Source organism: Sphingomonas radiodurans (assembly GCF_020866845.1).
Taxonomy (GTDB): Bacteria; Pseudomonadota; Alphaproteobacteria; order Sphingomonadales; family Sphingomonadaceae; genus Sphingomonas; species Sphingomonas radiodurans.
Window position 1 is genome coordinate 3609536 of the sequence record NZ_CP086594.1, and the last position, 54441, is coordinate 3663976.

At 64.0% G+C, this 54441-nt stretch carries 57 protein-coding genes, 1 tRNA gene and 1 pseudogene (2 of these 59 only partly in view); 27 read left to right on the plus strand and 32 right to left on the minus strand.

Annotated features, from left to right (window positions below):
• Positions 1-402, plus strand: partial view of a hypothetical protein gene (locus tag LLW23_RS17140; RefSeq protein WP_228946705.1) — the 3' portion only. Its footprint begins 177 nt before the window's first position; 402 of the gene's 579 nt are visible here — the last part of the coding sequence; its start codon lies off the left edge, out of view; its stop codon occupies positions 400-402.
• A 37-nt stretch (positions 403-439) separates the two neighbouring features.
• Positions 440-1057, plus strand: coding sequence for a hypothetical protein (locus LLW23_RS17145; RefSeq protein ID WP_228946706.1), 618 nt, complete (start codon positions 440-442; stop codon positions 1055-1057).
• 922 nt (positions 1058-1979) lie between these two features.
• On the opposite strand, the gene LLW23_RS17150 is transcribed toward LLW23_RS17145, so the two are convergent.
• The 6 genes from LLW23_RS17150 to LLW23_RS17175 form a co-directional block, all read right to left on the minus strand.
• On the minus strand, positions 1980-2972 hold the full coding sequence (locus LLW23_RS17150) for a PDDEXK family nuclease (protein WP_228946707.1): 993 nt from the start codon (positions 2970-2972) through the stop codon (positions 1980-1982).
• A gap of 92 nt (positions 2973-3064) precedes the next feature.
• Entirely contained in the window at positions 3065-4369 is a 1305-nt protein-coding gene (locus LLW23_RS17155; protein ID WP_228946708.1) for a restriction endonuclease subunit S, read from the minus strand.
• Positions 4366-5847 carry a class I SAM-dependent DNA methyltransferase gene (locus LLW23_RS17160; protein ID WP_228946709.1) on the minus strand — a complete coding sequence of 494 codons (1482 nt, stop codon included), beginning with the start codon at positions 5845-5847 and terminating at the stop codon, positions 4366-4368. Before LLW23_RS17160 ends, LLW23_RS17155 begins: the two co-directional genes overlap by 4 nt.
• A 27-nt stretch (positions 5848-5874) precedes the next feature.
• Positions 5875-9267, minus strand: coding sequence for a type I restriction-modification system endonuclease (gene hsdR, locus LLW23_RS17165; protein WP_333473781.1), 3393 nt, complete (start codon positions 9265-9267; stop codon positions 5875-5877).
• A 302-nt stretch (positions 9268-9569) separates the two neighbouring features.
• The gene (locus LLW23_RS17170; protein ID WP_228946710.1) at positions 9570-10778 is read right to left on the minus strand and encodes a hypothetical protein; all 1209 of its coding nucleotides are present in this window, start codon (positions 10776-10778) and stop codon (positions 9570-9572) included.
• Positions 10779-10861: 83 nt separating this feature from the next.
• Positions 10862-11371 carry a hypothetical protein gene (locus LLW23_RS17175; protein ID WP_228946711.1) on the minus strand — a complete coding sequence of 170 codons (510 nt, stop codon included), beginning with the start codon at positions 11369-11371 and terminating at the stop codon, positions 10862-10864.
• A 233-nt stretch (positions 11372-11604) separates the two neighbouring features.
• Between LLW23_RS17175 and LLW23_RS17180 the strand changes: the two genes are divergently transcribed.
• Positions 11605-11880 carry a helix-turn-helix domain-containing protein gene (locus tag LLW23_RS17180; RefSeq protein WP_228946712.1) on the plus strand — a complete coding sequence of 92 codons (276 nt, stop codon included), beginning with the start codon at positions 11605-11607 and terminating at the stop codon, positions 11878-11880.
• 306 nt (positions 11881-12186) lie between these two features.
• Here LLW23_RS17180 and LLW23_RS17185 read toward each other — a convergent pair whose 3' ends face one another.
• The 4 genes and pseudogenes from LLW23_RS17185 to LLW23_RS17195 form a co-directional block, all read right to left on the minus strand.
• Positions 12187-13344, minus strand: a complete 1158-nt coding sequence (locus tag LLW23_RS17185) for a reverse transcriptase domain-containing protein (RefSeq protein ID WP_228946713.1) — start codon at positions 13342-13344, stop codon at positions 12187-12189.
• Entirely contained in the window at positions 13317-13622 is a 306-nt protein-coding gene (locus tag LLW23_RS17190) for a hypothetical protein (protein WP_228946714.1), read from the minus strand. The genes LLW23_RS17185 and LLW23_RS17190 overlap by 28 nt, the downstream gene beginning before the upstream one ends.
• A gap of 45 nt (positions 13623-13667) precedes the next feature.
• Positions 13668-13796 (minus strand): annotated as a pseudogene (locus tag LLW23_RS17720) (DUF6538 domain-containing protein); the annotation flags it as partial.
• A 175-nt stretch (positions 13797-13971) separates the two neighbouring features.
• Positions 13972-14057 (minus strand) — tRNA-Tyr (locus LLW23_RS17195).
• A 110-nt stretch (positions 14058-14167) separates the two neighbouring features.
• On the opposite strand from LLW23_RS17195, the gene LLW23_RS17200 reads away from it, so the two are divergent.
• On the plus strand, positions 14168-15793 hold the full coding sequence (locus LLW23_RS17200) for a M20/M25/M40 family metallo-hydrolase (protein ID WP_408641992.1): 1626 nt from the start codon (positions 14168-14170) through the stop codon (positions 15791-15793).
• Positions 15793-16536, plus strand: a complete 744-nt coding sequence (locus tag LLW23_RS17205; protein ID WP_228946715.1) for a TrmH family RNA methyltransferase — start codon at positions 15793-15795, stop codon at positions 16534-16536. The genes LLW23_RS17200 and LLW23_RS17205 overlap by 1 nt, the downstream gene beginning before the upstream one ends.
• Before the next feature lie 39 nt (positions 16537-16575).
• Here the strand turns inward: LLW23_RS17205 and LLW23_RS17210 are convergent, their stop codons facing one another.
• Complete coding sequence (locus LLW23_RS17210; protein WP_228948628.1) at positions 16576-16893, minus strand: 2Fe-2S iron-sulfur cluster-binding protein; 318 nt, start codon at positions 16891-16893, stop codon at positions 16576-16578.
• A 54-nt stretch (positions 16894-16947) separates the two neighbouring features.
• On the opposite strand from LLW23_RS17210, the gene LLW23_RS17215 reads away from it, so the two are divergent.
• Entirely contained in the window at positions 16948-17577 is a 630-nt protein-coding gene (locus tag LLW23_RS17215; RefSeq protein ID WP_228946716.1) for a DNA-3-methyladenine glycosylase family protein, read from the plus strand.
• 5 nt (positions 17578-17582) lie between these two features.
• Here LLW23_RS17215 and LLW23_RS17220 read toward each other — a convergent pair whose 3' ends face one another.
• Positions 17583-17999, minus strand: a complete 417-nt coding sequence (locus LLW23_RS17220) for a DUF2147 domain-containing protein (RefSeq protein ID WP_228946717.1) — start codon at positions 17997-17999, stop codon at positions 17583-17585.
• 24 nt (positions 18000-18023) lie between these two features.
• On the opposite strand from LLW23_RS17220, the gene mtnP reads away from it, so the two are divergent.
• Positions 18024-18902, plus strand: a complete 879-nt coding sequence (mtnP, locus tag LLW23_RS17225; protein WP_228946718.1) for an S-methyl-5'-thioadenosine phosphorylase — start codon at positions 18024-18026, stop codon at positions 18900-18902.
• A gap of 46 nt (positions 18903-18948) precedes the next feature.
• Positions 18949-20238, plus strand: coding sequence for an Nramp family divalent metal transporter (locus LLW23_RS17230; RefSeq protein WP_228946719.1), 1290 nt, complete (start codon positions 18949-18951; stop codon positions 20236-20238).
• Between the two features lie 35 nt (positions 20239-20273).
• Here LLW23_RS17230 and LLW23_RS17235 read toward each other — a convergent pair whose 3' ends face one another.
• From LLW23_RS17235 to LLW23_RS17245, 3 genes are all read right to left on the minus strand, one after another.
• Positions 20274-21053: a tyrosine-protein phosphatase gene (locus LLW23_RS17235; RefSeq protein ID WP_228946720.1), complete on the minus strand. Its 780-nt coding sequence runs from the start codon at positions 21051-21053 to the stop codon at positions 20274-20276.
• A gap of 61 nt (positions 21054-21114) precedes the next feature.
• Positions 21115-21843 carry a hypothetical protein gene (locus LLW23_RS17240; RefSeq protein ID WP_228946721.1) on the minus strand — a complete coding sequence of 243 codons (729 nt, stop codon included), beginning with the start codon at positions 21841-21843 and terminating at the stop codon, positions 21115-21117.
• Positions 21840-23051, minus strand: a complete 1212-nt coding sequence (locus LLW23_RS17245) for a toxic anion resistance protein (RefSeq protein WP_228946722.1) — start codon at positions 23049-23051, stop codon at positions 21840-21842. The genes LLW23_RS17240 and LLW23_RS17245 overlap by 4 nt, the downstream gene beginning before the upstream one ends.
• Positions 23052-23243: 192 nt before the next feature.
• Between LLW23_RS17245 and LLW23_RS17250 the strand changes: the two genes are divergently transcribed.
• From LLW23_RS17250 to LLW23_RS17265, 4 genes are all read left to right on the plus strand, one after another.
• A complete protein-coding gene (locus LLW23_RS17250; RefSeq protein ID WP_228946723.1) occupies positions 23244-25640 on the plus strand; it encodes a TonB-dependent receptor in 2397 nt (798 codons plus the stop codon).
• Between the two features lie 99 nt (positions 25641-25739).
• Positions 25740-26753 carry a zinc-binding alcohol dehydrogenase family protein gene (locus tag LLW23_RS17255; protein ID WP_228946724.1) on the plus strand — a complete coding sequence of 338 codons (1014 nt, stop codon included), beginning with the start codon at positions 25740-25742 and terminating at the stop codon, positions 26751-26753.
• Between the two features lie 127 nt (positions 26754-26880).
• The gene (typA, locus tag LLW23_RS17260) at positions 26881-28704 is read left to right on the plus strand and encodes a translational GTPase TypA (RefSeq protein ID WP_228946725.1); all 1824 of its coding nucleotides are present in this window, start codon (positions 26881-26883) and stop codon (positions 28702-28704) included.
• Positions 28701-29753: an oxidoreductase gene (locus LLW23_RS17265; RefSeq protein ID WP_228946726.1), complete on the plus strand. Its 1053-nt coding sequence runs from the start codon at positions 28701-28703 to the stop codon at positions 29751-29753. The genes typA and LLW23_RS17265 overlap by 4 nt, the downstream gene beginning before the upstream one ends.
• A 128-nt stretch (positions 29754-29881) precedes the next feature.
• Here the strand turns inward: LLW23_RS17265 and LLW23_RS17270 are convergent, their stop codons facing one another.
• Positions 29882-30286 (minus strand): EVE domain-containing protein, encoded by a 405-nt coding sequence (locus LLW23_RS17270; protein ID WP_228946727.1) that lies wholly within the window; start codon positions 30284-30286, stop codon positions 29882-29884.
• Positions 30287-30427: 141 nt separating this feature from the next.
• Here LLW23_RS17270 and LLW23_RS17275 point away from each other — a divergent pair, with 141 nt between their 5' ends.
• Both LLW23_RS17275 and LLW23_RS17280 read left to right on the plus strand, forming a co-directional pair.
• Positions 30428-30778 carry a hypothetical protein gene (locus LLW23_RS17275; protein WP_228946728.1) on the plus strand — a complete coding sequence of 117 codons (351 nt, stop codon included), beginning with the start codon at positions 30428-30430 and terminating at the stop codon, positions 30776-30778.
• A gap of 99 nt (positions 30779-30877) precedes the next feature.
• Entirely contained in the window at positions 30878-31150 is a 273-nt protein-coding gene (locus LLW23_RS17280; protein ID WP_228946729.1) for a DUF3297 family protein, read from the plus strand.
• Between the two features lie 44 nt (positions 31151-31194).
• On the opposite strand, the gene LLW23_RS17285 is transcribed toward LLW23_RS17280, so the two are convergent.
• On the minus strand, positions 31195-32166 hold the full coding sequence (locus LLW23_RS17285) for an NAD(P)H-dependent flavin oxidoreductase (protein WP_228946730.1): 972 nt from the start codon (positions 32164-32166) through the stop codon (positions 31195-31197).
• 8 nt (positions 32167-32174) lie between these two features.
• A complete protein-coding gene (locus LLW23_RS17290) occupies positions 32175-33086 on the minus strand; it encodes a LysR family transcriptional regulator (RefSeq protein ID WP_228946731.1) in 912 nt (303 codons plus the stop codon).
• Positions 33087-33205: 119 nt separating this feature from the next.
• Here LLW23_RS17290 and LLW23_RS17295 point away from each other — a divergent pair, with 119 nt between their 5' ends.
• Entirely contained in the window at positions 33206-33532 is a 327-nt protein-coding gene (locus tag LLW23_RS17295; protein WP_228946732.1) for a UrcA family protein, read from the plus strand.
• Between the two features lie 27 nt (positions 33533-33559).
• Here LLW23_RS17295 and LLW23_RS17300 read toward each other — a convergent pair whose 3' ends face one another.
• Positions 33560-34084: a gamma carbonic anhydrase family protein gene (locus LLW23_RS17300; RefSeq protein ID WP_228946733.1), complete on the minus strand. Its 525-nt coding sequence runs from the start codon at positions 34082-34084 to the stop codon at positions 33560-33562.
• A 90-nt stretch (positions 34085-34174) separates the two neighbouring features.
• Between LLW23_RS17300 and LLW23_RS17305 the strand changes: the two genes are divergently transcribed.
• On the plus strand, positions 34175-34342 hold the full coding sequence (locus LLW23_RS17305) for a hypothetical protein (protein WP_228946734.1): 168 nt from the start codon (positions 34175-34177) through the stop codon (positions 34340-34342).
• Positions 34343-34363: 21 nt separating this feature from the next.
• Here LLW23_RS17305 and LLW23_RS17310 read toward each other — a convergent pair whose 3' ends face one another.
• Entirely contained in the window at positions 34364-35659 is a 1296-nt protein-coding gene (locus LLW23_RS17310) for an MFS transporter (protein ID WP_228948629.1), read from the minus strand.
• 114 nt (positions 35660-35773) lie between these two features.
• On the opposite strand from LLW23_RS17310, the gene pgsA reads away from it, so the two are divergent.
• From pgsA to LLW23_RS17325, 3 genes are read left to right on the plus strand one after another with little or no spacing between them, the layout of a single operon-like run.
• Positions 35774-36340 (plus strand): CDP-diacylglycerol--glycerol-3-phosphate 3-phosphatidyltransferase, encoded by a 567-nt coding sequence (gene pgsA, locus LLW23_RS17315; RefSeq protein WP_228946735.1) that lies wholly within the window; start codon positions 35774-35776, stop codon positions 36338-36340.
• 5 nt (positions 36341-36345) lie between these two features.
• Positions 36346-36597 carry a molybdopterin converting factor subunit 1 gene (gene moaD / locus LLW23_RS17320; protein ID WP_228946736.1) on the plus strand — a complete coding sequence of 84 codons (252 nt, stop codon included), beginning with the start codon at positions 36346-36348 and terminating at the stop codon, positions 36595-36597.
• A complete protein-coding gene (locus tag LLW23_RS17325; RefSeq protein WP_228946737.1) occupies positions 36594-37025 on the plus strand; it encodes a molybdenum cofactor biosynthesis protein MoaE in 432 nt (143 codons plus the stop codon). Before moaD ends, LLW23_RS17325 begins: the two co-directional genes overlap by 4 nt.
• A 96-nt stretch (positions 37026-37121) precedes the next feature.
• On the opposite strand, the gene LLW23_RS17330 is transcribed toward LLW23_RS17325, so the two are convergent.
• Positions 37122-37781 carry a fasciclin domain-containing protein gene (locus tag LLW23_RS17330; RefSeq protein ID WP_228946738.1) on the minus strand — a complete coding sequence of 220 codons (660 nt, stop codon included), beginning with the start codon at positions 37779-37781 and terminating at the stop codon, positions 37122-37124.
• Positions 37782-38110: 329 nt separating this feature from the next.
• Here LLW23_RS17330 and thiE point away from each other — a divergent pair, with 329 nt between their 5' ends.
• The 5 genes from thiE to LLW23_RS17355 all read left to right on the plus strand — a co-directional run bounded on the left by thiE (position 38111) and on the right by LLW23_RS17355 (position 42046).
• On the plus strand, positions 38111-38791 hold the full coding sequence (gene thiE, locus LLW23_RS17335) for a thiamine phosphate synthase (protein ID WP_228946739.1): 681 nt from the start codon (positions 38111-38113) through the stop codon (positions 38789-38791).
• A gap of 71 nt (positions 38792-38862) precedes the next feature.
• Entirely contained in the window at positions 38863-39879 is a 1017-nt protein-coding gene (locus tag LLW23_RS17340; RefSeq protein ID WP_228946740.1) for a L,D-transpeptidase family protein, read from the plus strand.
• 15 nt (positions 39880-39894) lie between these two features.
• Positions 39895-40497, plus strand: coding sequence for a M23 family metallopeptidase (locus LLW23_RS17345; RefSeq protein WP_228946741.1), 603 nt, complete (start codon positions 39895-39897; stop codon positions 40495-40497).
• Between the two features lie 34 nt (positions 40498-40531).
• Positions 40532-41095, plus strand: coding sequence for an elongation factor P (efp, locus tag LLW23_RS17350; protein ID WP_228946742.1), 564 nt, complete (start codon positions 40532-40534; stop codon positions 41093-41095).
• 138 nt (positions 41096-41233) lie between these two features.
• Positions 41234-42046 carry an inositol monophosphatase family protein gene (locus LLW23_RS17355; protein ID WP_228946743.1) on the plus strand — a complete coding sequence of 271 codons (813 nt, stop codon included), beginning with the start codon at positions 41234-41236 and terminating at the stop codon, positions 42044-42046.
• 13 nt (positions 42047-42059) lie between these two features.
• Here the strand turns inward: LLW23_RS17355 and LLW23_RS17360 are convergent, their stop codons facing one another.
• The 9 genes from LLW23_RS17360 to LLW23_RS17400 all read right to left on the minus strand — a co-directional run bounded on the left by LLW23_RS17360 (position 42060) and on the right by LLW23_RS17400 (position 48607).
• Positions 42060-42956 carry a DUF481 domain-containing protein gene (locus LLW23_RS17360; protein ID WP_333473782.1) on the minus strand — a complete coding sequence of 299 codons (897 nt, stop codon included), beginning with the start codon at positions 42954-42956 and terminating at the stop codon, positions 42060-42062.
• A 68-nt stretch (positions 42957-43024) separates the two neighbouring features.
• Positions 43025-43504, minus strand: coding sequence for an RNA pyrophosphohydrolase (locus LLW23_RS17365; RefSeq protein ID WP_228946744.1), 480 nt, complete (start codon positions 43502-43504; stop codon positions 43025-43027).
• Position 43505: 1 nt separating this feature from the next.
• On the minus strand, positions 43506-44318 hold the full coding sequence (locus LLW23_RS17370; protein WP_228946745.1) for a TrmH family RNA methyltransferase: 813 nt from the start codon (positions 44316-44318) through the stop codon (positions 43506-43508).
• A 6-nt stretch (positions 44319-44324) separates the two neighbouring features.
• Positions 44325-44594 carry an HPr family phosphocarrier protein gene (locus LLW23_RS17375; RefSeq protein ID WP_228946746.1) on the minus strand — a complete coding sequence of 90 codons (270 nt, stop codon included), beginning with the start codon at positions 44592-44594 and terminating at the stop codon, positions 44325-44327.
• On the minus strand, positions 44591-45004 hold the full coding sequence (locus tag LLW23_RS17380; RefSeq protein WP_228948631.1) for a PTS sugar transporter subunit IIA: 414 nt from the start codon (positions 45002-45004) through the stop codon (positions 44591-44593). Before LLW23_RS17380 ends, LLW23_RS17375 begins: the two co-directional genes overlap by 4 nt.
• Positions 45005-45021: 17 nt before the next feature.
• Positions 45022-45936, minus strand: a complete 915-nt coding sequence (gene rapZ, locus LLW23_RS17385) for an RNase adapter RapZ (RefSeq protein ID WP_228946747.1) — start codon at positions 45934-45936, stop codon at positions 45022-45024.
• Positions 45933-46295 (minus strand): HPr kinase/phosphorylase, encoded by a 363-nt coding sequence (locus LLW23_RS17390; RefSeq protein WP_228948632.1) that lies wholly within the window; start codon positions 46293-46295, stop codon positions 45933-45935. Before LLW23_RS17390 ends, rapZ begins: the two co-directional genes overlap by 4 nt.
• Before the next feature lie 58 nt (positions 46296-46353).
• On the minus strand, positions 46354-47934 hold the full coding sequence (locus LLW23_RS17395) for a stimulus-sensing domain-containing protein (RefSeq protein WP_228946748.1): 1581 nt from the start codon (positions 47932-47934) through the stop codon (positions 46354-46356).
• On the minus strand, positions 47903-48607 hold the full coding sequence (locus LLW23_RS17400) for a response regulator transcription factor (protein ID WP_228946749.1): 705 nt from the start codon (positions 48605-48607) through the stop codon (positions 47903-47905). Before LLW23_RS17400 ends, LLW23_RS17395 begins: the two co-directional genes overlap by 32 nt.
• A 139-nt stretch (positions 48608-48746) precedes the next feature.
• Between LLW23_RS17400 and LLW23_RS17405 the strand changes: the two genes are divergently transcribed.
• Both LLW23_RS17405 and LLW23_RS17410 read left to right on the plus strand, forming a co-directional pair.
• On the plus strand, positions 48747-50354 hold the full coding sequence (locus LLW23_RS17405; protein ID WP_228946750.1) for a phosphoenolpyruvate carboxykinase: 1608 nt from the start codon (positions 48747-48749) through the stop codon (positions 50352-50354).
• A gap of 67 nt (positions 50355-50421) precedes the next feature.
• The gene (locus tag LLW23_RS17410; protein WP_228946751.1) at positions 50422-51513 is read left to right on the plus strand and encodes a mechanosensitive ion channel family protein; all 1092 of its coding nucleotides are present in this window, start codon (positions 50422-50424) and stop codon (positions 51511-51513) included.
• Here LLW23_RS17410 and LLW23_RS17415 read toward each other — a convergent pair.
• Both LLW23_RS17415 and LLW23_RS17420 read right to left on the minus strand, forming a co-directional pair.
• Positions 51506-51961: an NfeD family protein gene (locus LLW23_RS17415; protein WP_228946752.1), complete on the minus strand. Its 456-nt coding sequence runs from the start codon at positions 51959-51961 to the stop codon at positions 51506-51508. The two genes, LLW23_RS17410 and LLW23_RS17415, sit on opposite strands and share 8 nt — an antisense overlap.
• Positions 51958-52932 (minus strand): SPFH domain-containing protein, encoded by a 975-nt coding sequence (locus LLW23_RS17420; protein WP_228946753.1) that lies wholly within the window; start codon positions 52930-52932, stop codon positions 51958-51960. Before LLW23_RS17420 ends, LLW23_RS17415 begins: the two co-directional genes overlap by 4 nt.
• Before the next feature lie 125 nt (positions 52933-53057).
• Between LLW23_RS17420 and guaB the strand changes: the two genes are divergently transcribed.
• A protein-coding gene (gene guaB, locus LLW23_RS17425) for an IMP dehydrogenase (protein WP_228946754.1) crosses the window boundary here: on the plus strand, positions 53058-54441 show its 5' portion. It continues 74 nt past the right edge of the window; 1384 of the gene's 1458 nt are visible here — the first part of the coding sequence; it begins with the start codon at positions 53058-53060; its stop codon lies beyond the right edge, outside the window.

Below are 54441 nucleotides of genomic sequence, written 5' to 3' on the forward strand. Positions count from 1 at the left end.
GATGTCCTGCGTGGCGTCTTGGACGAGATGTATGTTGACCTGTGGGCGGAGTATCAGGCCCTCGCGGGTGGCCTCCGCATCGATCTGTCCCACAAGGGGTTCACCACCACGACCGTGGACAGGACTACTTGGGAGACCGACTACCTCAACGACACCGAGCATCCCGTCTACAATCATGCCTTCGCCACAATCCGTTACTCCAACGGCGAAAGGGAGATCGATTTCGCCGAGTGGGCGCGTCACGTCATGGGCTTTTGGTATGACAAGATCATCATCATCGAGCGCACCTACAACCAGCGCGTCAAGGCTGGCTGGACACCTCCGCCCAAGCTCAACAAGGCGCAGCGTAAGGCGCGAGAGGAAGACGCCAAGGCCGCATTCAAGAAGCTGACCAGCCGCTGAGGGCAAGCGCTGGTGCGAGCAAACAAGAGGGGGATCGATGAAGAAGCTGTTGCCGTGGACGATACTGTGGGCGACTCTCCTGGCCACCATCCCAATCGCCTCGGAGTTTACACCCGATCAGGTAGCCGAGAAACTGGCCACTTGGCGCTTGGTCGCGCTCGTCGTCTTTGGCGTACTGTTGCTCATCAGCTTAGTCCGCATGGCACTGGCCTACTTTCGCCCGCCAGCCGCCAACAGGATCAGCAAGCATGATGTCGATTTGTTCACCCGTATCAGCGATGTGCTCAACGATGGCGCGCTCACCTTCCTAGCCGACCACGACTTTCGCAACGACTGCCATGTCAGCAATCTAAAACCCATCGAGACCATCTCCTATTGGCATGGGCCCAACTGCATGTTCAGCGACCCCGCTCTCCAGAAGCGCTGGGAGAAGCTGTTCGCCAGAATACTCCACTTGAGTTCCACGCACGGCTCCAATCTCACCAACAGCGAGGATAACGTGGAGCGCATGACGGCCTGGCACGTTGGCTTTCCTAAGAACGCCCAACCACCGCAGGCGCAGGAAGAGATCAAGGAACTCAACGACGCAGCCCTGGCAGTCTACCGCGAGTATGGGGAGTTCGCGCCCTACGTTCGCAAGCGCTTGGGGTTGTAACCCGTGAGCAACGTCCTGCCCATCAAGCTGCCGCAGTATCTCGTCCGCCTGCGCGCCTCCGGATAAAGCTGGTCTTCGCTGTTTTCCAATTGCTCGCGCGGTTCTCGGACGTCGCGGCGATGCCGGAACGGCGCATCGCGCGTGCCATTCTTGCGATATCCGTAGCTTCGCTCGAGGGCGTTGCCGCTCCGTCACTTTTCCTCAACCTACCTGAGGACCGTCTCATCACTCGAGAAGACTTTCTCGACCGCTTCATGGCGAAGTTTCGCGCTTTTACGACGTCAGCTCGTTAGCGGGCATAGTCCATCTCCAAGAGACCCAGGATGGACCTGCACTCAGGCTAGTCGCCGAAAGCGAAGCCACCGGGAGAATACGTCGACTAGGAATCCAGCGTTTCCGATCGGGCAGGATTGTACGAGCGAGCTGGTTGCTGTTGCTGTTGCAGAGATAAAAGCATTTCGAAGCAAATATGAGCAACCGTCTGCTTCCGAGAACCGCCCGCGTCCGAGGCTACTCGCCGTCCTGTGGACTGGTTTTGTTAGAGTTGCCTGTTGGGTCAACTTGTGCGGACTGGGAACGCCGGGGCGCGATCAGGTGCAACCGAGGTAGGTGTGAATGGCCCACAATATACACCTCTGGACACGCGCTTATGCTTGGGAAAGGCGAACTGGGTTTGCAGGCATCAAGCGCGGACCGATTAGCCGCAATCTGCGCAGAACGCGAGAAGACGCTTTGGGCTGTCTTTGTGCTCAGACCGGCAATTGCCAGCTCATGCCGCAAAGGCCTCTTCTTCGATACGGCCGAACTGATCGGACCGCATTAGGTCGGCCACACGAAATTGCCAGTTGTGGATGTAATCAACGCGCTATTATTATGCAAAATCCAGTCGTCGCGGGCTCCTAAAGTTTTTCCAGGGGCTCCTTTAGATCGGAAAAAGAACCTTCAAGCGGTCGACCGTATGCCGCCACTTCGGCGTCTTTGGCGCGCACACCGAGTTCTGGTTCCCGAACATGCCGACCTCCTGCACCGCCTTGTCGAGTGTGACAGTGGCGACCCAGTCGATTGGTACGAAATACTCGCAGCGATCGGAATCGTCGATAAACTCGCTATGGTAACTGGCGCGGGTGAGGGCGGTTGCTGCGGGGATGGGGACGCTGTCGTTATCCGGCAGCTCGAAGTCGCGGAACGCCACCGGCTCGCCCCGCACGATGCCGACGCTCACGAAGCCATAGCCGGGCGCCTTCACCCATATTCGGTCGCCTGGGCTGAGCAGGCGAAGCGTGCCGCTATACCAAGTGCCGCCGCCCGCGCTGATGAAGCCATTTCGCCGCGCCTCGTCCCAAGAGCGGCTCTCACCATGGCCGAACGACACGTAATATTCGCCGTTCCACGGTTCGCGATCGCTCGGACGGGCATCGACTGTAGCCGCCACCTGTGTCTCGATCGGATCGATCAGCCACGCGCGGCTCAGCAACTGGCCGGCGTCGGTGTCGAACACCTGGAAGCAGAGCACGTTGATGGCGATGCCGCGCTTGGCGAGATAGGCTACGATCCGTTCGGAGCTCGCATCGAGGCTGGCGGCGACGATCACGACCTGATGGTTCTGGTTCAGTGTCGTCTCGTCGAGCAGCATGCCGAAGCGCGCGCGGAAATCCTGCGCCAGATTGCCGCCGCCTGTGAAGCGCGCATAGACGCGGCCGACCGCCTCGGCATCGAGCGCCTCTGCCCAGGTCGCATAGTCGATCGCTTGCGCCACCACTTCACGAGGCGTGCGGCCGCGCTTCAACTCGATCAGGATGAGCGCGCCGTCGGGCGCCATGGCCAGCAAGTCGATCCGGCCGCCAAAGCCGGTATCCTCCTGCCGGCCGATAATCATCCATTCGTCCGACAGGATCTGCGGCGCGGCGACGATCATTTATTCGAGCAGCGCCTCGCTTGACAGCGCGGACTCGCGTAGCGCAGTCGGCGCGCCGTCGACTTGCCAGATGCTGTGACGGATTGGCATGATCAGGCTACCGGCGCAGGGCGACGCCCGCGTTTAGGTTTCGGTACGGCGACGCACTCGGCGCGGATGCGATCGAGCAGGACGCTCGCCGGCTCGTCATTCGGGTCCTGCGGCACCAACTCGCCGCGGAACGCCTTGGCGAGGATCGCCGCTTCGAGCCGGTCAAGCATCGCGATGGCGCGGGCGGCTTCGGCTTCGAGACGGTCAGCACGGGCGAAGATTGCATCGAGGGCGGCAGCGATGCGCTTTTGCATTGCCGTGGGGGCGAGCGGGGTCGGGATCGCATTCAAGGCGTTTTGATTGATCTTTGGTAAGACCGTTCGGCCCTCCTGTCTTGTAGCCAGCCAAGTAAATTGCGGCGACAGCATCCAATACATTAGGTAACGCGCGTCGCACCGTGGGTTAATCGGATACATGTCAGCGCTGCATCCACCCTCGAAATTGACCAAGACCACTTTGCGTAGGTAAGGCCGAATTTTCGAATAGATCAGTTGGCCGGCGTAAAAGCGGTGCTTTCCGCTTATAACCCCATCTTCGGCAATAGTCTGAAAGGGGAGGAGTACCGGGCGTCCAGATCGGATGTGATTTGGTGCGATATGTGGCAACTTGAGGATTGAGGTAGGCGGAACGAGATTGCTGGCGATCTCTCCGGCCTCTTCGAACGCCACAGTCTTCCAGCCCAGCCGTCCCCCATCAGCATCCGGAAAGAGCCTGCCTTCAAACGCTCGTTCGAGACCGGTAACCCTTAGGCGTTCGGCTAGCACCGGTACCCGATTCAGTGCCGCCCGCGCGCGGGCGAGGCGAGCGGTCATTGCGTCAAGCTTCACGACGATGCGGCGCTGTTCGGCTAAGGGTGGTAGAGGAATAAAGATGTCCTCAATGACATTCGAACTCACATTTTGCTGGGCGGCGCCTTGACCATGGCTGGAAAGGGGCTCCCGGAAAGCTGCGGAGCTCAAGAAGCGATAGAGATAGCCATCCTCGGAAAGCGATGTGGCAGGCTGTAGCTTTGCAACGCGCTGATTGAGCGCCGCAGGTAAGTGGGCTTCCTCAACTCTAGCCACTCGGCCAATGTTCCCCGTTAACGAGGTGAGAATGTCACCCGCGGCGAGCTCAAACCTGCTCGTAGCGGTCGAGAGTGACACAAACCTTGGATTATTGAGATTGATTTTGCTATCTTGGACATTGCCGATCCTTATGAGGAAGTGCCCACGATCCTGATATTCCCCGCTTTTGAAAGCAAAGCCGCTTATAACCTGTAGCAAATCTCCAAGCTTCGCTCTTTCCCATTTATCCGGCAGTGTCACTCCCCCGCCTCCATGACCCGAACGTCCTGCGCGCCGCCCTCTATTTCTTCGATCAATTCCCGCACCTCCACTATCGCGTTCGCCAGGTGCAACTCGATTGCCGTCGCAATCTCTTCGGGTGATTGCAGTCCGTCCTCCGGGTCACCGCTCGAATCTTTGAGCCAACCAATGTCCAAATTGTCTCCCCGCGTGGCGATCTCCTCGCGCGTGAAGCAACGGAAGCGGCCGGTCTCGCCCTCGTCACTCCGCATCGCGCCGCCATTGGGATCGTCACCAAACATCGTCACGAAGTCAGCGAGGTCGGCGGCTTTGAACGGGTTGGTCTTGCCGTACGACGGCATGTTGGCGCGCGCGTCGTAGATCCACACCGCTTGCGTCGCGTCCTCGAGCGGCGCTTCCTCATCGCTACGCGTGAAGAACAGCACGTTGGTCTTCACGCCCTGCGCATAGAATATGCCGACTGGCAGCCGCAGAATCGTGTGGAGGTTGCACCAGCTCATCAGCCGCTGGCGCAGCAGCTTGCCGCGGCCATCGTCGAATAGCACGTTGTCGGGCACAACCACCGCTGCGCGCCCGCCGCGCCGCAGCGAGCGGATGACATGTTCGACAAAGGGCAGCTGATAGGAGGAGACTCGATCGGTGATCGTCAGATCGTCGCGCGTCGGCGGGCCGCCCGCTGGGCCGAACGGCGGGTTGGTCAGGATCAGATCGGCATTCTTGAACTTAATATCCGAACCGCGCGGGCTGAGCGTGTCGGCGAGATCGAGGTGATCGGGATCGATGCTGTGCAGATGCAAATTCATCTGCAGCAGGCGGAAGGTGTCGGGGACGTTCTCGACACCGCGCAACGCCTGGTTGAGCTGGAACGCCTGCTGCTTCGGCGCCAGCTCGAAATAGCCGTCGGTCTGCTCACGCATGTATTGGTCTGCTGCGATCAGGAAGCCGCCGGTGCCCGCCGCCGGATCCTGGATCACTTCGCCAGGCTGCGGCTGCATTAGGCCGACCATCACCTGGATCAGCACGCGCGGCGTAAAATACTGCCCAGCGCCTCGCTTGGTCTCCTCGGCCATCTTCTGCAGCAGGCCCTCATAGGCATCGCCAAACGCATCGCGCTCCTCGCTGAACCAGTGCAGCCCGTCGATCGCGTCGATCAGCTTGCGCAGGTTGATCGGCTCGCGGACGATGGTCGCGGCGTTCTGGAAGATCGCGACGATCGAGCGGTCGGCGATCTTGGTGCCGTCGCCCAGCTCAATCAGCGCTTGGCGATAGCGCGTGAGTACCTCGGTCTCGTTCGCCGCCTTTAGCGCGCCCCAGCGATATTGCTCTGGGATGCGACTCTCGTCCTTCTGCTCGGACGCCATCTTGAGGAACAGCAGATAGGTCAGCTCGGTGACATATTGCTGGTAAGTCACGCCATCCTTGCGGAGCAGTGTGCAAAGGCGCCAGAGCTTGTTCACCAGATCGGTGGAGGGGTTCATTCGGCTTCTTTCATCATGCAGGCCCGGTCACGCGGCGATGCCGCTGCCCCAGATCGCGGCGTTCAGATCCTTGAGTACTTCCCCTAGCCCGGAGTCGAACTCGCGGTCGACCACCGCAAAGCCGCCGGCCTGCGCAAACAGTGGATCGGACAGGATCTCGGGATCGCCGACGGGCTGCGCGCGCAGCACGCGGCCGATGCGGTTGAGCCACTGCTTCTGCTTGGCGGACCAAGCGCGGCTTGCGATGATCCGATGGACGCCGTTGTCGACGCGAGCCTCGTAGGGGACGAGCGGATCGCCGAGCGCCGCCTGGCGAACAAAACCAATGATGTGCGCGGCGATATCGGCATTGCGCGCGCTGCCATAGGCGCGGCGGAGCGCTGCCTCGGAGAAGCCCTTGCCGTCAAGCAGGATTGCCAGCTCCTTCAACTCCTTGCGGGTTAGCTCGCGCGGGCGCTGGGTGGCGGCGATCATCGCCGGCACCGCATTCATATTCGCGCGGACATAGGCCTCGAAGCTTTCGATATAATCGCTCGGTGTCGCCTTCTCGCCGAAATTGTCCTCGACCGAGACGAGCTCGTCGTCATGCTCGGAGATGTAGATGCCGTCGCGCTTGCCCGCAGGATTCGCCGCGTCGAGCACTGTCGCGAGCGACGGGTGTTGGCGGAACAGCGCGATCGTCTCGGCGGGCGTCGCATCCTTGAGCCGGTCGGCCAGCGCGCCGAGCGGGCCGAGCACAGTCTCCAGCGCCTCACGGCGATCCTCGCTGATATATTTGGTGCGCTGGCGCAGCTTGACGACGATCTGGTCGCGGACGAACGCGCGGTCCTCGTCGCTCGATGCCCGCTCGATGTCGCCGACCAACGTCGCGAAGGTCAGGCCGGGATCGACCACCACAGGGCGCATGTCGGTGACGTCCTGCAGGTTGGCATTGATGTCGACCGCATCAAAGATGCGGAAATACTCCTTGCCGATCTCATCACACCGCCGCGTCGCGCGGCCAATCATCTGGTCGTAGAGGATGCGGCTGTTCACCCGGCGTACGAACACCAAGTTGGTGATCGCGGGCACGTCAATGCCGGTGGTCAGCAGATCAACCGTGACGACGTACTTGGGGCGCGGATCGTTCTTGAATGCCTTGATCCGGTCGAGCGGCTTGTCGATCGATCCAGTGATCTTTTCAACCAAGTCGTGTGGCTGCGGGCCATAGTCGGCAATCAGTGCGGCGCGAAGTTCTTCGATGAGTATATCCGCATGATCGTCGCGGGCGGCGAACAGTAGCGTCTTGCCGGGCTGGTCAGGCGGGCACTCGGCGGCAATTGCCTCGGCCACCGCGCGGTTGAAGGCGCGGGTGTAGACCTTCTTGTTGAACTGGGCGATTTCGAAGTCGACCTGATCCTCGAGATCAAACAGGTCGATCTGCCCGGTGCGCGGGTCGAAGATGTTCACCTCCTCGCCCTGGTCAAAGCTGATGCCGGTCTGGCTGAGCGCAGTGGTAATGCGGCGCGGCGGGCGATGGTCGATCAGGAAGCCGTCGATCACCGCTTGCCGGTAGCCGTACCGAAATACCGGCGGGCCGAATATCTCGCGGGTGTGGAGCGCCGGGGTCGCGGTCAGGGCGACCTTCTTCGCATCAAAATAGTCGAGGACGCGGCGATAGGCAGACAGATAATCGTCGAGGTCACGGAAGCCGAGGTCGTCCTCACGCAGTTCGGCGTCGAGCGTGTAGCCGCGATGGGCCTCGTCGACGATGATCAGGTCGTAGGTTCCCGGCGTCGGCCGATCCGCGCTGGGGTCATCAAAGACGCGACGGACCATGGCCTGCACGGTTGCGACCTGCACACGGTCGGTCGCCTCCGGGAACTTGCATGCCATGTCGGCGACGGGGAAGACTTGGTCGAACTTGTAGAAGCCGTTGGTGTCGGTCGTGCTCATCGCGTCGAGCGTCTGGCGCCCCAGCGCGTTGCGATCGACGAGGAAGAGAATGCGGCGAAAGCGCTGCGTCCGAAGCAGCTCGTACATCAGCGCGATGGCGAGCCGCGTCTTTCCGGTGCCGGTCGCCATCGCCAGCAGAATATGGTCCTGCCCCCGCGCAACCGCCTCTTCTACCGCCTCGATCGCTTCCTTCTGATAGGGGCGCAAACCCGTGACCCCGAGCTCTCGATCGGCGACGATCTGCGTGTCCTCGCAAATCCGCTGTTCAAGCTTCTCGGTGAGATCCCGCGGGCTGAACCATTCGCTTAACGCGCGCGGTGCGGAGCGAGTGCGTGCGTCCCAGAACCAGATCCCCGACTTGGTAGCGAGTTGCTTTATATACGGGCGGCCGTTGGTCGCGAAGACGAGCGGCACACGGAAGCGGTCGTCGCCGTCCGCCCACGGTCCTCCAGACGGGAGTTCATCTAGCGTGAGCGTGATGTCGCGAGCATAGCGCTTACCCTGTCCAATTCGGCCAGGCACATCGCGGACCTGTCGCTTTGCCTCAACCAAGCCAACACAACGGCCATCCACGAATAGAGCGTAATCAACAGGACCGCTCCTTGTCGGCCATTCTGCAATGGCCATCGATTTTCCGTACTCGGGTCTCGCCCCGGCGGCGTGGCGCAGGACGACGCTGTCGACGATCCACCCCGCGTTCCGCAGCTGCTCATCGATGATGACGCGAGTGGTCGGCTCATCGAGCTCGGCTTGCTCTGCACGTTCCGCGCCGATGCGGGCAAGCAGGTCCAGCTGCTGCGGCGGGGCCGCCATCGCTTGCGCTTGGGTTGATGCCAGCGATTGCTCCGCTGCGCGAAGCGCGGCTTCGGTCTCGGCGGCATAACCCTCCCAGAAGGCTCGGTCCTTGGCCTCCCGGCTCGCCTGCTCTGCCAGGAGCGTTCGCTCGGCCTCGGCTTGCTGAGCCGCAAGACGGGCCTTCGCCTCAGCGTCCGCCCCGCTGGCTACGACTTTGCGGAGCGCTTCCAGTTCGAGACGAAGCGCGGTGGTCGCGTCCGCCGGCGGGGTGGGCGGGATGAACGCGCCCGGCTTGAACGAAGGTGCCGTCTCATAAGTCTGATGAAACCAGACTCCGATCGCACGTGCTATTTTCAGGGAGGTCAGCGCCTCAGAAGCCGTCCCTCGGTCCTCATGCGCCGCGACGTTGCCGATCTGCTTGAGGTGGAAGAACAGGTCGGCCATCTCGCGCGGCAGTACCGAACGAGCCCGGAGCGTCCGCAGCACATCGTCGAAGGTTGCCGCGCCGCCCGATAATAGTGCGTGGCGGGCGGCGACATCCTTGGCAATGAACTCGGCAAACTGGCGTAATTTGACCAATGCGGTAGGAGGATCGCTGGCGAAGTAACGCTCTGCCAGGGCGCCTAATTTTGTCAGCTGGGGGCTATGCGCTTCCAAAAAGCCAAAATTGCTGAGCACGTCCCCCATCATGGACACATAGCACTGGAGGCGTTTGGCTCAACCCGGGAGGGCTCTCCGTATCAATTCCGCTCGACCGTTGAACCGGAACGAAACAGGTCTGTCGAATTGCTGCTTCGCTGCTGCTAAAGCCGCTTAGCGAAACTCCCAAATCGGGGAACCGGCAGGAGATTGGGAAAGTCGGTAAACGGGCCCTTCGATCCTGGCCGACATAGAAATTCTCAAGCAAATACAGCGGCAAGAATACTTTTGTAGCGTCCATCCGCAGCATGCGGGTAATGTGAGAGGGCTTTTTGATTGAAGCGGTACGCGCGCTAGAGCAAGCTTGCGAGTGCGTTGCGGCGGTAGAAATGGAGTGTTGGTAGCTCGGCGCGTACCGTTTCAATCAAGTCGCCCTGCTCGGTCGGTTTGACGGAAGCGAAGGCAAGCTCAGCGGCGTGTGCCGTGGCTTCGATACGATCGGCATCACCGAACCGAACCTTGTCGACTAGTATCCCGCCCTCCGCGATGAAGACGGCATGACGAACGGCAGTGTCCCGCATCCTTGGCGGTACTCTCCCGACGATCTCTGCGATCGGTCGACACTCCCGACCAAACCGACTGAGCGCTAGACGACCTTCGCTGGTATGCAGATCAATCGCTGCGGCCGGGAAGCCTGCAATCATACCCGTGTCAGGTAACGGCGTCCGAGTGATCGTGATCGTTGGCTCGTCCTTCACGATCGCCCCGATCGGCAGCATTGAGACAAACATTGCATCACTGATTCGGGCGGCGGCACGATTGGCGACGTAGTATAGGATGAGCGGGTCGTGCCGAGCAGACATTAGACGGAAGAAGTCGCGACGGTCACTAGCGAGCGTCGGCATCGTGACTCCGCGAAAGCTCGACGTACCGGCCAGTAGCCAAGCGGCGACCATCCGCTCGGCACTAGTAGCGTTCATGTCGAGTGCGGCAGTGGAAAGTTCTTGGACGCCCGCCCTGGCTAACCGTTGCTTCAGGGCATCAAGTGTACGGTCATAATCCGCGATCGAGATTAGGTCGCACGCCAATCGCGATTTCGGGCTAATCGCCAATAGATAGGCGAGATACGCCGCGAGTTCGTCGGTCGCACCGTGCTCTCGCATGGCCTTGTTACCCATCGCCGCCAGCGCCATCCCAACAGCTAGCAGGTTGCCGATGCCGACATCCTCGACCGCGCAAACTGCCAAGCGCCGAAAGACCTGATCGGTGTCGAGGCCGCATCCCTGCTGGGCAAAGCGCATTGCGCCTTCGGCATCGCCGCGCCGGATCGACTTCTGCAACGCGCTGATGTTGATGAAGCGGTATGTGGCCGGGATCGGAGCGGGTAGGGGCGGTGCTTTGAACGATGCCCGGCCAGCGGCAAGGTGCTCGCAGAATAGCCGATCGAAGCTGGCGAGGATTTCGCGACGGACAAGGCCGTCGGCGCCAACCATCCGGTCACTGATTGGTCGGTATAGGCATGGCTGGTGAAGCTCGGCCATCGAGGCCCAGATATCGAACATAAAAAGTCTCCGAGGTTGTTACCTCGAAGGCGTAGGGGTCTTGACTCGACTGGATAGGAGTATTTGATTAGCTGACGGGCGCGCTAGCGAATGTCTATTATCTTCAACGCTGCTTCTCCCTGCTGGTCGACGGAAACAATTGCATTGTTGGTCATGACCGCGCCAAACCCGTTTTTCGCGCGATACGTCACACCAACGATCCAGCCCGGGCTGCCATCGTCGGTCTTTCCTGGCATCGCACTCGCGCCTACAAGTTCAAACGATGCGGGGTCGTTCAGCCGCTGTTTTACCGCCTCTGCAGCAGTTCCTTCCGCTCGATATTCAAGGACGGCTAGTTTGTCGGATGAAGCCTTCCGCCCAGCTTCAACGCGTTCGCTCGGCGTGAGAGGCTGCGCAGCCTGCTGCCGGGTACACGTCCAAAGCAACACAAGAACGGTCAGGATTGCCAATCCGCTAACGTACGGTGCCGCCATCTTGGCCCGCTTCTCGAACGCGGCTTGCTTTTCCAACTGCCCTTCGGAGAAGGCATGCCCACATCGGCGACAGGCTTTAGCGGCGCTCGGCACGTCGCCAAGGCAGTTGGGACACTGCATCGTCCCCACTCGCATGCGGGACTTCCGCATCCATCGGTCTCCTGAAGTTAATTGCCAGTTCGTCAGAAGCGTAGCCACCGAGAACGAGCACGCAAGTGGTTTGCGGATGATCTCAATTCCGTAAGTCTGATCGGTGTCTCACTTGTGCACACGTCCCTACTTCGGGGGACAGAATGGCGGAGCTTCGAAAACGTTTTGGGAGATTGGTTGCTGCCCACCGAAAGCGGCGGCGGATGACCCAGGAGGCGCTCGCCCAGGCTTCCGAGCTTTCCGTCGATATGATCGGCCGGATCGAAGCAGGCGCGACGGGTGCCAGTTTCCCATCCATTGAGCGTCTGGCTACTGCACTGAATATTGACCCGGCGCAGCTCTTTACCACCGAGCTTGCAGCTGACGCGACGACCCGCCCGGTTCTAGCGGAGCTTACCGCACGGCTCGCCAGCTTGACCGACCGCGACATCAAATGGGTGGATCAAGTTCTCGACGCGGCCCTAAAGCCCCGGGGTTAGCGATAGGCAAGTGTCGCCATCACTGCTTGTCCGGCATGACTCCTATTGCGGGGAGGGCAGGCGAACAGCTTGATCTCACGGTGAGCTAGCCATCGAAATTCAGCGTAGCGCGGCACCATCACGGTCTGAGGGCCAAGAGCGACTGCGCGGGCAACTGCAGCGAGACCGTTGTTCAAATTTCCCGTTGCTGCTCCAACTGCATCAAACACGCCGCATATGCGGAGGATCGGTCGCGGCTTGGGACCATCTCATTCGCCCACCATTGGCATAAGATCCCGGGTCGGTAGATAGGCGTTATACCTATCGCTATGATGGCTGCTGAGAAGGGTGTTTTCCGCTCAGCATCAAAGATTTGCGAAGCGCCCGAGCGCCACTTAGGTAGTGAGCTCCGATGTTCGTATCGACCATAAACAGCTGGTTCGGCACCCGCTCCCACACTGGAAACGCGCTTACCCATGCATCGCGGTACGCATCCGACTCTGCGGCTTCTTCCTCAAAGGTGACCCTAGCAACCCTGTCAACAAAGCGTAGTTCAAAGCGGTCGAATGCCTTACGCGACGGGGTCACGTAAACACCTCCGCCGAACCGTCTCTTCCGGCGGCGAAGTTGGTAGCCGAGAAAGTTTATAGGCTGGCCTAGGTGAGCAACTCGAGACTTTAGGAGCAGCGGCCCGGCAGGGTGAACTCCAAAGAGTTCATGCAGGTTCTGTTCGATCGCCTTCGCATGCGCCTCGCTGGGCGCTCCAACAAGAATATCGTCGGCGAACGAGAGCACGGGGGCGTCATCGATCTGGCCGATCGACATCTCGATCAGCTTGCCGGCGATGTAGCTGGATGCGAGCGACCCCTGCGGAAGCCCATGACGGACCGCTGGCTCGAACGCTTCTGTGTGGATAACCTCCATAGTGTCACTGACAAGAATGCAGTGTTCGATGACACTCCTCGGCAGCGGGATGGTTGCTAGAAGCCCCTCACGATTGAAAGAGCCAAAGCAGTTCTCAATGTCAGCTGTTACAAACCATCGTGGTCCTCCCTTTTTGGTAGCTAGTGCCATGAACTCCTCAACCGCGCGGGTTCGGCCCCAGCCACGTTGGGCGTAGTCGAACCTCAGCGGACCCCAGATCGCCTGAACAATCAGAACCGCAAGCTTCTGGAGGGCTCTGCGACGAAGGCCAAAGCTTGTGATCGGGCGACGGCCGCCTTCCGGCTTGCGCTTCAAGTAGAAGTAAGCCGGCTCGCCGCAATCAGCACGGGGGTTCAGACCAGCCGCCAACTCCCGCGCGGCCTGCATCGACATCGCGTCCTCGGGGGCGAGAGCATGCGAGCCGAGGACCAGACAGCAGAGCCTAGCATCCACGGACCTCAACAGCTTCCGTACGACCGCAACACGCTTTCTCGCATAGTCGTCTGGGGTGTCCGCGAGTTTGTTGAGGAGCGTCAGGAACTGCCCGGCGTGCTCCTGCAACTCCGCGCGTATCTGCCGCTTTGATCCAGCGATGCCTGCGCCTGCGTAAGCACCAACCCCGTGAAGTTAACTTCAGCGACTTGGCCGCGGAGATCTCTCTCGACCTCCATGGAGAGGGCAAGTTGCTCCTCCTGCTCCATTTCCGAATTGGCGGTTCTCGGCACGAACCCGCCTCGCCGTTCAGTCTCGTCGATCAGATCGTTGAAGCAGAGTTGTATGACGAGCTGCGCTTCAGCTCGCCCATAGGCCTGTGTCACAATCACGTCGAATGCCTCCATCACCCGAGCCGCGTAGCGGGCCACGAGCCGACGAGCGTGAGACGGCGAGCAGGTCCCGAGGGATCGCCGGATCTCGCTTAGTTCGAGCCGCGGCCGAACGGCGGCAGGCACCCGCATGCGCAGGTGGAAAACCCCGTTCCGGCGTTGAAGGTGTGGAGCACGGCTTCCGCTCATCGCGGCGCACCCCGGCTGCGGCCCCACCAACCTTGGACCGACCCTGCCGATACTGTTCCCTCGGCAGCAAGGGACGGCGCGAGGCCGTGTATGTACCACGTTGTGTACCACAACGGCGGCGGAGGGGAACGGCAATCTCGTAAACTTTTGAGTTGCCGTCTAAAAGCGCGAAAAATGGTGGAAGGGACTGGATTCGAACCAGTGTACACTTGCGTGGGCAGATTTACAGTCTGCTGCCTTTAACCACTCGGCCACCCTTCCACCGGGCCGCTCGTCAAAGCGAGGGCGCGCAATGCCGAAGCGGGCGCGGCCTGTCAACGCGCTGTCATCATGGTTGCGCCTGTCGCGGCTGGCGCATAGCAGCGGCCGGGATGACCAACTACCGAACCTCGGCAAGGCGCCAGCTGCTTTTCGCCGCGACCATGATCGCCACGCCAGGCGCGGCGCAGGATCGCGCCGCCACCGCCCGGATCATGGACGAAGGGCTCGCTCACTCGCAGGTGATGACGACGGCGCAGCATCTGACCGACGTGATCGGCCCGCGCCTCACGAACTCACCGCAGATGCGCCAGGCGGAAGCGTGGACGCAGGCGAAGTTCGCCGAATGGGGCCTGCGCAACGTCCACAAGGAAGGCTATGATTTCGGTCGCGGCTGGTCGATCGAGCGGTCGAGCGTGCGGATGGTCACGCCGCGCCCGATCCAGCTAACCGCGATCCCGATCGCTTGGACTCCCGCGACGCAGGGCACGCTGACCGCGCCAATCATCGTCGCCCCAATGAAGCGCGCCCGCGATTTCGCGCTCTATCGCGGGCAGCTCGCGGGCAAGATCGTGCTCGTGTCGTCGCCCGGCACCGGGTCGCAAAGCACGCGCGCGCCGTTCCGCCGCTATACCGATGAGGAACTCGGCAAGCTCGACGCTTACGACTTCCCGGCTCACGATCCTGCCGCCGATGCGAAGCAACTTCGCCAGTCTGCCTTCGAGCAGGAGCGCGACGCTTTCCTGAAGGCCGAGGGCGCGGTCGGTTACGCCACCATCTCGTACCGCGACGGCAAGCTCGTCCACGGCGAAGGCTATATGTTCGAAGCCGGCCAGTCGCCGTCGCTGCCGGGCGTGCAGCTCGCGGCCGAGGATTACCGCCGGCTCGCCCGGCTCGCCAAGATCGGCCCCGCGCCGACGCTCGAGATCGTCAGCGACGTGCGCTACGATGACAGCGATACGCAGGCCTACAACATCTTCGCCGACATCCCCGGCAGCAATCCCAAGGCCGGATATGTCATGGCCGGCGCGCATCTCGACAGCTGGGTCGCCGGCGATGGCGCGAGCGACAATGCCGCCGGGTCCGCAGTAATCATGGAGGCGGCCCGCATCCTCGCGAAGCTCGGCGTTCGGCCCAAGCGCACGATCCGCTTTGCGCTATGGACCGGCGAGGAGCAGGCGCTGCTCGGCAGCCTCGCATGGGTCGAAAAGAATCTCGCCACCCGCGGCGGCCCGAACGATCCGGTGCTTACCGGCGAGCGACGCTATTACGAATGGCCCAAGCGCTGGCCGGTCAACCCGCAGCTGGGATTCAACGATCTAGCCGCCTATTTCAACGTCGACAACGGCTCGGGCCGCTTCCGCGGCATCTATGCCGAGAACAATCCGGCCGCGGCGGAGATCTTCCGCAGCTGGATGGAGCCATTCCGCGGCCTCGGCATGACGACCGTCGCGTCTGGGCGCACCGAAGGCACCGATCACGTCTTCATGCAGTCGGTCGGCGCGCCGGGCTTCCAGTTCATCCAGGATCCGCTCGATTATGACAGCCGCACGCACCATTCGGATGCCGATACCTTCGATCATCTGAAGGGCGAGGATCTGCGGCAGGGCGCGACGATCCTGGCCGCATTCCTGCTTAACGCCGCCAATGCCGACAAGGCGATGCCGCGCCCGCCGATGCCGACGCGGCCTGCGGTGACCGATCCGTTCGCATATCCCGATCCAGAGGAGGCACACTGATGGCTGGTCGTGGTCATCGACCGAGCAAGGCACCCCCCGGCCGTCCACGGTTCTGGGGAAGGCACGCCGTCACGGCAGCGCTTGCCAATCCGGAACGCAAAGTCCGCAAAGTATGGGGCACGCGCGAGGCGCTGGATGGGCTGTCGCTCCCACCGATCCTGCCGGTTGTCTACGCCGACGTCGCCGATCTCGGCCGGATGGTGCCGGCCGATGCGCCGCATCAGGGGCTAGTCGCGGAAGTCGATCCGCTAGAGGATGTATGGCTTGGCGATTTGCTGCTGCAGGGTCGCGACAATCGTCGGCCGCTGGTCATTCTCGACCAGGTAACCGACCCACACAATGTCGGCGCGGTACTGCGCTCGGCGGCGGCTTTCGACGCGCTCGGGATCGTCACCCAGGATCGCCACGCCCCGCCGGAATCGGGCGCGCTTGCGCGTGCCGCATCGGGTGCGCTCGAGACCGTGCCGTGGGTGCGTGTCGTCAATCTTGCGCGCGCGCTCGACGAAATCGGCGAAGCCAGCTTCTGGCGCATCGGCCTGACCGGCCATGCGTCGCAGACGCTCGGCGAGGTTATGGGCGAGACGAAGACCGCGATCGTGCTGGGTGCCGAAGGCGAGGGTATGCGGCAGAACACCGAGGCGCATTGCGACCAGCTCGCGAAGCTGCCGATCAGCCTGAAGGTCGAAAGCCTGAACGTCTCCAACGCCGCCGCGATCGCGCTCTACGCGGTAACGGTGCGCTGAGGAAAATGCCCCTCCCGCTCGCGGGAGGGGAGAGGAAGGTCAATCCTCCTCGGCGATCCGTACCTTCAGCCCATCCAGGCTAGCGTCGAACGGCAATTGGCACGAAAGCCGCGAATAATCATCGCGGCTGCTCGATGACTCGAGGAGATCGGTCTCGTCCTCGCTACGGGCGGGAAGTTTGGCCGCAAATTCCGGGTCGACATGCACGTGGCACGTCGCGCAGCTGCAGCACCCGCCACACAGCGCCAGGATCTCGTCGATCCCCGCATCACGGATGATCTCCATGACCGACAGTCCCGCCGCGCCTTCGATCTCGCGTTCTTCCCCATCGCGCAACGTGACGATAAGCTTCGGCATCATGGTCTCCCCACAAAATTTCCCGCCCCATGCCGTGCTTCGCGCGTGGTCGCAATGGGGCTGAGCGAGGCACAGCTGCGCGCCGGCGTCGATGCGCTCGGCCTGATCGAGCCGTGTTTCGCCGCCGCGGTCGACCGTGTCGGCTATCCGCCCACCCGCATCCGCGATCGCGGCTACGCCACCTTGCTCCGTACCATCATTGGCCAGCAGGTGAGCGTGAAGGCGGCCGACTCGATGTACCGTAAGTTCGTCGAGGCTGTCGGCGACGCTGACGATCCGGCCGCCGTCACGCGCGTCACCGACGAGGAGTTGCGCGCGGCCGGCATGTCACGACAGAAGTCGTCTTATATCCGCAGCCTGTCCGAAGAGATCACCAGCGGCCGGCTCGACTTCGACGATTTGCCTGCCGACGACGAGGAAGCGATCACGGAGCTCGTTCGGATAAAGGGCATCGGCCGCTGGTCGGCTGAAATCTACCTGCTGTTCGCCGAGGGTCGCCCGGATATATGGCCCGCAGGCGATCTCGCAGTACAGATCGAAGTCGGTCGCATCTTGGGTCATGAGAGCCGCCCAAGCGAAAAGCTAACCCGCGAACTTGCCGAAGCCTGGCGGCCGCACCGTGGCGCTGCTGCGATCTTCGCCTGGCATCACTATGGCGCTGGAGCGGACGCAGCGCCGGTCTAGTCCCGCTATCGCGCCGGCCGCCAGACCTGCGTCTGGCACAGGAACGCGATGCACCCCTTCACCTTCAAAGTGCCGTCGGTCGCGCGCGTGACGATCGACTTATAGTCCTTGCCGTTGCGCGGATCGTAGATCCGCCCCCGCCAGTCCGATCCGGTATCGCTGAACCCAGACAGGATCGGCATCCCGACGATTGGGCGATTGCGCAGCTTTGCATCGGGATTGTTGACGTCCGTTGCTGGTGCACCCGGCCGCGCCTTCAGCACCGTCACGATCCGCCCGCATGTGGCCCCGCCACACGGCCCGACCTGCACGACGGCGCTTCCATCCTCGGTCAGCCAGCGGCCGGCGATTGGTTGTGCGGCGTGCGCCGTCCCGGCAAAGGTAAGTGCGACAAGCGCGGCGACGGTGAGACGGGTCTTCATGCCGCCACCTATCAGGGGATTGCGATGAACGCGCAATGGACGATCGGGATCATTGGCGGGTCGGGGCTCTATGCGATCGACGGGCTTGAAGGCGCCGAATGGCGGCGCGTCGAGACGCCATGGGGCGAGCCTTCGGACGAGATCCTGTTCGGTCGGATCGGCGCGGTCGAACTGCGCTTCCTGCCGCGCCACGGCCGCGGCCACCGCATTGCGCCAAGCGACATTCCGGCGCGCGCGAACATCGATGCGTTGAAGCGCGCCGGCTGCACCGATCTGCTCGCCATCTCGTCGGTCGGCTCGCTGCGTGAGGAGCTCGAGCCCGGCCGGTTCGCGATCGTCGACCAGTTCATCGATCGCACCGTCGCGCGGCCGGCGAGCTTCTTCGGCACCGGCATGGTCGCGCACGTCTCACTTGCCGATCCGGTGTGCCAGCGGCTGTCCGCCTTCGCCGCTGCGGCAGTGCAGGCGGCCGGCGGGCGTGTCACCGAGGGCGCAACCTACCTCGCGATAGAAGGCCCGCAATTCTCCACCCGCGCCGAAAGCGAGCTGTTCCGGCAATGGGGCTGCGACGTGATCGGCATGACCGCGATGCCCGAAGCCCGCCTCGCGCGCGAAGCCGAGCTGCCGTATGCCTTGATCGGCATGGTCACCGACTATGATTGCTGGCGCGAAGGCGAAGCGCCGGTCGAGGTCGCGCAAATCGTTGCGCAGATGGCTGCCAACGGCGCGATCGCCCGCGCGACCATCGCTGCGCTCGCCATCCACCTGCCGCGCGAGCGAACGCCGTCGCCGATCGACACCGCACTAGACGGCGCCGTGCTGACAGCGCCCGAGCGCCGCGATCCTGATCTAGGTAAGCGCAACGCGGCGATCCTGGCGCGATTGGACGGTTGCAACGCATAGCGGCGTCCCGCATGGACATGGCATGCCTCCTCCCGCTGCCGATTTGATGCGATCGCTGCCTGAGGTTCACGGCTCGATCAGCGTTCCGCATGACGCAGGCTTCTGGCGCCGGTTGTTCGCCTTTGTCGGACCCGGTTGGCTGGTTGCTGTCGGCTATATGGACCCGGGCAATTGGGCGACCGATATCGCTGGCGGCTCGGCATTCGGCTACGCGTTGCTCAGCGTCGTCCTGCTGTCGAACCTGATGGCGATCATCCTGCAGTCGCTGTCGGCGCGGCTGGGCATCGGCGCCGGGATGGACCTCGCACAGGCCTGTAAGCAGCAATATTCGCGGCCGGTCTCGTTCGTTCTGTGGGTGCTGTGCGAAATCGCGATCATCGCTTGCGACCTTGCCGAAGTGCTGGGCACGGCGATCGCTCTGAAGCTCCTGTTCGGCCTTCCGCTCGTCACTGGCGTTTGCATCACCGCACTCGACGTATTCCTGATCCTCGCGCTCCAGCGGTACGGTTTCCGGCGGCTGGAGGCATTCGTCGCCGCGTTGCTGATCATCATCGCCGGCTGCTTCGCGTTCGAACTCGCCTGGGCCGGGCCGAACTGGGCCGACGCGGCGGCCGGGCTGGTGCCGTCTGCGCAGATCGTGACCAATCCGCTGATGCTTTACATCGCGATCGGCATCCTCGGCGCGACCGTGATGCCGCACAACCTCTACCTTCATTCCGCGATCGTGCAGACCCGCGCGGTGGGCGAGGGGCTCGCCAGGAAGCGCGACGCGCTCAAGATGGCGACGATCGACTCGACTGTGAGCCTGGGCCTCGCTTTCTTCATCAACGCCGCGATCCTGATCTTGGCGGCCGCGACCTTCCACGTCGCGGGGCGCACCGAGGTTGCGGACATCGAGGAAGCGCATCAGTTGCTCGCTCCCATGCTCGGCGTCGGCGCGGCAAGCGTGGTCTTCGCGGTCGCCTTGCTCGCCAGCGGGCAGAATTCGACGGTCACCGGAACGCTTGCCGGCCAGATCGTGATGGAGGGCTTCCTCGAGATCCGTCTGCCAATGTGGATCCGCCGGATGATCACGCGCGGGCTCGCGATCATCCCCGCCGTGATCGGCGTCGTCATCGCTGGAGACTCGGGCGCGACGCAGCTGCTCGTGATGAGTCAGGTCGTGCTGAGCCTGCAGCTGCCGTTTGCGGTCCTGCCGCTTGTCGCCTTCACCGGGAGCCGGCGGGTGATGGGTGAGATGGCGGCGCCGAAATGGTTGCTCGTGGTCGCTTGGCTCATCGCGGCTGTGATCGTCTGCCTGAACTGCTGGTTGCTGTGGGGGCTGGTGAGCGGTTAGCCGCTGACCGGAACTGGCCACAAAAACCCTAAAAGCTAGGCGATCAGTTGCGCGCGCAGCGCCTCGCGCCGCGTGGCATCGACGCCAAGCACGTCCTCGGCATAGCGTTCTGTCGATCCGAATCGTTCGCCGATCGCGCGCGTCGCCGCATCGAGATACACCGCTTCGACGCCCATCAGCGCCACGATCGCCTCGTCGGTGATCTGCGCGCCATAACGCTCGCGGATCGACCCGCTCGCCGCCGCAATCCGCGCCTGTGGATCGCCGGCGGTGTTGGTGAGCAGATAGTCCGCCATGACATCGTCCTCGTGGACGCCTAGCAGCCGATGCAGCAATGCGACTGCAAGTCCGGTCCGGTCCTTGCCCGCCAGGCAATGCAACAGGCTCGGCCCGTCGCGTGTCGCCAGCGCCTCGAAATACAGCGTAAGCGAACGCACCAGCACGTCGCGATACGGCATGTTCTGATACAGCCGCGTCATCGCTGCGCGCGCCTCTTCCGCCGTCGCGATCCCGCGCCCGGCTTCCTCGTGCGGCGCGAGCTCGGATCCGGCGGTCTCGCCTGGCGCGAACAGCACCAGTCCGTCGAAGCCGTCGTGACGCTGGCACGGCATCGTCCGCCGCTCGCTATCGCCGCGCAGGTCGATCACGGTCGCGATCCCTAGATCGGCGACGCCCGCGAGGTCGTCCGGCGTCGCGCCGCCATGCTGGCCCGAGCGCCAAAGCACGCCCTGCCGTAGTTGCCCATCGCGGCCTGCATAGCCGCCATAATCGCGAAAATTGTGAATGCCCTGAAAGGCGCGTACCCGCTCGCTCATGCCGATGAGCTACCCGATCCGCATGACAATGTCGCGTCGATTAAGCGACTGGGCTTAGCCGCTAGGTGGCCGCCCCATCCTTATACTTCATCTCCAGAAACCGCCCGCGCGTCTCGAGCGAGTCGAGATCGCCGCGCGCGAGTTCCTCGCTCATCTGCCCGATTTCGCGCTCGATCAGCTCTAGCCCCTCGACCAATTGCCGATCGGGCGTCTTCCCGTTGCGCTCGGCATGCCGCAATTCGCGCGGTACGCGCTGATAGTCGCGGATGAACTCTGGCAATTGCTCGCCCACCAGCCGGCGGATGTCGGCCCCCACCGGCGCATCCGCGTCAACCGTCGCAAGCTGCACGCCGAGTGTGTCGAGCCGCACGCCGATGCGATCCGCCACCAGCACCGCCGGTGCAGGGAGGGCAGGGCGCTGCGCATCGAGCCAACGCGTCGTCTGTGCTGGAAGCGTCTTGATGTCGCTGCGCGCTAGCGCTTTGGTGCTCACTGGCCGCGCGCCTGGCGCAAAGGCGATCGCAAGTGTCGCTGCCATCATCACCATCAGTACAGCCAGAGCCCCGAAGATGCCGAGCGGCACCACCGCGAGCCCAATGATCACCGCTGCAATCAGAATCACCGCATTGGCCGCGCCGATCGCAGCGATGCGCTTGCCGATGCTGCGCCCGCCGCGCGCCCGGTGCCCCGACCGGGCGATCGTCGGTAACCCTTCGAACGATTGCAGCCGCACGCGATCGAGCGCCCCGCGCGCGCTCGTCAACGCTTGGTCGGTCTCGTGCGAGGTCACAGCGCCTCCAGCTTGAACGTCTCGGGCGACGACCCGACCCGGTTCTGCGCCGCGCCTTCCGCCCGCGCGATATAGCCGCGCGATTTCTCAACCTCGGTCGACAGCGTCGTGACGGTCGTCTTCATCGAATCGAGCGCCTTCAGCTTGAACGTGTCGATCGCATCCATCGTCTCATAGATGTTTTGGAACGCGCGCTGCAGCGTTTCGAGCGGGATCGCCGAGCTCGCCGCCTGCTCGTGGATCCGCGCGGTATTCTCGCGCAGCAGCTTGCCGGTCGAATCGATGATGTTCGCGGTGGTCGTGTTTAGCTGCGTGATCTGCTCGAGCACCAACCGCTGATTGGTCATCGCCTGCGCCACCGTCACTGCGGTGCGCAGCGCCGCGACCGTGGTCGTCGAGGCGCGATCGACGCCCTTGATCAGCTCGACATTGTTCTTCTTGACCAGGTCGAGCGCGAGATACCCCTGAACCGTCACCGCCATCTGCGTCAGCAGATCCTGCGTCCGCTGCCGCGCGTAGAACAGCGCACTCTCACGGATCGCCTTGGCTTTCGTCGGGTCGGTCGCATCGAGCTCGTGCGCCTTGTCCTCCAGCTTTTGGTCGAGCATCTTGGACATCTGGATCATCTGTTCCAGCTTGCCCATCGCCGTCCACAGGTTCGCCCGCTCGGTATCGATCGAGGCATTGTCCATCAGCAGCTCGTCCTTGCCGGAGCCCAGGCTCTTCAGGATCGAGGCGATGTGCGTCTGGCTCGATTTGTAGCTGTCGAAGTAATTGCGCGCCTTGTTGCCGAACGGGATAATGCCGAACAGCTTCTGCGGTGCGGTCAGATTGCCCTTCTTGCCCGGGTCGAGATCCTCCACCACGCGGCGCAGCTGTGCGAGATCCTTGCCGACCCCGGTTTCCTGATCCATCGCGCGCACCGGACGGTCAAGGAAGCGGTTCGATTGGCCCGCGGCATCGCGGATTTCCTTCGCGCCCATATTGGTGATCGCATCAACGACCTTGCCGAACTCGGGGCTATTCGCGTCACGCTCCATCAGCTGCTGGACGGCGTAATCCGCGCGCTCCTCCAGCTTTGACTTGGTCCCGGCGTCGACCGGCACGAGGCCAGCGGCCTTCTCCGCCGTCACGGCCGGCACCGGATCGGGCGGCGTAAGCGTCAGGACCGGCTCGGTTGCGGTTATCGTATCGGGTGTCGTCGCCATCAGCTTCCTCCAGCGTCGCTGCCACGATGGCGGCTGACGCGGCTTCGTTCAAGTGTATCAGCGATATAATACGCTTCTCGGCCCGGCGCAAAGGGCGCCAGTGTCTTGCGATTGGCATCGAACCGTCACGTAGCTGCCATCCAAGCCGCATAGCGGCAGCGGCACACCAAAAAATCACACGGGGAAACTACCATGAACCGCGCCCTTGCGGGCGGCGTCATTGCGACGCTGCTCGCCTGCACGTCTACCCATGCCATCGCTCAGGCGATCGCGCCCAGCGACGCCGCGGAAAGCGCGAACGACATCGTCGTCACTGCGCAAAAGGTGGAGCAGCGCATCGAGGACGTGCCACTTGCCGTCACGGCAGTGACGCAGGACCGGATGCGCGAGATCGGCGTAAACTCGCTCACCGAAGTTGCGCTCTTCGTCCCCGGCCTGCGCATCCAGGAGCAGAGCGCGAACAACCCCGGCTTCGTAATCCGCGGCATAACCTCGGACAACGGCTCGTCGCAGCAGGGCGCGCGCGTCACACTCTACTATAACGGCGTCGACATCAGCCGCTCGCGCGGCGCGTATCAGGATCTGTTCGATGTCGAGCGGATCGAAGTGGTGAAGGGCCCACAGGCGACGTTGTTCGGTACGGCCGCAGCGGTGGGTGCGGTCAGCATCATCTCCGCCAAGCCGCAGCCCGGCTTCTCTGGCGAACTGCTCGCGAGCTACGGCAATTATGACCGCACACAGGTGGCCGGTTTCCTCAACGCCGGCAACGACACGCTCGCCGCGCGGCTGGCATTCGCCTACAAGTATCGCGACGGCTACGTACGCAACATCGCCGGCGATCCCGACGTTCCCAACCAGAACCAGGGCCGCGTCGATCAGGACGATCTGAATGGGCAGGACCAGCGCGGCATTCGCGGCTCGATCCGCTGGACACCGTCCGACTCGGTGACCGCTGATCTCGTGCTGACCTATGACGGGCAGCGCAACCCAGGCACCGCCTTCAAGAGCCGCGCGTTCGCGCCGACCGGCGGGCAGACCGGCGACTATGGCTATGCCGAATTGTCGGGCTCACCGTTCAGCCAAGAGGTGCTGGGCAAGCGCAAGCTCGGGCTCGACCGCAACGTCTATGATGCGAATCTGACGATCAACGTCGACATCGCGCCGGGCATCACGTTCACCACCGTCAACGGCTATCGTCGCTTCGATGCGCTCGAGACGTTCGATGCCGATGGCGGCCCGGCCTGGTATCTCGAATTCGCCGAGGATGCGAAGGGCGACCAGTGGAGCCACGAAAGCCGCTTCAACTTCACTGGCGACAAGTATCGCGCCTCGTTCGGCTGGAACGCCTTCTTCGAGAACGGCTATCAGCGCGTGCCATTCTCGACCGAGGAGGGAACGTACATCGCCTGCTCCGTCGCGGGTGCCTATGCGCAGGTGCGCGGTCTGCTGAACGCAGCCGGGCTGCCGACCAGCACCAATTGCATTGCGGCCAACGGCACCGTCCTGGCGGCGCGCGCCACGCAATTACTGTCGCGTGGTGCGGCGACCGTGGTGCCCTATTCGTCGGAATTCACGAACTACGGCAACAACGACACCTATTCGGTCTTCGCCGACGCGACGTTCATCCCGATCGACGCGCTGGAACTGACCGCCGGTGCGCGTCTGCTGATCGAGGATCGCCAGTCGGGCTACAGCAGCATCCAGCCCAACTCGGTGCTGCTGGCCGGGCTCGGTGTGCGCACCAGCCTGCTCGGCACCGCCAACACCAACGGCGTCAAGTTCGAAGCCAAGCGCAGCTTTGCCGCGTTCCTGCCACGCGTGAACGCGCTGTATCGCGTGACCGATGACGTCAACGTGTTCGCCACCGTCAGCAAGGGGCGCCGCTCGCCGGTCGTTCAGCTCGCCGCGTTCGCAACCACGCCAGTTAGCCCTAACCTTCAGATCGTGCCGGAAGAAACGGTGTGGAACTACGAAGGCGGCATCAAGGTCGGCGGGCGCGGGCTCTCGGGTACGCTCTCGGTGTTCTACCAGACCTATGACAATTTCCAGGTCAGCGTCACCGATGCAGCCGGTGTCGTCACCACGCAGAGTGCGGGCACGGCAAAGAATTTGGGCGTCGAGTTCGAGGGCACGTGGCGGCCGACCGACTTCCTGAGCGTGTTCGGCAGCTTCGGCTATATCGACGGTGGGATCGGCGACGAGCCGCTGCCGAGCGGCGCAACGAACGTCTTCGCCAACAACCGCTTCCGGCTGCAGCCTGAAATCACCGCCGCCGCGGGCGCGACGTTGCGCCTGCCGGTGACCGATGCCGTCACGTTCTACGCGACGCCGTCGGTCAGCTATCAGAGCAAGGTGTTCTTCGAACTGCCTAACCGCGAGGCGATCAGCCAGGACGGCTATGCGTTGGTCAACCTACGCGCGGGCGTCGAATTCGCCGACGGCCGCTATCGCATCGGCGGCTTCGCGCGGAACCTCGGCAACGAGCGCTATCTGATCGACGCCGGCAACACCGGCGGCGGCTTCGGCACGCCGACCTACATCGCCGGCGAGCCGCGCTTCTATGGCGTGGAGCTCGCGGGCCGCTTCTGACCATGGACCAACGCGATGCCGGCGCGGTCCGGCATCGCGTTGGTAGTTGGTTCGCGAGCGCGCACACCCCATTTGCGCTCCACACAAACGGAGCACCAAATGCGCGCCATCGCCTTCAAGCAGCCGGGACCGATTGATCGCGAGGATTCGCTCGTCGATATCGAGCTGCCCGATCCCGTTGCTACCGGCCGTGACCTGCTGGTCCGCGTACACGCCGCCTCGGTCAATCCCGTCGACGTGAAGGTCCGCGCCGGGATGCGCGGCGGCAGCGAAGAATGGCGCGTCCTCGGCTATGACGCAGCGGGCGAGGTGGTCGCAGTCGGCCCCGAGGTAACGGGGTTCAAGGTCGGCGACGTGGTGATGTACGCCGGGCAGATCGACCGCCCCGGCAGCAACGCCGAACTGCAATTGGTCGACGAGCGGATCGTCGGGCCGAAGCCACAGTCGCTCGATTGGGCCGCAGCAGCCGCGCTCCCGCTGACGACGATCACCGCCTGGGAAGCGCTGTTCGACAAGCTCGAGGTGAAGCGCGCGATCCCCGGCGCGGCACCCGCGGTGTTGATCGTCAACGGCGCCGGCGGCGTCGGCTCGATCACTATCCAGCTGCTGCGTGCGCTGACCGATCTCACCGTGATCGCCACCGCCTCGCGCGACGAAACGAAGGCGTGGGTCAAGGAACTCGGCGCACATCATGTGATCAGCCACCGCGAACCGATGGCGCCGCAGATCGAGGCGCTGGGGATCGGCAAGCCCGGCCACGTCTTCTCGACCAGCCATACCGACGATCATCTAGCCGACATCCTCCAGCTGATCGCGCCGCAGGGCAAGCTGTGCCTGATCGACGATCCCAAGACGCTCGACGTCATGCCGCTCAAGACCAAGGCGATCTCGCTCCACTGGGAACTGATGTTCACCCGCTCGCTGTTCAAGACTGCCGACATGGGCGAACAGGGGCGGCTATTGGCCGAGGTGGCACAGCTGATCGATGCGGGTCAGGTCCGCAGCACGCTGACCGAGACGTTGGGTATGATCAACGCCGACAATCTGAAGAAGGCGCATGCGCTGATCGAGAGCGGCAAGGCCCGCGGCAAGGTGGTGCTCGCCGGGTGGTGAATTCCATCCGCCGTAAGCAATAACGACGCTGCTGAAGTGCTGCACCCGCGAAGGCTGGCATTTCGCGCATCCTTCGGCTATGCGCGCCGCGAGCGCCGCGAGGGCCGCGGCCATTCCAGGAAATCGTATGAATCTGCGCAACATCGCCATCATCGCGCACGTCGATCACGGCAAGACCACTCTCGTTGACCAGCTCTTCCGCCAGTCCGGCACCTTCCGCGACAACCAGCGCGTCGAAGAGCGCGCGATGGATTCGAACGATCTCGAGAAGGAGCGTGGGATCACGATCCTCGCGAAGCCGACCTCGATCGATTGGGAAGGCATCCGCATCAACATCGTCGATACGCCCGGCCACGCCGATTTCGGCGGCGAGGTGGAGCGCATCCTGTCGATGGTTGATGGCGTGGTCCTGCTGGTCGATGCCGCCGAAGGCGCGATGCCGCAGACCAAGTTCGTGACGGGCAAGGCGTTGGCGCTCGGCCTGCGCCCGATCGTCGTCGTAAACAAGATCGACCGTTCGGACGCACGCGCGCAGGAAGTGCTCGACGAAGTGTTCGATCTGTTCGTCAGCCTCGATGCGACCGACGATCAGCTCGATTTCCCGGTGATCTTCGCTTCGGGCCGCAACGGCTATGCCGGCGACAACCCCGACGTGCGCGAAGGCACGCTGACGCCGCTGTATCGCACGATCGTCGATCATGTCCCGCCGCCGGCGCTGAACGAGGATGCGCCGTTCACCTTCCTGGTGACGTTGCTCGACCGCGATAACTTCCTCGGCCGTATCCTCACCGGCCGCGTCAATTCGGGCGTGGTGAAGCTCAACCAGCCGATCCACGCGCTGAATGACGCCGGCGAGGTGATCGAAACGGGCCGCGCATCGAAGATCATGAGCTTCCGCGGGCTCGATCGCGTGCCGGTCGACGAGGCGCGCGCGGGCGACATCATCAGCATGGCCGGGCTTGCGGTCGCGACCGTTGCCGACACGATCTGCGACACCAGCGTAACCCAGGCGCTCCATGCGCAAAAGATCGATCCGCCGACGCTGTCGATGCGCTTTGCGGTCAACGATTCGCCGATGGCGGGCCGCGAGGGCACCAAGGTGACCAGCCGCATGATCCGCGATCGCCTGTTTCGCGAGGCCGAATCGAACGTCGCCGTGAAGGTGACTGAAGCATCCGACCGCGACAGCTTCGAAGTCGCCGGCCGCGGCGAGCTCCAGCTCGGCGTGCTGATCGAAACGATGCGCCGCGAGGGCTTCGAACTCGGCATCAGCCGCCCGCGCGTGCTGTTCCAGGAAGATGAGAACGGCAAGCGCACCGAGCCGTACGAGATCGTCATCATCGACGTGGACGAGGAATATTCAGGCACGGTCGTCGAGAAGATGAACCTGCGTAAGGGCGAGATGACCGACATGCGCCCGTCGGGTGGCGGCAAGACGCGCATCACCTTCTCCGCCCCGTCGCGCGGCATGATCGGCTATCACGGCGAGTTCCTGTCGGACACGCGCGGCACCGGCATCATGAACCGGTTGTTCGAGAAGTACGGCCCGCACAAGGGCCCGATCGAAGGCCGCAAGAACGGCGTGCTGATCTCGAACGGTTCCGGTGAAGCCAATTCCTACGCACTCGGCCCGCTCGAAGGCCGCGGCATCCTGTTCGTCGGGCACGGCGAAGCGCTCTACGAGGGCATGATCATCGGCGAGAATGCCAAGACGGAAGACCTTGAGGTCAACCCGATGAAGGCGAAGCAGCTGACGAACTTCCGCGCTTCGGGCGGCAAGGACGACGCGATCCGCCTGACCCCGCCGAAGAAGATGACGCTCGAGCAGGCGATTGCCTATATCGACGATGACGAGATGGTCGAAGTGACGCCGAAGAGCATCCGTCTTCGCAAGCGGTTCCTCGATCCCAACGAGCGTAAGCGTAACCGGCGTAGCGCCGAAGCGGCGTGATCGCCCGGCCGATCGGAGCGGCGCCGGTGCGCGTCGGTCTGATCGGCTTCGGCTATGCGGGGCGCACCTTCCACGTCCCGCTGATCGGCGCGACCGAAGGGATCGCGCCGATTGCCGTAGCCTCGTCGCGACCGGAAGCGGTTCATGCCGTGCTGCCCGGCATCGATATCATGGACACGCCGGCCGCGTTGATCGCGCGTGACGACATCGACCTCGTCGTCGTCGCTACCCCGAACGACAGCCACGCCCAGATCGCGCTGGCGGCGCTCTTGGCTGGCAAGCATGTCGTTGTCGACAAGCCGTTCGCACTGTCGCTGCCCGAGGCGCGCTCGGTTGTCGCGGCGGCAGAGCGGGCAGGGCGTTTGGTCACGGTATTCCACAACCGCCGCTGGGACGGCGATTTCCTGAGCGTCCGCGCCGCCATCGCGCGCGGCGACATCGGCGAAGTCGTGCACTTTGAAAGCCACTTCGATCGCTTCCGCCCGATGGTGCGCGATCGGTGGCGCGAGCGCGCGACGCCCGGCGGCGGCATCTGGTATGACCTAGGCCCGCACCTCATCGACCAGGCGTTGCAGCTGTTCGGACTGCCCGATGCGATTGAAGCCAGTATCGCGACGCTCCGCCCCGGTGGCGTCGCGGATGATTGGGCGCACGCGATCCTCCACTACCCCGGCCGTCGCGTGATCCTGCAGGCAAGCATGTTGGTCGCCGGCGGCAGCGCGCGCTTCACCGTCCACGGCACTGCGGGCAGCATCGTGAAGCAAGGTGCCGATCGGCAGGAGGCGCAACTCCTCGCCGGCATGATCCCCGGCGCCGCTGGCTGGGGCGAAGATGACGATCCGCTCGTCCTGTATGATGGCGAGCAATCCCGCGGACTGCCGACGCTGCCCGGTGACCAGCGCGATTTCTATCGCGGGGTTGCTGCCGCCGTGCGCGGTGAGGGGCCCAACCCGGTGATGCCCCACGAGGCGCTTGCCGTCATGGCGCTGATCGACGCCGGGCTGCAATCATCGGCAGAACGACGCGCCATCGAACCGGATTTCGCCTGATCTACAACCCTCAAAATGCCTAGCCCCGTCATGCCGGGCTCGTCCCGGCATCCACCGCGCCGCGCATCCGACGTCCGTAAAGCACGCGGAACCGTGGATGCCGGGACGAGCCCGGCATGACGAGCAGGCTACTTCACGCCGCCCAGTTCCATCAGAACCGCCCACTCATCGTCTCGCACTGGCGTCACGGACAATCGGCTCTGCCGCAGCACTTCCAGCGCCGCGAGCCGCGGCTCTGCCTTCATCGCCGCCAGCGTCACCGGCACCGGCATCTTCTCCAATGGTTTCACCGCGACCGATGCCCATTGGTCCTTGTCGCCGTCGGGTCGCCAGGCTCGCACGATCTCCATCGTGCCCACGGCTGCCTTTTCCGTGTTGGAATGGTAGAAGATCGCCCGATCACCGACTTCCATTTCTTTGAGGAAGTTGCGCGCGGTGTAATTGCGCACGCCGTCCCACTCGGTCTCGCCGTCGCGCGTCAGATGATCCCAGCCGTAAACATCCGGCTCGGACCGTAACAACCAGTATCGCATCAATGCTTTCCTAAACGCCTTATGAACGCCATATTCCGGCTGGGTTCAGCCCGAATCGGACATAGCATTGAACACGCTCGCAGCCTCATGCGTTTACTCCTTCGGAGCGGACCGAGCGTAACTGTGTAGAGGAGGTTCGAGATGAATGGACTGATGATGAAGGCGGGTCTCGGCACGGCGATGGCCGCGACCGCACTTGCTGCTGCTGCCCCGGCCGACGCTCAGCGCTGGCGCGGCCGCGGTTATGATCGTGGCAATGATGTTGCTGCGGGCGCATTGATCGGCGGCGTGATTGGGCTTGGTCTCGGCGCAGCGATCGCGTCGAACAACAACCGCGGCTTTTACGGCTATAACGGTTACAACGGGTATCGCGGTTATTATCCGCGTGCGCGCTTCAATCCGTATCGGAACAACTGGCGCGGCCCACGCTGCTTCCGGCAGTGGGCGTTCGACCCGTACTACGGCCGCGTGCCGGTTCGGGTTTGCCGCTGATCCTATCTAAGAGGTCACGCAGGGGCGGCGCGGAGAGCAGGGGCTTTCCGCGCCGCTTTTTTGTTGGGCTGTCGCATTTGTTCGGTTAGTCGCGCCGGCATGACCGACACACCACCAGATCATCTCTCGATCGACCCCAGCAGCCCGTACTTCGACCAGCCGCCGCTCGAACGCGGCATCGGCATCCGCTTCAAGGGTCTCGAGCGCACCGATGTCGAGGAATATTCGATTTCCGAAGGTTGGATCCGCGTCGCGCTGGGCAAGAAGGTCGATCGCCGCGGTCGTCCGCTGACGATCAAGCTCCTCGGACCGGTCGAAGCGTATTTCCAGCGCCCTGCCGAGGGCGCGGAAGAGGGCACCACAGAAGCGTAACGATTGCGCCACGCCGGGCTAGTCCCGGCGTGGCGATCCTGACCTTAGGCCGCGACCAACCCGATCCGCGCCTTGGCCGCGCGATATTCGCGCTCCATCCGGTCGATCCGGTCCGCGACCGTCTCCACCTTCTCGACCGCACCGATGCCTTGGCCGGAACCCCAGATATCGCGCCATGCCTTCGCCTTGGGCGCATTGTCGCCCTGACCGAAGTTCATCGTCTTGTAGTCGCCCTCGGGCAGATTGTCGGGGTCGAGCCCCGCCGCCTCGATCGAGCCGCGCAAGTAATTGCCGTGCACCCCGGTGAACAGGTTGGAATAGACGATGTCGGAGGCCTTCCCCTCGACGATGCCCTGCTTGTAGCCTTCGTCGGCGTTCGCTTCGACCGTCGCGATGAACGGTGAGCCGATATAGGCGAAATCCGCCCCCATCGCCTGCGCCGCAAGCACGGCGTCACCCGTGCCGATCGATCCCGACAGCGCAACCGGCCCGTCGAACCACTGCCGGATCTCGCTGACGATCGCGAACGGCGACAGCCGCCCCGCATGGCCGCCAGCACCGGCAGCGACCGGGATTAGCCCGTCAGCGCCCTTTTCCACTGCCTTGCGCGCGAACCGGTCGTCGATCACGTCATGGAACGTGATCCCGCCCCAGTTATGCACCGCCTGATTCAACTCGGCGCGCGCGCCCAGCGACGTGATCGTGATCGGCACCTGCCACTTCTCGCACGTGGCAAGGTCGGCATCGAGCCGGTCGTTCGACTTGTGGACAATCTGGTTCACCGCGAACGGCGCCGCGGGGCGATCGGGGTTGTCGCGGTTGTGCGCCGCCAGCTCTTCGGTGATCCGGTGCAGCCATTCGTCGAGCAGCCCTTGCGGCCGCGCGTTGAGCGCAGGAAACGAACCCACGATGCCGGCCTTGCATTGAGCGATCACCAGCTCCGGGCCGGAAATGATGAACAAGGGCGAGCCGATGATCGGCAACCGCAGGCGGGAAAGGATCGCTGGGACTGACATAGCTTTTGTTATGTCGTCACCGTAGCGACCTGTCCAGCATCACGCTGCGTCGCGTGAACCAGTCGCGTGTAGAGGAAGTCGACGACCGTCCGGATCCGCGGCTCGCCGCGCGATCGCTCGTGGATTAGCAGCCACATGCCGCGAGTCGGCTGTGGCGTCCGGAAGCAGCAGATCAGATCGGGCTCGTGATCCGCCACCAGGCAGGGGAGCGCGGACAGCCCCAGTCCCGAGCGCACAGCGGCGAGCAGCCCGAGTGACGTATTGTGCTGCATCACCATCGAATCGACCAGGCCGAAGTGCCGCAGATACTCGCCGTACATCCGCCACACGCCTTCCTCGCCGCCGCCGATGATCGGCATGCCGCGCAACTCCTCGATCGATCGCGGGATGCCTCGCGCGGCGGCGAAGCCACGGCTGCAATATATCGCCCAGTCATCGTCCGCCACGCGCCGCCCGATGACACCCGCACCAGACGGGCTCCCGGCAATGCGAATTGCGATGTCGGCGGCGCCCGCCGCCAGGTCGCGTACCTCGTCCGACGTATCGAGCTCGATTCGGATGTCGGGCCGCGCGTCGTGAAAGTCGCGCAGCACCGGCGCCAGCATCGTCACTGCGAAGATCTCAGACGCGGTCAGCCGTACGACGCTGCGTGCCGCGCGAGCACGCGACTCGGCAGCCTGCGCGAAAGCCTCCACCGCGTCGGCTGCTCCCTGCGCCGCGCCGAGCAGTGCCGCGCCATCGGAAGTCAGCAGGTATCCCGCCGGCTTCCGATCGAACAGCCGCACGCCCAGCCGCGTCTCCAGAGCCGCGACTCGCCGCGCGCATGTCGTCTGGCTGACGCGCAGCTTGCGCCCCGCGGCGAGCGTGCTGCCAGTGTCCGCGACCGCAAGGAAATGGCGAAGATCGTCCCAATCTTCCATCCATTCTGCATTACCGCAGAATAGGTCGCCAAGAACAGTGTTCGTTTGCAACTGATCTCCGAGGTACATGGATGTCGTCGGCAGCGAACGGTCGCGGCAGACACCAACGGAGACCCGACATGAAGATCCTCCTCCCGCTCGCGGCGCTCGCCGCGGGGTTCCTCACTGCACCTACCGCACAGGCCCAGGTCGACACGCGCACCGCCAGCCGCACCGTCCACGTCGCGGATCTGCGCCTCGACACCGACGCTGGCGTCGCCCGGCTCGATCGCCGGCTGCACCTCGCCGCACGCGACGTCTGCGCTGCGCCTGCCGCCTATGATCGCTCGCAGCGCAAGCTGGTGCAGGATTGCGTCGCCCAGACGCTCGCCGCCACCACCACCCAGCGCACCGCGCTTCTGGCTTCGATCCGCCCAACCGGCGCGATCCAGCTCAGCGCCAAGTGATTGAACGCCACGGCGAAGCGGGTGCGCTTAATCCACCCGCTTCAGCCCGGCGGCAGCGGCGCGGCCGTTCTCTACATAATGTGCCGCCGACATTTTGAGCCCGGCGATCGCCCGTTCGTCCAGTTGCTTCACCGCCCGCGCGGGGCTGCCGACGATCAGGCTGCCGGGCGGAAAGGTCTTTCCCTCGGTCACCAGCGCGTTCGCGCCGACGATGCAATCGTCCGCGATCACCGCATGATTGAGCACCGTCGCCCCCATGCCGATCAGCACCCGGTTGCCGATCGTGCAGCCGTGCAGGATCGCATGATGCCCAATCGTGCAATCCTCGCCCACCGCCAGCGGCGCATCGGGATCGGAATGCAGCATCGCGCCTTCCTGCACGTTGCTGCGCGCCCCGATCGGGATCGTCGTGTTGTCACCGCGGATCACCGCGCCGAACCAAACGCTCGTGTCTTCGGCGAGCTGCACGTCGCCGATCAGCTCGGCGCTCGGCGCGACCCAGGCGGTCGCGTGGCACGTCGGGCGCTGCCCGCGGAACTCATACAGCGGCATCCATCTCTCCTGTGCCATCCTCGGACACGTCGCATTTAACCAAGAAATCCAACGGTGCTAAATCGTAAACGAGTTGTTAACTCCTCGCTTATGAACCGCATCCTCGTCACCACCAACGAAGCCGCCCGCCACCCACTGCGCCGGTCGTTGCCGCCCCCCGTGGTGGCACCGGCGCCGCGCGGGGACGATCATGATCTCAAGCTGTTCGTGCTCAGCTTCACTGCCTTCTTCGTCTGTTTCTACACGCTCATCATGTAAGCTGGCATCACGTGAGCGGCGTCAGTCGCAGGCGCGGTGCAGCTTCTGCGCGATCCACGCCGAGATCAGGCACATGCCCGCAACCAGCAGTAGGAGCTGGCTAGGGGTTGCGCCAAGCGCCGTGACCGCCGCGACCGCAACCGATCCGATCGTCATCGCCCCGGCGTTGACCACATTGTTCGCCGCCACCGTTCGCGCCGTCTGGTCCTTGGGCACCGTCGTCGTCAGGAACGCGTAGAGCGGCACCACGAACATCCCCCCGAAGATCGCCACGAACAGCAGCGTCACCAGCACTAGCGGCGCGCCGGGATGCGCGATGAAGCGTGGAATATCGTACAGCGTACCCGCCGGCGCCACTTCCCACCCCGTCACCACGAACCAGAACGCCAGCACCGCGCCGCCCATTGCGATCACCGAGGCGGGCGAGAAGCGCGCCGAGATATGTCCGCGCAGCATCAGGTTGATCACCACCGATCCGATCGCCACGCCGATCGAGAAAATCCCCAGCACCAGGCTGGCGACGCTCGCATCCGCGGTCAGCACGTTTTTCACCAGTGGCGGGAAAATCACCACCAGCACCGATCCGATCGTCCAGAAGAAGCTGATCGCGCAGATCGCCAGGAACAGCCGCGGGATATGCAGCGTCGCGCCGATCAGCCGCCACGAGGCGCGGAACGGATTAAGGTCCAGCGGCACGGGCGGCCCGAGCCGCGGGGCAGGGGGGATCTTGCGCGCGATGAAATATCCCACCACCGCCACGACGAATGTCACGCCAGCCACGATCGCTATCGAGCGATAGATGAATCCGGCCACGATCGTGCCGAGCAGGATCGACAGATACGTCCCCGCCTCGACCAGCCCGGTCCCGCCGAGCACATCCTCTTCCTCGAGATGCTGCGGCAGGATCGCATATTTGATCGGGCCGAAGAACGTCGAGTGAATGCCCAGCCCGACCACCGCGGCCAGCATCATCACGACCGGCAAGGTCACTTGCCCCGTACGCGCGAGCAGCAAACCGCTGCAGCCCAGCGCCATGATGCCGACCTCGGCGATCTTCACGATCCGGATGATTCGCGCTTTGTCGGTCGTGTCGGCGAGTTGCCCGGCGAGCGCCGAGAGCAGGAAGAACGGCAGGATGAAGAGCGCGGCAGCAAGCGCGTTGAAGAAGCTTTCCTGCCGCTCGTCGGCGAAGATCTCGTAGGTCGCGAACAGCACCATCGAGGTCTTGAAGAGATTGTCGTTGAACGCGCCGAGGAACTGCGTGGTGAAGAGCGGCAGGAATCGTCGCCGCTTCAGAAGCCCGAGGGCGTTGATCATGACGGAAAATCGCCCGGTTGTGGCAGGATCGTGGCGGACATAGCCCGGCCGCGTCGCCACTGCCAACCCCGTGACGGGGTTGCGCGCGCGGCGGAGGCGGCTAAGCCCGCGATTGTGCTGTCGCTTCCCAATCTTTTGTCCCTCTCGCGGATCGTCGCGGTGCCCGCGCTGGTCGCGTTCCTGTGGTGGCCGCGGTGGGAGGCGGGGTTCGGCATCGCCTTCGCGCTCTACTGCCTGATGGCGATCACCGACTATTTCGATGGCTATCTGGCGCGTGCGCAGGGCACCGTCTCGCGGCTTGGCGTGTTCCTCGATCCGATCGCCGACAAAATCATGGTCGCAGCCGTCATCCTGATGCTGGTCGGCACCCGGCATGATGATATCGCCGTGATCAACGGCCTTCACATCATTCCCGCGCTGGTGATCCTGCTGCGCGAGATCGCCGTTTCTGGCCTGCGCGAATTCCTCGCCGGGCTGCAGGTGTCGCTGCCGGTGTCGAAACTCGCCAAGTGGAAGACGACACTTCAACTCGTCGCGTTCGGCGCGCTGATCCTCGCGGGTGCGCTGCCGGCGTGGGAGTGGATCCGCATTATCGGGCTCGTCTGCCTATGGGGTGCGGCGGCGCTGACGGTGGTAACCGGCTGGGATTATCTCCGCGTCGGCCTGAAGCACATGGATTGAGCCGGATGCGGCTCGTTTATTTCGCCTGGGTGCGTGAGCGGATCGGCCTCGCCGAGGAAGAGGTCTCGCCGCCAGCCGAAGTCGCCACGATCGCCGATCTGATCGACTGGCTCGCAAGCCAAGGCGCGGGCCATGCCGCCGCATTTGCCGACACCACCCGTCTCCGAGCCGCACGCGACCAGTCGTTTGTTCCACTGGAAACGCCGATCGCCGGCGCAAGCGAGATTGCGATCTTCCCCCCGGTAACCGGCGGATGATCCGCGTCCGCGTCGGCCCTGAACCGATCGACTTGGCCGCAGAGTTGGAAAAGGCAGAGCAGGGCGGGGCAGTCGCGACCTTCACTGGGATCGTTCGTGCCGACGATGGCGTCAGCGAACTCCGCCTCGAACATTATCCCGGCGCAACCGAAGCCGCACTCGAAGTGCTCGCCGTTGAGGCGATCGCGCGCTGGTCGCTCCATACCGCCACGATCGTCCACCGCGTCGGCCCGCTGCGGCCCGGCGATCGCATCGTCTTCGTCGCCACCAGCGCCGACCACCGTGCCGCCGCGCTCGAGTCCTGCGCCTATCTCATCGATAGGCTGAAAACTGATGCCCCATTCTGGAAACGCGAGACGGTCGGCGAAACCAAGCGCTGGGTCGAACCCCGCACCACCGACGACGCCGCAGCGGACCGCTGGAAGTAAAATCCGTCATGCCGGGCTCGTCCCGGTATCCACCCATCAACGTGGAGGACGGTCGAACGTCAAGCCCAACAGCCCGGCATCACGAAGGCGGGGCAATCACCCCAGTTGCGGCACCAGCACCCCATTCACCACATGAATAACCCCGTTCACCTGCTGAACGTCGGGCGTCTGCACGTAAGCCTTGTTGCCGTTGGCATCGGTCAGCGCCACTGCCTCGCCCTCTTTCGTGGCTGCAAGCGAACCGCCAGCGATTGTCGTGAGCCGCGCCGTCCCGCGACCCGCATCGATCCGCGCGCGCAGGTCATACAGCGTGATCGCGCCCGGTACGACGTGATAGCTGATTACCTTCACCAGCGCCGCGCGGTTCGCCGGCTCCATCAACTGACCGACCGCACCGTCCGCCAGCCGACCGAACGCCTGATCGGTCGGCGCAAACACCGTGATTGGCCCCGATCCGGCCAGCGTATCGCGTACGCCGCCGACATCGACGGCGTGAGTCAGCATCCGCAGATTGGGGGCCGACGCGAAATTGTCCGCAATCGTCCGTGTCCCAAGCATCGCCGTGCCGCCGACAAATGGATTGGTCGCCGTCGCTGCAGCCGCGGCTAGCCCGCTGTTTGCCGAGATTGGGGCCGCCGGTGCCACAGGCGCAGCGACAGCGGGTGGAGGTGCCACGGTCGCAATGCGTGCGGCCGGCGACGTGCAGGAAGCCAACGCAAGCGTCGCACCGATCGCCGTGAACAGCCGTTTCGTCACTCGATACTCCCACGCCTAATCGAGAAAAAGACGCGCCAACCAGACACTTGGTTGCGGCAGCATGTCCCGTACCTCGCCCGGTGCATCGGAAATCTGTCCTACACACCGCTCATCTGTCACGATCGCGCCATGTCTTCCGTCTCCCTCACCGCGCTGCGACGTTGCGCCCGCCGACAACAGCGTGCGACCGCCTCAACTTCCTCAACATTCGCGCTCCGGAAAAACCGCGCGACACCCTCAACTTCCTCAACATTCGCGCCCGGCAACCCGCACCAACGCCCTGCAAGCCCGGCTTCCACCGCGCACCACATGCCGCTACCGCGCCCAGCATGACCGATGATCCCCTTGGCCCCCTCGACCCCGACTTCGCCGTCGCATTCAAGCGCGACGTCCGCCGCCCACCGTGCCAGCTTTACCTGGTCTCGCCGCTCGACGTTGCCGGAAGCTTCCCCGATCGGCTGGCGCGCGCGCTCGACGCCGGCCCGGTCGCCGCGTTCCAGTTCCGCGTGAAGGACATCAACCAGCACGAGGCCACGGCACTGGCCGAGCCGCTGCAACGGATCTGCGCCGATCGCGACGTCGCCTTCATCGTCAACGACAGCATTGCACTCGCCAAGCGGCTCGGGGCCGACGGCGTCCATCTCGGCCAGGAAGACGGCGATCCGCGCGAGGCGCGATCGGAGCTCGGTCCACAAGCGCAGATTGGCGTCACCTGCCACGACAGCCGCCACCTCGCGATGGCAGCGGGCGAGGCCGGTGCCGACTATGTCGCCTTCGGCAGTTTCTTCCCCACCACCACCAAGGAGGTGAAGCATCACGCCGAGCCCGTGATCCTATCGTGGTGGGCCGCATTGTTCGAGCTGCCCTGCGTCGCGATCGGAGGGATTACCCCCGCCAATGCCGCGCCGCTGGTTGCTGCCGGTGCCGATTTCATCGCCGTCAGCCACGCTGTCTGGGGCGGTGACGAGGCGTCGGCGGTGCAGAATTTCAACGCCATTCTCGCACGATAATTGTCGATACGCTTCGGAAACAACATGCCGCCGATCCGTTGATGGCGAAGCGTATCAGTAAAGGACCGAGCATGAAGCCATTCGCAGTCGCCATCGCGGCCACCCTCGGTCTTGGCAGCGCCGCGATCGCCCAGGCGCCGGAAGCCAAGAAGGCGCCCGCCGCCCCCGCTCCGATCGACCGCTCGATCCTCCACGTGCAGGTGATCCTCGACAAGCTTGGCTTCGGCCCCGGCGTCCTCGACGGCCGCGGCGGCATCTCGCTGGTCAGCGCGCTGAAGGGATTTCAGGAGGCGCGTGGCCTCGGCATCACCGGCAAGATCGACCAGCCGACGCTGCGGGCCCTCTATCCGTACCGCGCCGCACGTCCGACGCTCACCCTGACGCTCGACGCCGCATCGCTGAGAGGGCCGTACATCCAGAGCATCCCGAAGGATTACGCCGAACAGTCGAAGCTTGATGGTATGGCGTATGTCAGACCGATCGAAAAGCTCGCCGAGATGTTTCACACCACTCCGGCAGTGATCGCTGCGCTCAACCCGCCCGGCATGCGTCTCGCGGTAGGCCAGAAGATCGTCCTGCCCAACGCCTTGCCTAGCTCGCGAGCCTATCCCAGCGATGCGACACCGGAATGGCGTCGCACGCTGGCCCACCTGAACGTCGAGGCGAATGTACCCCAGGCCGCAAAGATCGTCGTCGACAAGTCCGATAAGGTCGTCCGCGCCTTCGACGGCAATGGCCGTCTGGTCGCGCAATATAGCGCCACGATCGGCTCGGCGAGCGATCCGCTGCCGCTCGGAAATTGGAAGGTTCTGCACGTCTCACCCAATCCCGATTGGAAGATGAACCCGAAAATTCTGAAGGGCGTCAGCGACAGCAAGGAAGCGCAGATCATTCCGCCCGGCCCGAACAATCCCGTCGGTGTCGTGTGGATCGATCTGAGCCGGGAGCATTACGGCATCCACGGCACGCCCGATCCGGAGAAGATCGGCCGCACCGAAAGCAACGGCTGCGTCCGCCTCACGAACTGGGATGCGGCCCGCGTTGCATTGATGGTGAAGTCCGGCATGCCGGTTATCTTCCAGGCATAACGAGGGCGGGGGCCGATGACGAAACTGGGCGGAACCATCCTCGGGCTGATCGTGCTCGCCGCGATCGCCTTTGCGTCGATGCTGTCATTCGGCCCCGCCGCGCTCCGCCCAGCGCCGCCGGCGGCGCGCCCAGACGAAGTGCTAGCGCCGTTGTCGATCGCCAAGGCAGAGGGCGCGCCGCTCGCGATCCCGGTGGCGGGCTTCCCCGCCGATGCGCTGGCCGACACCTGGGGCGACAGTCGCGATGAAGGCGCCCGTGTCCACCAAGCGATCGACATTCCTGCGCCGGGCGGCACCCCCGTCGTTGCCGCCGCGCCCGGGCGGATCGAAAAACTGTTCAACAGCGCGGCGGGTGGAGTGACGCTTTACGTCCGATCACCCGACCGTGCGTGGAACTATTATTATGCTCACCTCGCCAACTATGCGCCTGGTATCCGCGAGGGAATGATGGTGCGACAGGGCACGTTGCTTGGCTTTGTCGGCGACACAGGCAACGCCGGGCCGGGTAACACCCACCTCCATTTTGCCGTCAACCGCATGCGTCCCGGTGACAGCTGGTCGCAGGGCGAGCCGCGCAATCCCTTCCCGCTGCTTGCCGGACAGGCGCTTCGTCGCTAGACGCGCGGATCGCTCTTTCCAGCAGGTACAGGTCATGAAGATCAGCGGCGTGGACATTCGTCCCGGCAACATCATCGAATATGAAGGCGGCATCTGGCGCGCGGTGAAGATCCAGCACACCCAGCCTGGCAAGGGCGGCGCCTACATGCAGGTCGAGCTGAAGAACCTGCGTGATGGCCGCAAGAACAATGTTCGCTTTCGCTCCGCCGAGACGGTGGAGCGCGTCCGCCTCGATACGAAGGACTTCCAGTTCCTGTTCGCCGAGGGCGACGGTTTGGTCTTCATGGACAAGATCACCTACGATCAGGTGACCCTGCCGCGCGACCTGCTCGGCGATGCCGCCGCCTTCCTGCAGGACGGCATGGATGTGGTGATGGAGCTTCATGACGAAGACGCGATCAGCGTCCAGTTGCCCGACACGATCGAGGCGCTGATCGTCGAGGCCGACGCCGTGGTGAAGGGGCAGACCGCCTCCTCCAGCTACAAGCCTGCGATCCTCGATAATGGCGTACGTGTGATGGTGCCGCCGCACATCGGCGCGGGCACGCGGATCGTGGTCGACGTCTACGAACAGACCTACGTCCGCCGCGCGGACTAAAGGAAACTCCCTCTCCCCGCTCGCGGGGAGAGGGTAGGGGAGAGGGGCAGTCCAGCGCGCCGCCCTTTATCAACCCGTTCTCCCGCGCATCGCTTCGCTCGCTTGGCCTCTCCCAGCAAGCGGGGAGAAGGATTTAAAATGCCAGCCCAATCCGGCCTATTCACTGTCATCGAGCGCGCCGCGCGCAAGGCCGCGCCGCGGCTGCGTCGCGACTTCAACGAGGTCCAGCACCTTCAGGTAAGCCGCAAGGGGCCCGCTGACTTCGTCACGATGGCCGATCAGCGCGCCGAGCAGACGCTCTACGAGGAACTGTCCAAGGCGCGCCCCGACTGGGGCTTCATCATGGAGGAGCGCGGCGAAGTTGCCGGCGATCCGACCAAGCCGCGCTTCATCATCGATCCGCTAGACGGCACCACGAACTTTCTCCACGGCATCCCGCACTTCGCCATGTCGATCGCGGTCGAGGAGCCGCTACCCAACGGCAAGCGCGAGATCACCACTGCGCTCGTCTACCAGCCGCTGACCGACGAAAGCTTCTGGGCTGAAAAGGGCCGCGGCGCTTGGCTGCAGGATCAACGGCTGCGCGTCTCGTCACGACGCGAGATGTCGGAAGCGGTGATCGCTACGGGCATCCCATTCATGGGTCACGGCGATTTCGCGCAATGGGCACGCATCTTCGGCGCGGTCGCGCCGCAAGTGGCAGGCATCCGCCGGCTTGGCTCTGCGGCACTCGATCTCGCCTGGGTCGCTGGCGGGCGGTTTGACGGCTTCTGGGAATCGGATCTCAAGATCTGGGACGTCGCCGCCGGGCTGCTGTTGATCAAGGAAGCCGGCGGCTTCGTCACCGATTTTCGCGGCGGCGACCGCCCCATCGAGCGCAACGAATTCCTTGCTGCGAACGATGGCCTGCATTCCAAGCTGCACAAGCTGCTGGCCGGCGCGCTGCGCTAAGGCCGCGCCCGGCTCAGAACGTATAGACCAGCGATGCCCGGCTGGTCGTGTCGGTCGATACCCGCCCCAGCGGCGGCATGCTTTCATACTGAATGCTATAGCTCACCCGCGCCGAGAGCGGCCCGATCAACCGCGCCGCCAGCGCCGTAGTGCCGCTGACGGTCGAATTGTAGCGCTGCAGGTAAGCCGCAGCGTCTTGCATCAGGGTCAGACCCGGGGACAGCTTCAGATCGAAGTCCAGGCTACCACGCGCGGCGAGGCTGCTCTCGGTGGTGGCATCGGTGAACTCGGTGTGCCGATAAGCCGGCCCGAGTTCCAGGTTGAGCGTTACCGTGGGCGTCTGAACCGCGCTGTATCCGGCTCCAGCAGATGCCGAGTAGCGATCGTTGTACCCAAGGAAGCGATCGCTTTCATATTGCGCGGCCCCGTAGACGTAGCGGCGTGAATCGATCTTCCAGTTCGGCTCGTAGGCGACAAGCGACTGGTCGCGCGTCGTGGTCCCGATGCTGCGCTGATAATCCGCTTGCGCGCGCAGCTTGTGCCGCCATTCCAGTCCCTCGCGGGTGAGATCGAGCACACCCGTCACGCCGGCCGTGTCCGAGTTCCCGGTCGTCACGAAGCCACCGATTTCCGCCCGCCCGGTCCAAAGGTCGAGGATCCCCGCACGCTCGATCCGCGTCTGGCGCTCTCGCGATCGTGCGTCGCGCCAGTCATTCGCGATCATCAGCACCGCATCGCCGCTCGCCGGGTCGGCGGTACGCGCGTATTTGACGATCGTCGCGACTTCGCTCTCATTCCCAGAAGCGATCGCAGCCTCCAGCATTGCGCGGATCGCCGCCGGAATAGTCGCCGGCTCCGCTTGCACGACAAGCGCTTCGTCAGCTGGCGCAAACGGGGCGAGCAGGAGCAAGGCTAAGCGCACGCAAAACAGTACGAAATTTCGCGCGCTCGATGAAGCGCGCGAGGGCCGGTCGTGGCTTAGTCGAGGTGAGCCGAAAAGGCGGCGAGAACATCGCGGTACAAGGCGCGCTTGAAGGGCACGATCACCGAGGGAAGGTCAACGGGATCGATCCACCGCCACGCGCGAAACTCGGGGTGCGCAGTCTCGATCCGGATGTCGTTGTCGGAACCGGTAAACCGAAAGAGGAACCAGCGCTGCGCCTGCCCGCGATAGCGACCCTTCCACACCTTGCCGATCATTTCTGGCGGAATTTCGTAGTGGAAATCGCCCGGCGCTTCCGCGATCAGCTCGACGTGTTCCGGAACGATCCCGGTTTCCTCGCCCAATTCGCGGATCGCGGTGTCCAGCGGCGCCTCGCCCGGATCGATCCCGCCCTGCGGCATCTGCCACGCCTCGAGCGTGCTATCGAGCCGCTGCCCAACGAACACTTGACCCTGTGCGTTGAGCAACATGATGCCGACACACGGGCGATAAGGAAGGTCGGCGGGATTGGTCATTTCAAGCGTCCTTCGCAGAGGCGTGGTGGGCGAGGACCTCGTACGCCATCACCGCGGTCGCAACCGCGGCGTTAAGGCTGTCCGCCTTGCCGAGCATCGGCATCTTCACGAGCAAGTCGCACGCTGCCTCGATCTCCGCGGGCAGCCCCTGCGCTTCGTTACCGGTCAGCAGGAATGTCGGCGCCGCATAGGGCGCCGTGCGATAGTTGTTCTCCGTCCGGAGGCTCAACCCGACCAACTGCCCGGGGCCGGCGCGCAGCCACGGCAGGAACTCCGCCCATGTCGTTTGCACCAGCGGGACTGTGAACAGCGCCCCCATGCTCGCGCGCACCGCCTCGGTAGAAAACGGATCGACGCTATCCCCGATCAGGATTAGCCCGCCCGCGCCGACCGCATCACCGGTGCGCAGGATAGTGCCAAGATTGCCCGGATCGCGCAGCCGCTCTGCGACTAGCCAGATCGCGCTGGAACCGCGGTCGAGGTCATCGAGTGCGGTGTTGAATGTCGCAAACGCGCCGACCATCGCCTGCGGATTGTCCTTCCCCGAAAGTTTGGAGAGGATCGCCTCGCTCGTCTCAATGGCCTCGCCGCCTGCATCCTCCACAGCCGCGACCAGCGCCAGCACCAGCGGATGACGCGCACTGGCGGCCGCGAAGAACAGGATTTGCGGCAATCGCCCCGTCTCGCGCGCCTCGGTCAGGATACGCAGGCCTTCGGCGAGAAACAGCCCTGCCTCGCGCCGATGCCGCTTGTCCCGCAGCGCCTGGACGCGCTTGACCAGCGGGTTGGAAAAGGCCGTAATCACGCGGGGCATGGGCCCTCAATCTTCGCCGAACTTCGCCTCGACGAGATCGCACATCGTCGCGACCACCGCATCGGCTTCATCGCCCACCGCGCTGATCGTGATCGTGTCGCCCATCGCGGCGCCGAGCATCATCAGCCCCATGATCGACGTTCCGGTAACCGAAGAGCCGCCCTTGGCGACGTTTACCGTGAGTGGTTGCTGCGCGGCGAGAGTGACGAACTTGGCACTGGCGCGCGCGTGAAGCCCACGCCGATTAGCGATCAAAACGTCGCGGGTTACCGTCATGCCGCGGCCTCGCCGACGCCGAGCACTTCCGACGCAACTGAAATATACTTGCGTCCCGCCTCGCGCGCGGCTGCCACCGCCGCAGCCACGCCCATCTTCCGGCGTGCCGACTCCAGCCGGATCAGCATCGGCAGGTTGATCCCGGCGATCACCTCGACCCGCCCACGCTCCATCAGCGAAATCGCAAGGTTGGAAGGCGTGCCGCCAAACAGATCGGTCAGCACGATCACGCCGCGTCCCGCATCCACGTCGACAATCGCGCCGCGGATATCCGCCCGGCGTGCCTCCATATCGTCGTCCGGCCCGATCGCCACCGTGCGGACCTGCTTCTGCGGCCCCACGACATGCTCCATCGCCGTCACGAACTCATCGGCCAGCCGGCCGTGTGTCACAAGCACCAGCCCGATCATTTGCGTCGTCAAATCGTTCATTGCCCGTCAGGCCGTCCCTCGAGCGTATCATGCGGCACTGCCGCGAGATCACGATGTGTAACGGTGGGCGAAAAACCCGCCTCGCGCAACCGTGCAGCAACGCGTTCCGCGACATGGACCGACCGGTGTCTCCCGCCGGTACAGCCGAAGGCGATGTTGATATAGGATTTCCCTTCGGCGCGATAGCGGGGAAGCAGCATCAGCAGCAGGTCTTCGATGCGGCTGATGGCTGGCTCGTACGCCGGATCGGCCGAGACATAGGCGGCGACTGGCGGGTCGACCCCGGTGCCCGGCCGAAGCGTGGGGTCCCAATGCGGATTGCGCAGGAACCGCATGTCGAAGACGAGATCAGCGTCGAGCGGGAGGCCGCGGGCGAACCCGAACGACGATACCGAAACAGTCGGTTCACTCAGCCCAGGCCGGGCAAAGTCAGCCCGGATACGTTGCGCGAGATCTGATGCATTGTAGCGGCTGGTATCGATCAACCGTGTGGACCACCCACGCAGCGGCTCCAGGACTGCGCGCTCGCGATCGATCCCTTCGCGTGCCGGGCGATCGAGCGCGAGTGGATGCCGCCTCCGGGTCTCATCGTAACGGCGGGCAAGTTCGTCGGTCGCGCAGTCGAGAAACAGCGCCTCGATTCCTTGGCGACCACCGGCAAGCAGGCGATCGACTAGTGCTATGATCATGTCGGGCGTAAAATCACGCGTCGCGGCACCACTGCCGATCGCGAGCGGTCGCGTCGGGCCTTCGCGATCGACCGTCTCGTCTACGCTGAGCAGTCGATCCAGCAGCGACAGTGGCAAGTTGTCGACGACTTCCCAGCCGAGATCCTCCAGCGTCTTGAGCACGGTCGATTTGCCCGCACCGGACAGCCCGGTAACCAGCAGGATTTCGGGTGGGGCGGTCATGGCAGATCGTGCTGTAAGGCAAGCTCGACCAGCAACGGCGCCGAGGCCGGGCGGGGGTCGAGCGGCAGCACGCGGACAGCAACCCCAACGAACAGCTCGCGCATTGGCTCGGGCATCCGCTCGACCGGCACATCCACGCGGACCGCAAGCGCCACGGTGATGCCGTCAACGTGCGGGGAAGGAACGATGCCGAGCCCGCGCACTTCGATTCTGCCGCCGATCGTCACCGGGGCACTTGCGACCAGCGTACCGCCCTCGCGCGAGATCTCGGTGTAATCATCCGACACCAGGGTCGCGCCACGATCGATCAGGCGCAGCGCGAGGTCAGACTTGCCCGCTCCCGAGGCGCCGAGGATCATCACGCCGCGGCCCGCGATCGCAACGGTAGAGGCATGGATCGTCTGGCGGTCGTCCACGTCAGCTCCGGTCACTCAGCGGCAGCCGGACCACGAAACGAGCACCCGTCAGCCGGTCCTCGCGCGATTCGACGTCGATTGTGCCCTGATGCCCCTCCACGATCGTTCGCGCAATCGCGAGACCGAGCCCGGAATGCCGCCCGAACGCCTCGATACCCGGCCGGACTGAGTGAAAGCGTCTAAAGACCGCCTCGCGTGCATCCTCGGGAACGCCAGGCCCCTCATCCTCGAAGCGCAGTTCGAGCAGGTTCTCGTGGCGCAACGCCGCGATGGAAACGAGCCCACCGCTGGGCGAAAACGATATGGCATTGTCGATCAAGTTTTCGAACACCCGCTCCAGCCGCGAGCCTTCGCCGGGTACGATTAGCTCGCCACTTTCGTCGTGTGCGTCGCCGCGATCAAATCGCAGCCGCACGTCGCGATCGATCCCGCGTGCGGCGTGCTGCGCGATCAACCCTTCGAGCATCAGGCCGATATCGACGGGCTCGAACTTCGCGCGGCTGAGCTGCGCGTCGAGCCGGGAGGCTTCCGAGATATCGCTGATCAGCCGATCGAGTCGGAACACGTCGTCCCGCACGATCACGAGCAGCCGCTCCTGCAGCTCGGGATCGCGCACGCTCCCGAGCCCCTCGACGGCCGATCGCAGGGAAGCGAGCGGGTTCTTCAATTCATGTGTCACGTCGGCGGCAAAGGCCTCGGTCGCATCGATCCGAGCCCGCAGCGCGAGGCTCATGTCGGACAGAGCGCGGGCGAGCATGCCGATCTCGTCGCCGCGATCCGGCAGACGCGGCACGACCACTTCGCGCGCGCGCCCTAACCGCACGCGGACTGCCGCGCGTGCCAGCCGACGAAGCGGGCGCACGATGGTCCGGGCGAGAAACAGCGAAAGCAGGATCGAAACAATGGTGGCGGTCAGCAGCACGAGACTAAGGCGGAACCGCTCGACCCGAACGGTCTGCGTGATGTCGCGCGCGTTGACCGTCGTCATCACGACCGGGCCACCAGGCGCAAGCGCCGCCGCGGCGGTGATCACTGGTGTCCGGTCCGGCGCTCGCCAGATGGTGCCAGCCGCGCCGCCCGACCGAGCAATGCGAACGTCAGGCCACGCGAGACCACTGCGCTGCTCGCGATATAGCGGTAAGCGCGACGCACCTACGATCGTATCGATTGCGGCATCGAGGAACCGGGCCGCCCGCTGGTCGAGCCCATCCTTGTCCGGATCGCGCAGCAGGAAATTGCGCTCGCCGAGCACTCGGCTGTCTGCGATCAACGCTCCATCGATGCTGTAAAGCCGCAACCGCGTTTTCGTGTCGTGCGATAGCTGCACGATCAGCGGGTCGCGCGCATCCGGGGATACAGCCGCCAGCGCTCGTGCGATCAGTCGCGCCTCGCGTTTTGCTTGATCGAGATTGCCGTCGAGGATGCGGCTGCGGTACGAATCGAGATAGAAGAACCCGCCGGCCAACAGCAGCAGTGCGAAGATGTTGACCGCCAGAATCCGCCGCGTGAGCGAAACGCGTCCCGACCAGCGCAGCGCGAGATCGCCGCCCTCACTCCTCGGAGAATCGATATCCGGCGCCATACAATGTTTCGATGGAGTCGAAGTCGGGGTCGACCCCGCGGAACTTGCGGCGGACGCGCTTGATGTGGGAATCGATCGTCCGGTCGTCGACGTAGATGTCATCCTGATAAGCCGCATCCATCAGCTGGTTGCGCGTCTTCACGATGCCGGGCCGCTGCGCCAGCGTCTCGAGGATTAGGAACTCGGTGACCGTCAAAGTCACCGGCTGGCCGTTCCAGGTGACCCGATGCCGCGCTGGATCCATCGTCAGACGGCCGCGATCGATCGCCGGTTGCGCTTCGCTCACGCCCGCCTCGCTCGTTTGCGTTAGCTCGGTACGGCGCAGGATCGCGCGGATCCGGGCGATCAGCAGGCGCTGGCTGAACGGCTTGGCGATGTAATCGTCCGCACCCATCGCCAGCCCGAGCGCCTCGTCGAGCTCATCGTCCTTGCTGGTGAGGAAGATCACTGGGATCTGGCTGCGCTCGCGCAAACGGCGCAGCAGCTCCAGCCCGTCCATCCGCGGCATCTTGATGTCGAAGATCGCAAGGTCGGGCGCATTCTCGGTCAGCGCCTTCAGCGCCGTCTCGCCATCCGAATAGACGCGGGTCAGGAAGCCCTCAGCCTGGAGCGCGATCGACACCGAGGTCAGGATGTTGCGATCGTCATCAACGAGCGCGATCGTTGCCGTCATGCCGGCGCGGGTTAGTGCAATGCCGGGACTTTCTCAATCCTGGTATGTTTGACGACATCGGACCCCGCCGATATGCGCTATCTCAAAGCCGCATTCGTGCGAGGCAAATAGAACCAGACAGACCTTTAGGGGATATTACGTGAGCGACCGAATTCCTGACGCTGGCCTTGAGACACTCGGCATCGAAACTCGTGCGACATTGCACTGGAATCTTGTCACCGCACGATTGGTCGAAGCCGCAGTCGCGCGCGGCGAAGGCAAGCTCTCGGCCGATGGCCCGCTGGTCGTCGAGACTGGCGCACACACCGGTCGGTCCGCGCAGGACAAGTTCATCGTCAAGGATGCCGAAACCGCCGATACGGTATGGTGGGGCAAGTCGAACAAGGCGATGGACCCTGCGCACTTCACCGCACTGAAGGAGGATTTCCTTTCACTCCTTCGTGAGAAAGAGGACCTGTTCGTCCAGGATCTGTTCGGTGGATCGCAGCCCGGGCACCGCGTCCGCGTCCGCGTGATCAATGAGCTCGCGTGGCATAACCTGTTCATTCGCACGATGCTTGTTCGCCCCGAAGAGTCGCAGCTGAAGAGCTTCGTCGCCGATTACACGATTATCGATCTGCCGAGCTTCCGCGCCAATCCTGCACGCCACGGCACGCGCAGCGAGACGGTGATCGCCGTGAATTTCACCGAGAAACTGATCCTGATCGGTGGCACCAAATACGCCGGCGAGATGAAGAAGTCGGTATTCGGCCTCCTCAACTATCTCCTGCCGCCGTCGGGCGTGATGCCGATGCATTGCTCCGCCAACATGGGCGCCGATGGCTCGACCGCGGTGTTCTTCGGCCTGTCCGGCACCGGCAAGACGACGCTGTCAGCCGACGCGAGCCGCACGCTGATCGGCGACGACGAGCACGGCTGGTCGGATACCGCGGTCTTCAACTTCGAAGGCGGCTGCTACGCCAAGATGATCCGGCTCTCGCCCGATGCCGAGCCTGAGATTTTCGCGACCACGAAGCGCTTCGGCACGGTGTTGGAGAACGTCGTGATGGACCAGGTAACGCGCAAGCTCGACCTCGACGACGCCAGCCTCGCGGAGAACAGCCGTGGCGCCTATCCGATCGACTTCATCCCGAACTCGTCGGAAGAGAATATGGGTGGCGTGCCGAAGAACATCATCTTCCTCACCGCCGACGCCTACGGGATCCTGCCCCCGATCGCAAAGCTGACCCCCGATCAGGCGATGTACCACTTCCTCTCAGGCTACACCGCGCGCGTTGCGGGTACAGAGATCGGCGTGACCGAGCCCGACGCGACCTTCTCGACTTGCTTCGGCGCACCCTTCATGCCGCGGCATCCGTCGATCTACGGCAATCTACTCAAGGAGCGGATCGCGAAGGGCGGGGTGGATTGCTGGCTCGTCAACACCGGCTGGACCGGTGGCAAGTACGGGATCGGGCATCGCATGCCGATCAAGGCCACCCGGGGCCTGCTCAACGCCGCGCTTGATGGAAGCTTGAACTACGTCGAATTCCGCACCGATCCGAACTTTGGCTTCAAGGTGCCGGTGTCGGTCCCTGGGGTCGACGCAACAATCCTCGATCCGCGCGAGACATGGGCGGACAAGACCGGTTACGACGCTACCGCAGCGAAGCTCGTCGACTTGTTCAACGAGAATTTTGCTCAGTTCGCCGAGCACGTTGATCAAGGCGTGCGAGATTCGGCCCCGAAGGTCGCCCAGCCTGCCTGATCACAGGCGACTTGACCGTAGCGTCGGCGTGCGGAACCCACGCGCTGACGTTACGGTTTGAGGCGGCATGGAATTCGACTGGGGTGATCTCGGCGGCTGGACCGGCCTGACTGCCATCGCCAATGTTGCGATTGTCGCAGCGGCAGTCGTCCTTGCGCTGATCGTTCATGCAGTGGCGGTCGGTGTTGCGCGCAAGATCGTCGGGCGCACGCCAGACACCGTGGACGATGCAGCGCTCGCTTTGTCGATCCGGCCGCTGCGCTGGATCGCAATCGCCGTCGCGCTCACCGCTGCGCGACGCTTCCTCGACCTTGCAAACTGGATGAACGACCTGTGGCAGCTTGCTGCCGGCTTCATCGTCCCCGGTCTCGTCGGTTGGCTGCTGATCACGATCATCCGCGTCTACGTCCGCGCGATTGAGCTGCGCTACGACATTGCCGTCACCGACAACCTTCGCGCCCGCCGCCGCCGTACCCGCACCGCGATCCTCGGGCGGATCGCGGTGCTCGGCGTCGGTGTGCTGACGGTCGCGCTGATGCTGCTGTCGATTCCAAGCATTCGCAGCGTTGGCATCACCCTGATGGCATCGGCCGGGCTCGCCGGGCTCGCGGTCGGCGCTGCGGCGCAGCCGGCGCTGAAGAACCTAATCGCCGGTATCCAACTCGCCTTCACCGAGCCGATCCGGATCGACGACGTCCTGATCATCGAAAATGAATGGGGCAGGGTAGAGGAAATTCGCCTCACATACGTTGTTGTAGCGCTGTGGGACGAGCGGCGGCTGATTGTCCCGGTTTCGCGCTTCCTTGAACAACCGTTCCAGAACTGGACCCGCAACGCGAGTCAGCTGCTTGGCAGCGCCTTCATCTGGCTTGATCCCACAGCCGACATCCCGCGACTGCGCGCCCGGTTCGAAGAGATCGTCCGCGCCAATCCGCGCTGGGATGGCCGCTCATTCGCCCTACAGGTGACCGACACCAAGCCCGACGCGATCGAAGTCCGCGTCCTTGCCACCGCAAAAGACGCACCGACGACGTTCGACCTGCGATGCGATCTGCGCGAGGCAATGCTGGCGTTCATCCGCGACGACATGCCCGAGGCATTGCCGCGCCGGCGGATCATTGCCGAGCCGGCGCACCCGCCCGCGATCGACCTCAACTGATCACCGGCTCCACCCGGACGATCCCATTCTCCACCCCGATGATCCGCATGCGAGCACCGATGCCAGCATCAGGACCCCTCGCGGGCCATTCACCATCCCCAACGCGAACCCGCCCGCGCCCGCTAACGATCGCATCGGTGACCACCACCGTCTCGCCGACTATCCGGCGCGCACGGTCGTTGAGCAACGGATCGCGTGTCTCGACCGGATAGTCGCCGTACCACTGCCGCCCGATCAGCACCGTCGCGACGCTCCAGGCACCGAAGGCGCCGAGCTGCACCGCTAGCGGCAAGTCCGGCAGCGCCAGCGTCGCAACTCCAACCACGCCGGCGGCGATCGCCAGAAAGATCAGGAACACCCCCGGCACCAGCAACTCCGCGATGCCGAGCAGCACCGCCGCCGCCAGCCACAACACCGCCGCATTTGCGCCGAGCTGGTCGATCGTCATTCGGCCTGCGGCCCGCGCACTCTGGGTACGCTCGGCGTTGCGCCGGTTCCCGACGGCGTGGCATTGTCGCCCAGCGCCGATCGCGCCAACTCGCCGATCCCGCCAAGCGTGCCGATTAGCTGGGTCGCCTCGACGGGGAACAGGATCGTCTTGGCATTGGGGCTGGTCGCGAACTTGCCGAGCGCCTCGACATATTTTTGCGCGATGAAATAATTGAGGCTCTGCGTTCCCCCGGTCTCGATCGCCTGCGACACGACGCGAGTTGCCTGTGCCTCGGCCTCGGCGCCGCGCTCGCGCGCTTCGGCGTCGCGGAACGCCGATTCGCGGCGTCCTTCGGCTTCCAGGATCCGCGCCTGCTTCTGCCCCTCGGCGCGAAGGATCTCCGATGCGCGCATGCCTTCCGCCTCGAGGATGTTGGCGCGCTTCTCGCGCTCCGCCTTCATCTGCCGGCCCATCGCATTGACGATGTCGGCAGGCGGCCGGATGTCCTTGATCTCGACCCGGGTGATCTTCACGCCCCAAGGCGTCGTCGCATGATCGACCACGTTCAGCAGCCGCGCGTTGATCTCATCACGCTTCGATAGCGTCTCGTCGAGATCCATCGATCCCATCACCGTGCGCAGGTTCGTCGTCGTCAGCTGGAGCAACGCGACCTGTAGATCGGACACCTCATACGCCGCCTTGGCCGCGTCAAGCACTTGGAAAAACACCACGCCGTCGGTGGCGATCATTGCATTGTCCTTGGTGATAATCTCCTGTCCGGGAATATCGATCACCTGCTCCATCATGTTCACGCGCCGCCCGACACGATAGAAAAAGGCTGGGTAGAAATTGAATCCGGGGGCCGCGGTCGTGGTGTAGCGGCCGAAATGTTCGATCGTATATTGATAGCCTTGGCGCACGATCTTGATGCTCGACATCAGATACGCGAGCACGAGTACCAGGAGCAGCGTGACCAAACCAAGCGCCATGGGTCGACATCTCCAGATCAAACGACGAAGGCCAACCTAGCAGTGCGGGAGAGGGGGGCCTAGCGGATTGCGGCGCGCGCGGTTACATGGCCCGCCACTCCTGCACGACACGGACACGGCATTTCATGGACATCCGCCTCGGCCTCACGTTTGACGACGTTCTGCTCGTCCCCGGTGCCTCCGAGGTGCTGCCGAGCGAGGCGGACACGCGAACGCGCGTCACGCGCGAGATTACGCTCAACATTCCGATCCTGTCGTCGGCGATGGATACCGTCACCGAAGCCGACATGGCGATCGTCATGGCGCAGCTTGGCGGCATGGGCGTGCTTCACCGCAACCTGACGGTAGAAGAACAGGTCGCCGCGGTGCGTCAGGTGAAGCGCTTCGAGAGCGGCATGGTGGTCAATCCGATCACGATCACGCCGCAGGCGACGCTCGCGCAGTCGCAGGCGCTGATGGCGCAGCACCGGATCAGCGGCATTCCAGTGGTCGAAACCAACGGCAAGCTCGTCGGCATCCTCACCAACCGCGACGTCCGCTTCGCCGAAAATCCGCTCCAGCCAGTTTACGAGCTGATGACGCGCGACAATCTCGCCACCGTTCGCGTCGGCGTCGGTCAGGAGGAGGCGCGCCGCCTGCTCCACCATCGCCGCATCGAGAAGCTGATCGTCGTCGATGACGATTATCGCTGCGTCGGGCTGATCACCGTCAAGGATATCGAGAAGGCGGTCACCTACCCATCGGCGACGAAGGACGGCGCTGGCCGGCTACGCGTCGCCGCCGCGACTACCGTCGGCGACAAGGGCTTCGATCGCACCGAAGCATTGGTCGACGCCGAATGCGACCTGATCGTCATCGACACCGCGCATGGCCACAATATCGACGTCGCGCGCGCGGTGGAGCGGGTGAAGAAGCTCTCGAATTCGGTCCAGGTCATCGCGGGCAACGTCGCCACTGCCGCCGCGACTCGTGCACTGATCGATGCCGGGGCGGACGGGATCAAGGTCGGCATCGGGCCTGGCTCGATCTGCACCACGCGCGTCGTGGCCGGCGTTGGCGTGCCGCAGCTCACCGCGGTGATGGACTGTGCCGAGGCTGCGGCTGGCTCCGGCGTGCCGGTGATCGCCGACGGCGGCCTGCGCACCTCGGGCGATCTCGCCAAGGCGCTCGCGGCGGGCGCAGCGACCTGCATGGTCGGCTCGTTGTTGGCCGGCACCGAGGAAGCCCCCGGCGAAACCTTCCTGTACCAGGGCCGCGCCTACAAATCGTATCGCGGCATGGGCAGCGTCGGCGCCATGGGCCGCGGCTCGGCCGATCGCTATTTCCAGGGCGAGATCAAGGACCAGCTAAAGCTCGTTCCCGAAGGCATCGAGGGCCAGGTGCCGTTCAAGGGTCCCGCGCGCGAGGTGATCCACCAGCTCGTCGGCGGCATCAAGGCGGCGATGGGCTACACTGGATCGGCGACCATCGCAGACCTTCAGCAACGCGCAGATTTCGTCCGCATCACTG

What these genes read in the sequence shown, in the direction of transcription:
- LLW23_RS17145 (WP_228946706.1), top strand. Translation starts at nt 440, where the DNA reads ATGAAGAAGCTGTTGCCGTGGACGATACTGTGGGCGACTCTCCTGGCC.
- LLW23_RS17150 (WP_228946707.1), bottom strand. Translation starts at nt 2,972, where the DNA reads ATGATCGTCGCCGCGCCGCAGATCCTGTCGGACGAATGGATGATTATC.
- LLW23_RS17160 (WP_228946709.1), bottom strand. Translation starts at nt 5,847, where the DNA reads ATGAACCCCTCCACCGATCTGGTGAACAAGCTCTGGCGCCTTTGCACA.
- hsdR (WP_333473781.1), bottom strand. Translation starts at nt 9,267, where the DNA reads ATGATGGGGGACGTGCTCAGCAATTTTGGCTTTTTGGAAGCGCATAGC.
- LLW23_RS17170 (WP_228946710.1), bottom strand. Translation starts at nt 10,778, where the DNA reads ATGTTCGATATCTGGGCCTCGATGGCCGAGCTTCACCAGCCATGCCTA.
- LLW23_RS17175 (WP_228946711.1), bottom strand. Translation starts at nt 11,371, where the DNA reads ATGCAGTGTCCCAACTGCCTTGGCGACGTGCCGAGCGCCGCTAAAGCC.
- LLW23_RS17180 (WP_228946712.1), top strand. Translation starts at nt 11,605, where the DNA reads ATGACCCAGGAGGCGCTCGCCCAGGCTTCCGAGCTTTCCGTCGATATG.
- LLW23_RS17190 (WP_228946714.1), bottom strand. Translation starts at nt 13,622, where the DNA reads ATGGAGGCATTCGACGTGATTGTGACACAGGCCTATGGGCGAGCTGAA.
- LLW23_RS17200 (WP_408641992.1), top strand. Translation starts at nt 14,168, where the DNA reads ATGACCAACTACCGAACCTCGGCAAGGCGCCAGCTGCTTTTCGCCGCG.
- LLW23_RS17205 (WP_228946715.1), top strand. Translation starts at nt 15,793, where the DNA reads ATGGCTGGTCGTGGTCATCGACCGAGCAAGGCACCCCCCGGCCGTCCA.
- LLW23_RS17210 (WP_228948628.1), bottom strand. Translation starts at nt 16,893, where the DNA reads ATGCCGAAGCTTATCGTCACGTTGCGCGATGGGGAAGAACGCGAGATC.
- LLW23_RS17215 (WP_228946716.1), top strand. Translation starts at nt 16,948, where the DNA reads ATGGGGCTGAGCGAGGCACAGCTGCGCGCCGGCGTCGATGCGCTCGGC.
- LLW23_RS17220 (WP_228946717.1), bottom strand. Translation starts at nt 17,999, where the DNA reads ATGAAGACCCGTCTCACCGTCGCCGCGCTTGTCGCACTTACCTTTGCC.
- mtnP (WP_228946718.1), top strand. Translation starts at nt 18,024, where the DNA reads ATGAACGCGCAATGGACGATCGGGATCATTGGCGGGTCGGGGCTCTAT.
- LLW23_RS17230 (WP_228946719.1), top strand. Translation starts at nt 18,949, where the DNA reads ATGCGATCGCTGCCTGAGGTTCACGGCTCGATCAGCGTTCCGCATGAC.
- LLW23_RS17235 (WP_228946720.1), bottom strand. Translation starts at nt 21,053, where the DNA reads ATGAGCGAGCGGGTACGCGCCTTTCAGGGCATTCACAATTTTCGCGAT.
- LLW23_RS17245 (WP_228946722.1), bottom strand. Translation starts at nt 23,051, where the DNA reads ATGGCGACGACACCCGATACGATAACCGCAACCGAGCCGGTCCTGACG.
- LLW23_RS17250 (WP_228946723.1), top strand. Translation starts at nt 23,244, where the DNA reads ATGAACCGCGCCCTTGCGGGCGGCGTCATTGCGACGCTGCTCGCCTGC.
- LLW23_RS17255 (WP_228946724.1), top strand. Translation starts at nt 25,740, where the DNA reads ATGCGCGCCATCGCCTTCAAGCAGCCGGGACCGATTGATCGCGAGGAT.
- typA (WP_228946725.1), top strand. Translation starts at nt 26,881, where the DNA reads ATGAATCTGCGCAACATCGCCATCATCGCGCACGTCGATCACGGCAAG.
- LLW23_RS17270 (WP_228946727.1), bottom strand. Translation starts at nt 30,286, where the DNA reads ATGCGATACTGGTTGTTACGGTCCGAGCCGGATGTTTACGGCTGGGAT.
- LLW23_RS17275 (WP_228946728.1), top strand. Translation starts at nt 30,428, where the DNA reads ATGAATGGACTGATGATGAAGGCGGGTCTCGGCACGGCGATGGCCGCG.
- LLW23_RS17280 (WP_228946729.1), top strand. Translation starts at nt 30,878, where the DNA reads ATGACCGACACACCACCAGATCATCTCTCGATCGACCCCAGCAGCCCG.
- LLW23_RS17285 (WP_228946730.1), bottom strand. Translation starts at nt 32,166, where the DNA reads ATGTCAGTCCCAGCGATCCTTTCCCGCCTGCGGTTGCCGATCATCGGC.
- LLW23_RS17290 (WP_228946731.1), bottom strand. Translation starts at nt 33,086, where the DNA reads ATGGAAGATTGGGACGATCTTCGCCATTTCCTTGCGGTCGCGGACACT.
- LLW23_RS17295 (WP_228946732.1), top strand. Translation starts at nt 33,206, where the DNA reads ATGAAGATCCTCCTCCCGCTCGCGGCGCTCGCCGCGGGGTTCCTCACT.
- LLW23_RS17300 (WP_228946733.1), bottom strand. Translation starts at nt 34,084, where the DNA reads ATGCCGCTGTATGAGTTCCGCGGGCAGCGCCCGACGTGCCACGCGACC.
- LLW23_RS17305 (WP_228946734.1), top strand. Translation starts at nt 34,175, where the DNA reads ATGAACCGCATCCTCGTCACCACCAACGAAGCCGCCCGCCACCCACTG.
- LLW23_RS17310 (WP_228948629.1), bottom strand. Translation starts at nt 35,659, where the DNA reads ATGATCAACGCCCTCGGGCTTCTGAAGCGGCGACGATTCCTGCCGCTC.
- moaD (WP_228946736.1), top strand. Translation starts at nt 36,346, where the DNA reads ATGCGGCTCGTTTATTTCGCCTGGGTGCGTGAGCGGATCGGCCTCGCC.
- LLW23_RS17325 (WP_228946737.1), top strand. Translation starts at nt 36,594, where the DNA reads ATGATCCGCGTCCGCGTCGGCCCTGAACCGATCGACTTGGCCGCAGAG.
- thiE (WP_228946739.1), top strand. Translation starts at nt 38,111, where the DNA reads ATGACCGATGATCCCCTTGGCCCCCTCGACCCCGACTTCGCCGTCGCA.
- LLW23_RS17340 (WP_228946740.1), top strand. Translation starts at nt 38,863, where the DNA reads ATGAAGCCATTCGCAGTCGCCATCGCGGCCACCCTCGGTCTTGGCAGC.
- LLW23_RS17345 (WP_228946741.1), top strand. Translation starts at nt 39,895, where the DNA reads ATGACGAAACTGGGCGGAACCATCCTCGGGCTGATCGTGCTCGCCGCG.
- efp (WP_228946742.1), top strand. Translation starts at nt 40,532, where the DNA reads ATGAAGATCAGCGGCGTGGACATTCGTCCCGGCAACATCATCGAATAT.
- LLW23_RS17355 (WP_228946743.1), top strand. Translation starts at nt 41,234, where the DNA reads ATGCCAGCCCAATCCGGCCTATTCACTGTCATCGAGCGCGCCGCGCGC.
- LLW23_RS17365 (WP_228946744.1), bottom strand. Translation starts at nt 43,504, where the DNA reads ATGACCAATCCCGCCGACCTTCCTTATCGCCCGTGTGTCGGCATCATG.
- LLW23_RS17370 (WP_228946745.1), bottom strand. Translation starts at nt 44,318, where the DNA reads ATGCCCCGCGTGATTACGGCCTTTTCCAACCCGCTGGTCAAGCGCGTC.
- LLW23_RS17375 (WP_228946746.1), bottom strand. Translation starts at nt 44,594, where the DNA reads ATGACGGTAACCCGCGACGTTTTGATCGCTAATCGGCGTGGGCTTCAC.
- LLW23_RS17380 (WP_228948631.1), bottom strand. Translation starts at nt 45,004, where the DNA reads ATGATCGGGCTGGTGCTTGTGACACACGGCCGGCTGGCCGATGAGTTC.
- rapZ (WP_228946747.1), bottom strand. Translation starts at nt 45,936, where the DNA reads ATGACCGCCCCACCCGAAATCCTGCTGGTTACCGGGCTGTCCGGTGCG.
- LLW23_RS17390 (WP_228948632.1), bottom strand. Translation starts at nt 46,295, where the DNA reads ATGATCCTCGGCGCCTCGGGAGCGGGCAAGTCTGACCTCGCGCTGCGC.
- LLW23_RS17395 (WP_228946748.1), bottom strand. Translation starts at nt 47,934, where the DNA reads ATGGCGCCGGATATCGATTCTCCGAGGAGTGAGGGCGGCGATCTCGCG.
- LLW23_RS17400 (WP_228946749.1), bottom strand. Translation starts at nt 48,607, where the DNA reads ATGACGGCAACGATCGCGCTCGTTGATGACGATCGCAACATCCTGACC.
- LLW23_RS17410 (WP_228946751.1), top strand. Translation starts at nt 50,422, where the DNA reads ATGGAATTCGACTGGGGTGATCTCGGCGGCTGGACCGGCCTGACTGCC.
- LLW23_RS17415 (WP_228946752.1), bottom strand. Translation starts at nt 51,961, where the DNA reads ATGACGATCGACCAGCTCGGCGCAAATGCGGCGGTGTTGTGGCTGGCG.
- LLW23_RS17420 (WP_228946753.1), bottom strand. Translation starts at nt 52,932, where the DNA reads ATGGCGCTTGGTTTGGTCACGCTGCTCCTGGTACTCGTGCTCGCGTAT.